The sequence below is a fragment of the Frigidibacter sp. genome (assembly GCF_030695035.1).
GTDB lineage: Bacteria > Pseudomonadota > Alphaproteobacteria > Rhodobacterales > Rhodobacteraceae > Frigidibacter.
Genome location: NZ_JAUYTT010000008.1, coordinates 833,194 through 888,539, shown reverse-complemented (window position 1 = coordinate 888,539; position 55,346 = coordinate 833,194). Strand labels below are relative to the sequence as shown.

Below are 55,346 nucleotides of genomic sequence, written 5' to 3'. Positions count from 1 at the left end.
CGTCGAGCGAGGCGCGCGCCGCGATCTCTCCTTTGGCCATGGTCGAGACGAAGCCGATCGCCCAGATGCCCTTGCGCGGATATTCGATCAGGCAGGCCTTGTCGAAACTCGCCTCGGACTGGGCAAAGACCGTCTCGGCGATCTGCTTCAGCCCGCTATAGACCGACCGGATCACCGGCATCCGGTCCACCAGATGCTCGCCCCAGCGCAGGAGCGAGCGGCCAATGAGGCCCTTGGCCAACCAGCCGACGATGACGGTAAACAGCAGGAAGAAGATCACGCCGACGCCGCGCAGGTCGATGCCGATGTATTGCTCGGGCCGGAAGCGATGCGGCACCATCGGCAGCACGAAGGCATCGATCCAGCCGGTCACGGTCCAGAGCAGCCAGATCGTCAGCCCGATGGGAAACACCACCACAAGCCCGGTCAGGAACGAGGCCCGCAGCGCCGAGAGCAGGCCGGTTTTGCGCGGCGGCAAGGGCCGCAGCGGGTTGGTATGTGGGTGGGGGTCTTCCGGATGCTCGGTCATGTCGGTCCTCTGCTGACCGCCAGACCCTAGGGGCTGGATCGGGGCGCGACAATCCTCCGCCGCCCCCCGAAGCTGTTCATTTTGCTGCGCTGGCGAGTTCGATGGCGATTGCGGCCGCCAGCCGCGCATTGTTGCGCACCAGCGCGATATTGGCGGTCAATGACCGCCCGTCCGTCAGCGCAAAGATGCGGTCGAGCAGGAAGGGCGTCACTGCCTTGGCGGCGATTCCCTGCGCCGCCGCCTCGGCCAGCGCCACCTCCACCGCCGGCATGATCTCGGCCAGCGGGATCTCGTCCGCGGCCGGCACCGGGTTGGCGACCAGTTGCCCGCCCGGCAGGCCGATCAGCCCCCGCATCCGGTGCGCGGCGGCGATCTCGGCGGCGCTGTCCATCCGCAGCGGGGCCGGCAGGCCAGAGGCACGCGACCAGAAGGCGGGAAACTCATCCTGCCCCATGGCGATCACCGGCACGCCAAGCGTCTCCAGCACTTCCAGTGTCTTCGGCAGGTCCAGAATCGCCTTCGCACCCGCCGCGACGACCGTCACCCGCGTATGCGCCAGCTCGCGCAGGTCGGCCGAGATGTCGAAGGACAGTTCTGCGCCCCGATGCACCCCGCCGATGCCGCCGGTGGCGAAAACCTCGATCCCGGCCAATTGCGCGCAGACCATCGTCGCGGCGACGGTTGTCGCGCCGGTGCGCCCACTGGCCAGGCAGGCCGCCAGATCGGCCCGGCTCAGCTTCAGCGCATCCGGCGTCTGTGCGAGCGCGTCCAGCGCCGCATCCTCCAGCCCGACCAGGATCTGCCCGCCCATCACCGCGATGGTGGCCGGGGTCGCCCCGGCGGCGCGGATCTCGGCCTCGACCGCGCGGGCGGCCTCGAGGTTCTGCGGATAGGGCATCCCGTGGGTGATGATCGTCGATTCCAGCGCGACGACCGGCTTGCCGGCCTCCAGCGCCGCGCGCACCTCGGCCGAGAGGGCGAGGGGAAGCGAGGGGTTCGTCATGTTCCGATATCTCCAGAAACGTAGCTCGCGGCGGCATCCAGCGCGGCGGCCAGCGCCGCCCCGCGGTCCGCGCCGCGCAATTCGGCCACCAGATGGGCGGCCATGAAGGTGTCGCCCGCGCCGGTGACGCGCGTCACCAGCACCGGCCGCGGCGCCGCGGTGATCACGCCGCCCGCCACCGCGCATCCGTCCGCGCAGGGCCGCCCGCCATCGGTGACCAGCACCCGCCGCGCCCCCCGCTCCAGCAATCCCGCCGCCGCCTCGGCCGCGCCGGCAAAGCGGCGCTGGCACAGCAGCCCGGCTTCCTCGAGGTTCACGTAGATCACCGCCCGCGGATGCCCCAGCAGCGGCAACAGCCGTTCCGCCTTGCCGGGACTCGCCGGCGCGATCCGCAGATCGGCGGCCGCAAACAGTGCCGAGCCCGCAATCTCCGCCAGCAGCCCCGTCGTCAGGTTGCCGTCCAGCGCCACCGGCCCGGCCCAGGGCGCCGCCGCCGATCCCAGCCGCCCATCCTCCAGCGCCCGCAGGATCTTGCCCCCCGCCGCCTCCAGCGAATGGGCATCGGCAATCGCCGCGATCAGCCCGTTGCCGCCCTCGATGGCCATATAGCGGTCGGTCGGCAGATCGTCCGAGCGATAGAGATGCGCTGTCCCCAGCCCCATCGCCGCGCAGGCCGCCACAAGGTCATTGCCCTCGGCATCGCGCCCCACCGCCGACAGCAGCCCCGGCCTCAGCCCGAACCGCGCCAGCGTCATGGCGATGTTCAGCGCCACGCCCCCCGGCACCCGCGTGATCCGCCCCGGCACATCGGCGCCCGCGCCCATATGGGCCGCGCTGCGGCCGATGATGTCCCACAGGACCGATCCGATGCACAGGATGTCTGGTCTCTCGCTCATGCCTGACCTCATCGCCAAACCCGCGCCCCCACGCAAGCCAAAACCCTTCCCCTTCGTTTTGGCCCAAATATCCCGGGGGTGCGGGGGCTGGCCCCCGCTTCCGCCATCAGCCACAGGCACCGCAAACTCCTTTTCCCTTGCCATCCGCCCCCGCCTGGCCTAAAGGCGCGCTACTTCACAGGCTTGGTGCGGGCCTTTTCGGGGAGACATCCCGAAAGGTCCACCGGTTGGGGGAAACCCTGAATCACCTTGCCAAGGCGCAAACCGGAAAAGGAAATGGACATGGCGCTTCCCGAATTCTCCATGCGTCAGCTGCTTGAAGCTGGCGTTCACTACGGTCACCAGACTCAGCGCTGGAACCCGCGGATGGCCGAATACATCTATGGCGACCGCAACGGCATCCACATCTTCGACCTGACCCAGACCGTCCCGATGCTGGACCAGGCGCTGCAGGTGATCCGCGACACCGTGGCCAAGGGCGGCCGCATCCTGTTCGTCGGCACCAAGCGTCAGGCCTCCAAGGCCATCGCCGAAGCGGCAGACAAGTCGGCCCAGTTCTACATGAACCACCGCTGGCTCGGCGGCACGCTGACCAACTGGAAGACCGTCTCCCAGTCGATCGCGCGTCTCAAGCAGATCGACGAGATCATGGCGCATGGCGCCGAGGGCCTCACCAAGAAAGAGCGCCTGAACATGGACCGCGAACTGGCCAAGCTGCAGGCCTCGCTCGGCGGGATCCGCGACATGGGCGGCGTGCCGGACCTGCTGTTCGTGATCGACGTGAACAAGGAATCGCTGGCGATCCTCGAAGCGCAGAAGCTGGGTATCCCGGTCGTGGCCATCGTCGACACCAATTGCTCGCCCAAGGGCGTGGACTATGTGATCCCGGGCAATGACGACGCGGCCCGTGCCATCGCGCTCTACTGCGATCTGGTCTCGCGCGCGGCGCTGGACGGCATGACCGCACAGATGGGCGCCGCCGGCGTCGATCTGGGCTCGCTGGACGAAGCGCCCGTCGAAGAACTGGTCGAAGAACCCGCCAGCGCCTGACCTCTGCGGGTCACTTAGGCTGCAGATGTTACGCAATCGTCATCAGGCGGGGGATATTCCCCGCCTGAACGCTGCAAAGGGTCGGGCCTGCCCGGCCGCGATGATCAAACGAGGAGAGCCGACATGGCAATCACCGCCCAGATGGTGAAGGAACTGCGCGAGTCGACCGGCGCAGGCATGATGGACGTCAAGAAGGCGCTGACCGAAACCGATGGCGACATGGACGCCGCGGTCGATTGGCTGCGCACCAAGGGCCTTGCAAAGGCCGCCAAGAAATCGGGCCGCGTCGCGGCCGAGGGCCTGGTGGGCGTTGCGGTTTCGGCCGGCAAGGGCGTCGCCATCGAGCTGAACTCGGAAACCGACTTCGTCGCCAAGAACGCCGATTTCCAGAATCTGGTGCGCGAGATCACCAAGGTCGCCCTGGAAACTGCTGACAGCGTCGAAGTGCTGCGCGCCTCGCATCTGAACGGCAAGACGGTGGATGAGGTTCTGAACGAATCCATCGCCCGCATCGGCGAGAACATGAACCTGCGCCGCCTGCACGTTCTGGAAGGCGAAACCGTCGTCTCCTACGTGCATAACGCGGCGGCTGACGGCATGGGCAAGATCGGCGTGCTGGTCGCGCTGAAGGGCCCGGAAGACCTGGCGAAGGTGATCGGCAAGCAGATCGCCATGCACATTGCGGCGACCGCCCCGGCCTCGCTGTCCGAAGCCGATCTCGACCCGGTTCTGGTCGAGCGTGAAAAGTCCGTGCTGTCCGAACAGGCGCGGGAATCGGGCAAGCCCGAAGCGGTGATCGAAAAGATGATCGTCGGCCGCATGGCGAAGTTCTTCGAGGAAGTCACCCTTCTGGGCCAGAAGTTCGTGATCAACCCCGATGTGACCGTCGGTCAGGCCGCCAAGGATGCGGGCGTCGAGGTGACCGGCTTTGCGCGCATCGTTGTCGGCGACGGCATCGAGAAGGAAAAGGAAGACTTCGCGGCCGAGGTTGCCAAGACCCTTCAGGGCTGATTGCCCCCCGCGCCTTCGGGCGCGGGCACCATCTCAAGGGCCGGGCAGGGAAACCTGTCCGGCCTTTTGCGTCCGGGTGCAGGGCAGGGGCGCAACGCCTGTCGATCCAGTGACCTGCCCACAAAACGAATAAGCGGCGCGAACCCAAAGGTCCGCACCGCCATCCGTAGCGCGCCGCATCTTTTGGGGATGAGGACGGGGCGCACAACTGTTCGGTCTGCCAGATCGACTACGACCGGGCAGACCGGTCCGGTTTCCCGGAGGAACCGCGATCCCCGCGAAAATCTGCGGGCTGGACCACGGCCACCTGTTCCCGGCCAAAGCCGCCACTCACGGAACGCTGTCACCTTGGCTGCTGACGTGACGTAAAGAAAGTCAGGGAATCCTTACCTGACCATTTGGTCAGGCAAAATCCGCCCTCACGCCGCCCCCAAGGTGTGGGTGCCGGTGCCCACATCCTCGGGCGCCACCGCCACCGTCTTGATGATCGCGTGGCAGCTTTGCCCCGGGGCAAGGCCCATCGCCTGGGCCGACCGGCGGGTCAGCCGCGCCGTCAGACGGTCTGCCCCCACGGCCAGCGTTACCATCGCGCCCGGGCCCTGGCCGGGCCGGACCTCGGTGATCGTGCCGCCAAGGATGTTCAGCGCCGACAGCCCCTTGGGCCGGGCGCGCGACAAGATCACGTCCTGCGCCGCGATCCGCACGCGCAGCGTGCTGCCCGGTGCATCCGCCACCTGCGGCAGCCACAGCCGCCCGCCTTCCGTCGCCAGCTCGCTCAGCCCGTCGGCATGATGCGCCACCACCCGCGCCACCAGCACCGAGGCCGCGCCGCGCACGCCCATTGCCGCCACATCCCCCAGCACCTGCGAGGGCGGTCCAACTGCCGTGACCCGGCCATCCCGCAGCGCGACCACGGTCGTCGCCAGCCGCGCCACCTCGGCCGAGGAATGGCTGACATAGAGGATCGGCACCGAGACCTCATCGCGCAGCCGCTCGAAATAGGGCAGGATCTCGGCCTTGCGCGCCTCGTCCAGCGCCGCCAGCGGCTCATCCGCCAGGATCAGCTTCGGCGCGGCCAGCAGGGCGCGGCCGATGGCAACGCGTTGCTTTTCCCCGCCCGACAGTGCGCCGGGGCGGCGGTCCAGCAGATCACCAAGGCCGAGTAGGTCTACCACATGCGGCAGGCTCGGTGCCGCTGCCCCCCGCGGCGCGAACCAGCGGCCATAGGTCAGGTTCTGCCGCACCGTCAGATGCGGGAACAACCGCCCCTCCTGAAACACATAGCCCAGGCGGCGCCGGTGCGGCGGCACGCAGCGCCGGGCGGCAGTGTCCAGCAGCACCCAATCCCCCGCCACGATACGCCCGGCATCGGGGCGCAACAGGCCCGCCACCGCATTGACCAGCGTGGTCTTGCCAGATCCCGAGGGCCCGAACAGCACGGTCACCCCCCGCGGAGCCTCGAAGGCGATATCCAGATCGAAGCGGGCAAAGCGGTGCTGGATGGAAACCTGCAGCGTCATGCGCCCGCCACCCTGCGGGCGACCCGCCGCGCCAGCACCTCGGACAACAGCAGCGCGCCCATTGCCAGCGCGACCGACACGATCACCAGCCGCCCCGCCGCCTGCTCGCCCCCCGGCACCTGCAGGAAGGCGTAGATGGCGGAGGGGATGGTCTGCGTCTGGCCCGGGATGTTGGACACGAAGGTGATCGTCGCCCCGAACTCTCCCATCGCCTTGGCGAAGGCGAGGATCGACCCCGCCACCACCCCCGGCAGGATCAGCGGCAGCGTGACCGTGACGAACACCCATGTGGGCGAGGCCCCCAGCGTGCTTGCCGCCGCCTCCAGCTTCGGGTCCACCGCCTCCAGCGCCAGCCGGATTGCCCGTACCATCAGCGGAAAGGCCATCACCGCCGCCGCCAGCGCCGCCCCGGCCCAGCGGAAGGACAGCACGATGCCGAACCACTGGTCCAGAACCTCCCCCACCGCGCCGCGCCGCCCGAAGGTCAGCAGCAGCAGATAGCCGGTGACGACCGGGGGCAGGATCAGTGGCAGATGCACCAGCCCGTTCAGCAGCGGCTTGCCCCAGAACGACCACCGCGCCAGCGCATAGGCGGCGAAAATCCCCAGCGGCAGGCTCGCCAGCGTCGCCACCAGCGAGACGCGCAGGCTAAGCCGCACCGCCTGCCACTCGTCCGGGCCGAGCCAGTTTGCCCAGTCCGCGCCCATCAAGGAGTGCTGAAGCCAGCGGCGGCCCAGAGGGCGCGGGCCGGTTCCGAGGTCAGGTAGTCCAGAAACTCCACCGCCACCGGGCTTGTCGCCTGCGCAGTGATCGCAGCGGGGTAGGTGATCGGTGCGTGACTGCCCGGGGGGAAGGTGCCGAGGATGCTCACCCCGTCCTCGGCCGCGGCATCGGTCGCAAAGACGATCCCCAGCGGCGCCTCGCCCTGCGTGACAAAGGCCAATGCCCCGCGCACCGTATCCGCCTGCGCCACCAGCGGCGCCACGCCGTCCCACAGCCCCAGCGAGGTCAGCGCCGCCTTGCCGTACACCCCCGCCGGCACCGCATCGACCAGCGCCATCGCCAGCCGTCCGTCGCCCAGCATCCCGGCAAGGTCGAGGCTGGCGTCAAGGGTCACTGGCGCCGCCTCGCCATGCGCGATCAGCACCAGCGTATTGCCCAGAATGTCGCGCCTAGTGCCCGCCTGCACGTCGCCCGAGGCCTCCACGGCGTCCATCCACTCGACGCTCGCCGAGATGAAGATATCCGCCGGCGCGCCCTGCTGGATCTGCCGCGCCATTGCCGACGATCCGCCATAGGACAGCACCGCCCGGTGCCCGGTCTCGGCCGCCCAGGACTCGGCAACGCCGTCGAGCGCGCCGGTCAGGCTGGCGGCGGCGAAGACGGTCACATCCTCTGCCGCCGCGCGCAGCGGCAGGAGGAGCGACGCTATGAGCGCAAGGCGTGCAAACATCGTCTGATAGGCCCCAACAGGATATGGTTCGCAAAACATATCGCAGCAGGCCCGCGTTTCAGGCAAGCGTTATTTTCCGCCAGGAATATCCCGCAGCAGCGCCTGCAGCGCCTGCAGCTGCGGTGCGCCTGCCGCGGCGGCATCTGCCTCGAACCCGCGATACAGGTCCAGCACCTGCCGCCCCGCCTCGGTCAGCACCGCACCGCCGCCCCCCGGCCCGCCGCGGGTGCTGTCCACCAAGGGCTCGCGGAACATCGCGTTCAGCGTGCTGATAAGTTGCCAGGCGCGCTTGTAGCTCATCCCCATCTCGCGCCCGGCCGCGGCGATGGATCCGCAGCGGTCGATCCGCTCCAGCAGTTCGGCCTTGCCGGGCCCGATCGGTTCGGCCTCGCCAAAGACGATCCGGATGCGCAGGGCAGGGGGGACAAGTGTATCGGTCATGCGCCCAGAGATCGCGGATTGCCACGGGTGAGCGCAAGGGAAATGTCGGGTCGGGGTTGCCGCCCCCAAGTAGCTCTGGCAAGCGCACCCGCAGCCAATATACTCGTCAGACCAATTTCGGGAGGATCCCACCGCATCATGCCCCCATCGCAGCCCAAGGCCCCGGCCAGCGCCGATCCCATCTTGCAGGGCGGCGGCAACTGCGGCGCGCTGATGCGGGGGCTGGACTGGTCGGCCAACCCGCTTGGCCCGCCGCAGCACTGGCCGCAGGAGTTGCGCGTGGTGGTGGCCATCGCCCTTGGCTCGCTGCAGCCGATGCTGATCGTCTGGGGACCCGAGCAGATCACCCTCTACAACGATGCATATGCCCCGATGTGCGGCACCCGCCACCCCGCCATCGGCCGCCCGTTCCGCGAGCTGTGGTTCGACATCTGGGACCGCGTCGATCCGATCATCACAGCGGCCTATGAGGGCGTCAGCACCTCGATGGCGGATATCGAGTTCATCCTGCACCGCAACGGCTATCCCGAGGAGGCACATTTCGCCTTCTCCTACTCGCCGGTGCGGGACAATTCGGGCGCCGTGCTTGGCATGTTCTGCGCCTGCGCCGAGATCACCGGGCAAGTGCTGATGCAGCGGCGGCTGGCGAAAGAGCGCGAGCAGATGCGGCTGATCTTCGAGATGGCGCTTGGCGCGGTCGCCATCGTCAGCGGGCCGGATCACGTCTTCACCTTCGCCAATGCCGAGTATCGCCTGCTGACCGGGCGTGAGGATATCGTCGGCAAGCCGCTGGCCGAGGCGCTGCCCGAGGCGGCAGAGCAGGGCTTCGTGACCCTGCTCGACACGGTGCGCGACACGCGCGAGGCCTTTGTCGGCCGTGGGGTCGAGATCCATCTGCAGCGCAGCGTGGGCAGCGAGCGCGAGCGGCGCGTGCTGGATTTCAACTACCACCCCGTCGGCGGTTTCGAAGGGCCGGCAGAGGGCATCTTCGTGCAGGCGGTCGACATCACCGAACAGGCCAATGCCGCGCGCCAGCAGCAATTGTTGAACCACGAGCTGGCGCACCGCATGAAGAACCAGCTGGCGCTGGTGCAGGCCGTCGCCAACCAGACGCTGCGGCTGGCAACCAATCTCGATACCGCCCGCCTCTCGCTGAACCAGCGCATCGGCGTTCTCAGCCGCGCGCAGGACATGCTGCTGTCGGGCGATGCGCAGGCGACGACGGTGACCGAAATCGTGAATGGCGTGACCGCGCTGCATGACGATCCGGCCGATACCCGCTTCCACCTCGAAGGGCCGGACCTGACCGTCGGCCCCCGCGCCGCGCTGTCGCTGTCGCTGATGCTGCACGAGCTGTCGACCAACGCCGCCAAATACGGCGCGCTCTCGGTGCCGGGCGGCAATGTCTCGGTGATCTGGCACAGCAAGCCCACCGATGACGGGGAGTGCTTCTGTCTGGAATGGAACGAGACCGGCGGTCCGCCCGTGGTGGAGCCGGCCCATAGCGGGTCGGGCACCCGCCTGCTGAGCGCCGGCATCTCGGGCGCGCAGATCAGCAAGGTGGCCCTGCACTACCACCCGAAGGGCGTGTGCTGCGAGATGTGCGTGGACCTCAAGGGGCTGGCGAGCTAGCCAGCCCCCCGCAGGGCCTCAGGTCCCGACAGCGGGCCGGGTGCTGCCCGAGCTGCCAAAGCCGCCGCGCGCCGCGGCGGTGGCGCGGGTCATCGGCGGCTGGCCGGCGGTCGCCGCGGGGCGGGTGAACTGGTTCGCCGCGATATTGCCGCGCCCGGTGTTGGACGAATAGGCCGCCGTACCCGCCGCATTGGTGAAGCGCCCGTCTTGCGTACGGTACAGCGGCTGCGACGCCGCCATCCCCTGCCGCCCGCCGCCCAGCATCGAGCCGATCAGGTACCCCGCGATCAGCGGCATGAAGATCGACCCGCCGCCCGTGCCCGTCGCCTGCTGTTCGGACCCGCAATTGCCCACGCCATGCAGTTCTTCGCAGACCTCCTGGCTCTCGTAGCGGGGGGCAGCCTCGGCATGCAGGGTCTGCGCCTCCTGAAAGGCGATGTCGCAATCGAGGCTTGAAAACGTGCTGCCGCCCTGTTCCGCGACAGCCTTGCAGGCGCCCAGATCCGGGAAGGCCTCGGCCTCGACCGCTTCCTCGCGGCAGCCGGCCAGCGCGAAGGCGGCGGCGCCAAGGATGGTCAGCGCCACGGCCCGCGAGCGTTTGCGGGGCCGGGCAGGGGTGGTCAGGGGCGTATCGGTCATGTCTCTCCTCCCGGGAGCTAGCGGATGTAATGCGGCTTGAACCGCGACAGGTCTTGGGTGATGCGGCCGCGATCCTCGCGCACGCCAAGGCCGACGCAGGCCTCGCCGACGATCCAGGCGCCAAGCACCGGGCGGAAGCCGCCGAACTCGGGCAGCGGGTGATAGGCCTGCACGATCTTCGGGTGGGCGCCATAACCGCCCTCGGGCGAAGCTTCGGTCTCCACGCCGCCTTCGACGATGCGGATCGCCGCGCCCTCGCGCGAGAACAGCGGCTTGGACACATGGCCGCGGCCAAGGGCATCGGCCGCCCGCCGCGCCTCGGGCGCGCCGCCGGTGATCTCATCCTCGAAGAAGGCCGGCAGCAGGTTCGGGTGCCCCGCATACATCCGCCACAGCACCGGCAGCAGGCCCTTGTTCGACACCACGGCCTTCCAGGCCGGCTCCAGCATCAGGCAACCCGCGGTGACCAGATGCCGCGAGAAATCCTCGCGCAGCAGGTCTTCCCAGGGGTAGAGCTTGAACAGCGTGCCGATCACCCGGTCCTCGGCATCCAGAAACTGGCCCTTGGTCGAGACGGCGATCTTTTCCAGATCCGAGTAATGCGCCCCCATCCCCGCCTCACGCGCGGCCCAGGCCATGCATTCGACGGTGGCGTAATCCTCGGGGTTGCCGCCCATGGCGGTGAAATGCAGGTCGGTATTGGGCGGGAACAGGCTGCGGAACCGTTCCACCAGCGCCTCGTGGATGCCGTTGAACTGGTCGGCATCCTCGGGCAGCACGCCCGCGGCGATCTGGTCTTCCAGCCAACTCCACTGGAACGACGCGCTTTCATACAGCGAGGTCGGCGTGTCGGCATTGTATTCCAGCATCTTCGCGGGGCCAGTGCCATCCCAGGCCAGATCGAAGCGGCCATAGATTTCCGGCTCCGCCCGGCGCCAGCTGTCGGCGACCAGATCGCGGTGCTCCTCCGGGATCGCCAGACGCGCCATCAGCTCCTCGCTGGCCAGAATCTCGGCCACCGCCTCGCGGGCCATGCCATGCAACTCGGTGCAGGGATCCTCGATGCCGGTCTCGATCTCCTCGAGGCTGAACTCGTAGGCCGAGCTTTCCTCCCAATAGGGTTCGCCATGCATGTCGGCAAAGGTGAAGCCAAGTTCCTCGGCCTTCGCGCGCCAGCCGTCCCGCTCGGGCAGCTCGATCTTCCGCATCCATAGTCCTCCCGGTTCTTGCCCCTCAGGTAAGCAACCGCGCGCCCGGACGCCAGAGCCGGGCGCAAGTTTGTGCCGCGGTGTAACGCATCCGTCAGCACGCAGCCCCCCAATCGCGCAGCCCGGGTCTTGGTCATCCCGCTGTCACAGAGTATAGCTCGCGCGCGGTCGATCCCCAGGGCGGCCCACCCCCGACATGGCAAGACCCGATGATGACCCCTGTTGCCCCCGACCTCGCTCCCGACCTCGCCACCGCCGCGCGCCTCTCTGTCGCGCCGATGATGGACTGGACCGACCGCCACTGCCGGTATTTCCACCGGCAGCTGTCGCAGCACGCGCTGCTTTACACCGAAATGGTCACCGCCCCTGCCATCCTCCACGGCCCCCGCGCGCGCCTGCTGGACTTCGACCCTGCCGAACATCCCGTCGCCCTGCAGCTTGGCGGCGCGGACCCGGCGGAGCTGGCCGAGGCGGTGCGGATCGCGGCGGACTGGGGCTATGACGAGATCAACCTCAACTGCGGCTGCCCGTCGGACCGGGTGCAATCGGGCTGTTTCGGCGCGGTGCTGATGGAGAGCCCGTCGCTGGTCGCCGATTGCGTCGCGGCGATGATCGCGGCCGCGCCGGTGGAGGTGACGGTGAAATGCCGGATCGGTGTCGATGACCAGATCCCCGAAGAGGTGCTGCCGAACTTCCTCGAAACCGTCAGCGCTGCCGGGGTGAAGCGTTTCACCATCCACGCCCGCAAGGCCTGGCTGCAGGGGCTGAGCCCCGCCCAGAACCGCACCATTCCGCCACTCGATTACCCGCTGGTGATCGCGATGAAACGCGCCTTCCCGCATCTGCACCTGTCGATCAACGGCGGCATCGGCACCCTGGCCGAGGCCGAGGCGCTGCTGGCGACAGGGCTGGACGGCGTGATGGTCGGCCGCGCCGCCTATCACGAGCCCTTCGCCATCCTCGCCGAGGCCGACCCCCGCATCTTCGGCACCGGCACCGCCGCCGATCCCTACGAGGTGCTCGACGCGATGCGCCCCTATATCGACCGCCACCTTGCGAGTGGCGGCAAGCTCCACCAGATCACCCGCCACATGCTCGGCCTGTTCCACGGCCGCCCGGGCGCGCGGGGCTGGCGGCGGGTGCTGTCGGAACGCGTCTCCACCCCCGGCGCCGGTCTCGAGGTGCTGGACGCGGCGCTGGAACCGCTCAGGGCGGCGGCCTAAACCGCCCGCTCCCCCAGGCTTTGCGCAAAGCGCAGCAGATAGCCGTCGGGATCCTGCACCAGCAGCTCGCGTGAGCCGCCCATCCGGCCCTCGCCGGTGCGATACCACTTCTCGGCGACCGGGCGGAACAGGGGCCAGCCCGCCGCCCCGAGCGCATCCACGATCGGGTCCAGCGACGAGCAGGCGATCTGCAGGTTGATGCCGCGCCCGAAGGGCGGCTCCAGCGGCCCGGTCAGCCATTCACCGTTGATCTGGCAGATCATCACCTGCGCCCGCTCGCGCTCCAGATAGGCAAAGCCCGCGGCGGGGCGGTCATAGGCGACCGTGAACCCCAGCAGTCCGCACCAGAAGCGCAGGCTTGCCGCCAGATCGCGCACGTCAAGCTCCGGCACCAGCGGCGCGAAGCCGCCCTCGGGTAAGCCGCCGCGGCTTGGGGCGGCATTGCGCGTCGCCTGATCGGGCCGGGCGGCGGGGTCGGGCTGGGTCATCTCGTATCCTCCAGTGATTCCGTCAGTCTTTCCGTTCCCCCGCCCGGCGCTGTGCGGGGCCGCACCGGGCTATGCCGCGCCGCAGAGCGGTGAGATGCTGCGCCGCGGAGCATCGCGGCTGGACAAGGCGAATTGAACCCCGCAACCATCGCCGGGCAAGGACATTTTCCCCCCCGCCTTCGGTTGACCGCGCCGGGGCGGGGGAGTAAACGGGCTGCAGCCGGAACTGCGCGACCAGCGTCGCGTCACGAGGGAGCCACCAGTGGACGATCTGCTGCGAGAATACCTTCCCATCCTCATTTTCCTTGCGATGGCCATCGCGCTTGGCTTGGTGCTGCTGCTTGCCGCCGTGATCATTGCGGTGCGCAACCCCGACCCGGAAAAGGTTTCGGCCTATGAATGCGGGTTCAACGCCTTCGATGACGCGCGGATGAAATTCGACGTGCGCTTCTACCTGGTGTCGATCCTGTTCATCATCTTCGATCTGGAAGTCGCCTTCCTCTTTCCCTGGGCGGTCGCCTTTGGCGGGCTAAGTGAGACGGCATTCTGGTCGATGATGGTGTTCCTTGGCGTGCTGACCGTCGGCTTCGCCTATGAATGGAAGAAGGGGGCGCTCGAATGGGAGTGATTGCCACAGGTATGCAAACGGGAGGCGTGCAAACGGGGGTTCATACCGCCGGCGCCGACAAGGAAGTCACCACGGCCGCGCTCAACCGCGACCTGCAGGACAAGGGCTTTTTGCTTACCTCGGTCGAGGATGTCATCAACTGGGCCCGCAACGGCTCGCTGCACTGGATGACCTTTGGCCTTGCCTGCTGCGCGGTTGAGATGATGCACACCTCAATGCCGCGCTATGACCTTGAACGCTTTGGCACCGCGCCTCGCGCCAGCCCGCGCCAGTCGGACCTGATGATCGTCGCAGGCACGCTGACCAACAAGATGGCCCCGGCGCTGCGCAAGGTTTATGACCAGATGCCAGAGCCGCGCTACGTGCTCTCGATGGGCTCCTGCGCCAATGGCGGCGGCTATTACCACTACAGCTATTCGGTTGTGCGCGGCTGTGACCGGATCGTCCCGGTCGACATCTACGTGCCCGGCTGCCCGCCCACGGCCGAGGCGCTGCTTTACGGTATCTTGCAGTTGCAGCGGAAGATCCGCCGCACCGGCACCCTCGTCCGCTGAGGAGCGCGCGCATGTCCGAAGCCCTGACAGAACTTGCCAGCTACATCGAAGGCCGCCGCGGCGATGCCGTCGTCTCGACCTCCATTGCCTTTGGCGAGCTGACGGTGACCGCCACGCTCGCTGGCCTGCCCGGCCTGATGGATTTCCTGCGCAGCGACCCGACCTGCGCCTTTTCGACGCTGGTCGACATCACCGCGGTGGATTACCCGACCCGGCCCGAGCGCTTTGACGTGGTCTATCACCTGCTGTCGATGTACCGGAACCACCGCGTCCGCGTGAAGGTGGCCCTGCGCGAAGAGGATATGGTCCCCTCGATGATCGGCATCTACACCGCCGCGAACTGGTTCGAGCGCGAAGTGTTCGACATGTTCGGCATCCTGTTCTCGGGCCATCCTGACCTGCGCCGCATTCTCACCGACTACGGCTTCCGCGGCTTCCCGCTGCGCAAGGACTTCCCCACGACCGGCTATACCGAGGTCCGCTATGACGAGGCGCAGAAGCGCGTTGTCTATGAACCCGTGTCGCTGACCCAGGAATACCGGCAGTTCGACTTCATGTCCCCCTGGGAGGGCGCGCAATACGTGCTGCCGGGCGATGACAAGGCCAAACCGGCAACGGGGGCAAAGTCGTAACGTGACCGGCCAGCCGACACTCCTGTTCTGCGTGGGCGCGACCAAGGCCGGGACCTCCTGGCTGTATCGCTATCTGCACGCGCACCCCGAGTGCCGGATGCGGTCGATCAAGGAACTGCATTTCTTCGATACCGTCGATCTGAACGAGTATGGCCATCAGTTCGACACCTATGCCCGGCTGCGCAGCGACCTTGCGGCGCGACTGGCCGGGGCAGGGGAATGGCGCGCGGGCAACCTGCAGCGGCAGATCGATGATGTGGACGAGATCGTGGCAGCGCTGGCGCTGGCGCAGGCTGGCGATCAGGAGGGCGCAGTGCGCGCCTACCGCGATTACCTCTTTGCCGCGGCGGGCGATGCGCGGCTGGTGGGCGATATCACCCCCGGCTATGCGCTGCTGTCGCAAGCGCGGCTGACGATGATGGCGGGCCTCTCGCCCGCGGTGCGGGTGCTCTATCTCATGCGCGACCCGCTGGAGCGGCTCTGGAGCCATGTGCGGATGCAGGCCAAACGCCAGCTGCGCGCGGGCGAAGAGATCGGCCTGAAATCGCGCCGGGTGCTGAACCGGGTGGTGCGGCGCGGGATGGAAGTGCATATCCCGGCGCGCGGCGACTATCGCGGTACGATCCAGCGGCTGCAGGCGGCAGTGCCGCCGGCGCAGCTGATGATCGAGTTTTCGGAACGGCTGCTGACCGAGGCCGGCCTGCGCCGTCTCTGCGCCTTCCTCGGCATCGGCTACCGCGAGGCCGATACGTCGGAGCGCGCGCATGAGGGCGTGAAGCTGGCGCTCGACCCCGGCCAGCGCGGCCAGGCACAGGCGTTTCTGGCGCCGCAATATGACTTCGTGGAACAGAATTTCGGCCCGCTGCCGCTCGAGTGGCAGGCCAACAGGGCGGAGGTCCGGATATGATGGATGGCAGCTTCGACGACGCGCTGACCGGCGAGCAGAAGATCCGCAACTTCAACATTAACTTCGGCCCGCAACACCCTGCGGCGCATGGAGTTTTGCGTCTGGTGCTTGAACTGGACGGCGAGATCGTCGAACGCTGCGACCCGCATATCGGCCTGCTGCACCGCGGGACCGAAAAGCTCATGGAATCGCGGACTTACCTGCAGAACCTGCCGTACTTCGACCGGCTGGACTATGTGGCCCCGATGAACCAGGAACATGCCTGGTGCCTTGCTATCGAGCGGCTGACCGGCACGGTGGTTCCGCGCCGCGCCAGCCTGATCCGGGTGCTGTTCTGCGAAATCGGCCGCATTCTCAACCACTTGATGAACGTGACCACGCAGGCGATGGACGTCGGCGCGCTGACCCCGCCGGTCTGGGGCTTCACGGCCCGCGAAGAGCTGATGGTGTTCTACGAACGCGCCAGCGGCGCGCGCTTGCACGCGGCCTATTTCCGGCCCGGCGGCGTGCATCAGGACCTGCCGCCGAAGCTGATCGACGATATCGAGGACTGGGCGCGGAAGTTCCCCAAGCTGCTGGACGATCTCGACGGGCTCTTGACCGAGAACCGGATCTTCAAGCAGCGCAACGTCGATATCGGCGTGGTCAAGGAAGAGGATATCCTCACCTGGGGGTATTCGGGCGTGATGGTGCGCGGATCGGGCCTTGCCTGGGATCTGCGGCGCAGCCAGCCCTATGAATGCTATGACGAATTCGACTTCCAGATCCCGGTCGGCACCAATGGCGATTGCTTCGACCGCTACCTCTGCCGCATGGCCGAGATGCGCGAGTCGACCAGCATCATCCTGCAGGTGCTGAAGAAACTGCGCGCCGAGCCGGGCGATATCCTGGCCCGCGGCAAGATCACCCCGCCCAAGCGCGGTGACATGAAGCGGTCGATGGAAAGCCTGATCCACCACTTCAAGCTGTATACCGAGGGCTTCCACGTTCCCGCGGGTGAGGTCTATGCCGCGGTCGAGGCGCCCAAGGGCGAGTTCGGCGTCTATCTGGTCGCCGATGGCACCAACAAACCCTACCGCGCCAAGATCCGCGCGCCGGGCTATCTGCACCTGCAGTCGATGGACTGGATCGCCAAGGGTCACCAGCTGGCCGATGTGGCGGCGATCATCGGCACCCTGGATATCGTGTTCGGGGAGATTGACCGCTGATGCCCGCCGCCTTTTCGCAACATCTGATCGCCGGCGCGCGCGCCGCGATCCCCCTGACCGGAGCCGCCTTCTGATGCTTCGCCGCCTGTATCATGACCAGCCCGCCGGCTTTGCCTTTACCCCCGCGAACCTTGCATGGGCGGAAGGGCAGATCACCAAATACCCCGCCGGCCGTCAGGCCAGCGCGATCATTCCGCTGCTTTGGCGCGCGCAGGAACAGCAAGGCTGGCTGACCCGCGCCGCCATCGAGCATGTCGCCGACATGCTGGGGCTGGCGTATATCCGGGCGCTGGAAGTGGCGACCTTCTACTTCATGTTCCAGCTGCAACCCACGGGAAGCATTGCACATATCCAGATCTGCGGCACGACCAGCTGCATGATCTGCGGCGCCGAGGACCTGATCGCCGTCTGCCGCGATAAGATCTCCCCGCGTCCCTATACGCTGTCGGCCGATGGCAAGTTCACCTGGGAAGAGGTCGAGTGCCTTGGCGCCTGCGCCAATGCGCCCGCCGCCCAGATCGGCAAGGACTACTATGAGGACCTGACCGCCGAGCAGCTGCGCAGCCTGCTGGGTGAGCTGGCCTCTGGCGCCGTGCCGGTGCCCGGCCCGCAGAACGGGCGCTTCTCGTCGGAGCCCGCCAGCGGGCTCACCAGCCTCAAGGCCCATGACAGCGGCCGCACCCGCTATAACGCCAGCGTGCAGTTGGCGGTCGATCTGGGCGAGACGGTGAAGCGCATCGACGGGACCGAGGTTCCGCTGCTGACGCCGTGGCTGAACAAGGCCGCGCCGGTGACCGAAGCCGTGGGCGAGACCGAAGAGCCGACGCCGGGCGAGGGCCTGACTGCGGACGAGACCGGTATCACCGTGCAGGAGGCCGGCGCGGAAAGCGCCGCCGAAGTGCCGGAGCAGGGCGGGAGCGCCGAGGCGCCCTCGGACGCGCCGGTATCGACCCCCGAGGCGCCGATGCCGACGACCGGGGCCGAGGCGGAGACGCCCGCCTCTGCCGCCGCGCATGAGGTGGAGACCCCGGCCGATGCCGCCGATGCCCCTGAGGTTTCCGCGCCCTCGGCTGCGGACATGCCTTCTACTGCGATGCCGGCCGCTGCCGACCTTCCCGCTGGCAAGCCTGCCGGCCTGACCGAGGCTCGCGGCGGGGTGCCGGATGATCTGAAGCTGATCGAGGGGATCGGCCCCAAGATCCAGCGGAGCCTGAACGGGTTCGGCGTGTACCATTTCGACCAGATCGCGGCCTGGACCGAGGCCGATATCGCCTGGATCGATGCAAACCTGCCGAACTTCCCGGGCCGCGCCTCGCGCGACCGCTGGGTGTCGCAGGCGCGGATCATCTGCGAGGAGGGCCGCGAAGCCTTCCTGATTCGTGCCAAGACGAACGATTACTAGGATGACCAAGCCCCCGACCCCACAGGACAAATCGACGGCGACCGAGGCGCGGATGGTCGCCATCGTGATCGCTGTGACGATGGTGCTGTGGATGGGGGCGCAATGGCTGGGCGGCAGGTTCGGGCTCGAGGCCCGCTATGTGTTCCTGTTCGACCTGGCCGCGATGGCCGCGTTCTTCTGGGCGCTGGTCGTGACCTGGCGGATCTGGCAACGGCAAAAGCGCCAGTGATTTGAGGATGCAACGATGCTGAAGGATCAGGACCGGATCTTTACCAACCTCTACGGGATGCATGACCGCAGCCTGAAGGGGGCGCAGGCGCGCGGCCATTGGGATGGCACCGCCGGCATCCTCGCCAAGGGCCGCGACTGGATCGTGGACGAGATGAAGAAGTCGGGCCTGCGTGGCCGCGGCGGGGCGGGGTTCCCGACCGGGCTCAAATGGTCGTTCATGCCCAAGCAGAGCGACGGGCGCCCGGCCTACCTTGTCATCAACGCCGACGAATCCGAGCCCGCGACCTGCAAGGACCGCGAGATCATGCGCCACGATCCGCATACGCTGATCGAAGGCGCGCTGATCGCCAGCTTCGCGATGCAGGCCCATGCCTGCTACATCTACATCCGCGGCGAATATATCCGCGAGAAGGAAGCGCTGCAGGCGGCCATCGACGAATGCTATGACGCGGGGCTTCTGGGCGCGAATGCCGCCGGGTCGGGCTGGGATTTCGACCTTTACCTGCATCACGGCGCCGGGGCCTATATCTGCGGCGAGGAAACCGCGCTGCTGGAAAGCCTTGAGGGCAAGAAGGGGATGCCGCGGATGAAGCCGCCGTTCCCGGCGGGCGCGGGCCTCTACGGCTGCCCGACCACGGTGAACAACGTCGAATCCATCGCCGTGGTGCCGACGATCCTGCGCCGCGGCGGCGAGTGGTTCGCGGGCTTTGGCCGGCCGAACAATGCGGGCGTGAAGCTGTACGCAATGTCGGGCCATGTGAACACGCCCTGCGTGATCGAGGAGACGATGTCGATCAGCATGAAGGAGCTGATCGAGAAGCATGGCGGCGGCGTGCGTGGCGGCTGGAGCAACCTCAAGGCGGTGATCCCGGGTGGCGCGTCCTGCCCGATCCTGCCGGCGGATCTGTGCGATGCGGCGATCATGGATTACGACGGGATGCGCGAGCTGAAATCCAGCTTCGGCACCGCCTGCATGATCGTGATGGACCAGTCCACCGATGTCATCAAGGCGGTGTGGCGGCTGTCGAAATTCTTCAAGCACGAAAGCTGCGGGCAATGCACGCCCTGCCGCGAAGGCACCGGCTGGATGATGCGGGTGATGGAGCGGCTGGTGACCGGCGAGGCCGAGGTCGAGGAAATCGACATGCTGCTGAGCGTGACCAAGCAGGTCGAGGGCCACACCATCTGTGCGCTTGGCGATGCGGCAGCCTGGCCGATCCAGGGCCTGATCCGGCATTACCGCGAAGAGATCGAGGACCGGATCAAGGCCAAGAAGACCGGCCGCATGGGCGCGATGGCGGCGGAGTGAGAATGCGGGCTGCGGGGATCATCGGCATGGTGGGGGCAGGCGTGCTGAGCGCCTGCGCGGCGCCGTCTGTGCCGGTTGCTGCGGCGCCGGGCCGGGTTCCCGTGGCGGTCGAGGGCAAGGCGTTCCTCGCCGAGATCGCTCCGGGGCCGGACGGGGTGCGCTTCACCCCGGCGGGCGCGGTGCCGGTGCGCGGAATGCGCGTCGCGGTGCGGCGGGCCGCGGTGCCGCTGGATTACTCCGAGGGCCGCGTTGCCAAGCAGGCCGCCGCGCTGGCCTGCGAGGGGCAGGGCGGGCGCTTTGACGGCTCTGCGCATGGCAAGTTCGCTGGCGCCGGAGTGTGGGAATTCGCGGGGGCCTGCGCATGAGCGGGCTGACGCACAAGGCGGCATCCGCCGCGACAAGATCAACCGCGGCGGGCCATGCCCTCGCGGTCCCGGGCCAGCGGCCCGAACCTATGCTGGAAGGGGCGCTTTGAGATGTCCAACACCCGGAAGATCATCATCGACGACATCGAGGTCGAGGTTGACCCCAACCTGACGCTGATCCAGGCCTGCGAGCTGGCGGGCATCGAGATCCCGCGCTTTTGCTACCATGAGCGGCTGTCGATCGCCGGCAACTGCCGGATGTGTCTGGTGGAGGTCGTCGGCGGCCCGCCGAAGCCAGCTGCCAGCTGCGCGATGCAGGTCAAGGACTTGCGCCCCGGCCCGAATGGCGAGCCCTCGGTCATCAAGACCAATTCGCCGATGGTGAAGAAGGCCCGCGAGGGGGTGATGGAGTTCCTGCTGATCAACCACCCGCTGGATTGCCCGATCTGCGACCAGGGCGGCGAGTGCGACCTGCAGGATCAGGCGATGGCCTACGGCGTCGATTTCAGCCGCTACCGCGAGCCGAAACGCGCGACCGAGGACCTGAACCTCGGCCCGCTGGTCGAAACGCACATGACCCGCTGCATCAGCTGCACCCGCTGCGTGCGCTTCACCTCGGAAGTGGCCGGCATCACCCAGATGGGCCAGACCGGGCGCGGCGAGGATAGCGAGATTACCAGCTATCTGAACCTGACGCTGGATTCGAACCTGCAGGGCAATATCATCGACCTCTGCCCGGTGGGCGCGCTGGTCAGCAAGCCCTATGCCTTTACCGCCCGCCCGTGGGAGCTGTCCAAGACCGAGACCATCGACGTGATGGACTCGCTTGGCAGCAATATCCGGGTGGATTGCAAGGGCCGCGAAGTGATGCGGATCCTGCCGCGCAACAATGACGGCGTGAACGAAGAGTGGATCAGCGACAAGACCCGCTTCGTCTGGGACGGGCTCCGCCGGCAGCGGCTGGACACGCCTTACATCCGTAAGGCGGGCAAGCTGCGCAAGGCGAGCTGGCCCGAGGCGCTGGCGGCGGTGGCTGCGGCGATGAAGGGCCGCAAGGTTGCCGGCCTCGTCGGTGATCTGGCCCCGGTCGAGGCGGCGTTTGCGCTGAAGAACCTGATCGAAGGTCTGGGCGGCAAAATCGAATGCCGCACCGATGGCGCGCGCCTGCCGGCCGGGCAGCGCGGCGGCTATGCCGGGACCGCGCGGATCGAGGATATCGACAGCGCCGGGCAGATCTGGATCGTCGGGTCGAACCCGCGGGTGGAATCGCCGGTGCTGAACGCCCGGATCCGCAAGGCCTGGACCCAAGGGGCCGAGGTGCATGTGATCGGCGCCGCCGCGGACCTGACCTATGACGTGACGCATGAGGGCACCGGGCGTGACACGCTGGTGCGGCTGGCCGGATCGGCCACAGCCGGCGACAAGCCCGCGCTGGTGATCGTGGGGCAGGGCGCGCTGATCGAAGCCGATGGCGAGGCGGTGCTGGCCCATGCACAGGCGCTGGCGACGGCGCTTGGCGGCGGGCTGCTGGTGCTACATTCCGCAGCCTCGCGCGTTGGCGCGATGGATGTGGGCGCGGTGACCGAGGGCGGGATGGCTGCGGCGCTGGAAGGGGCAGAGGTGGTCTACAACCTTGGCGCCGATGAGGTGGAGATCGCGGCCGGTCCGTTGGTGATCTATCAGGGCAGCCACGGCGACCGCGGCGCACACCGGGCGGACATCATCCTGCCGGGCGCGGCCTATACGGAAGAAAACGGCCTGTTCGTGAACACCGAAGGACGCCCGCAACTGGCGCTGCGTGCCGGCTTCCCACCGGGCGAAGCGAAAGAGAACTGGGCGATCCTGCGGGCGCTGTCGGCCGAGCTTGGCGCGGCGCAGCCCTGGGACAATCTGGCGCAGCTGCGCCGGGCGCTGATGGCGGCGGTGCCGCATCTGGCGCTGATCGACCAGGTGCCGGAGAACGCCCCGGCGGAGCTGGAGCTGCGGACCCCGGGCAATGCCGATTTCCGCGCCTCGAAGGCGGACTTCTATCTGACCAACCCCATCGCCCGCGCCTCGGCGCTGATGGCAGAGCTGTCGGCGATGGCGAAGGCCCGCAGCGAAACGGCGATGGCGGCGGAATGATGATGCGCAGCGCCCCCCTTGCGGTTCTTGCCACCGGCCTTGCGGCCGGTCTGGCGGGCTGCGCGGGCGGTGCTGCAGATCAGCCTGCCGCGACCAGCAACGGCTTCCGGCCCGACTACAGGGGCGTGGAAACCCGGCTGCTCAGCGGCGATCTGGTCAGCTTTCGCGTGGCCATGTCGGGCGCGCGGGGGCTGCCGGATGTCGAGGCTTATGCGGCCTGTGCGGCGGCGCAATATGCGCTGATCCGGGGCTATGGATTCGCGCGCCATGTGCGCACGAATGTCGATGAAGAGGGTGGCGTTTGGCGCGCGGATGCTGTTTACACCATCTCGCCAGCACTGCCTCGGGGCATCGCCACGATTGACGCGGAAGTCGTCGTCGCGGCCTGTTCCGAACAGGGTATACCGACGGTCTGAGGGACAAAAGGCAACATGGCTGAGTTTCTTTCCACGCCACTGGGCACATTCTTGCTGATCGCCGTCCAAGGCCTCGGCATCATTGCCTTCGTGATGATTTCGCTGCTGTTCCTCGTGTATGGCGACCGCAAGATCTGGGCCGCCGTGCAGATGCGCCGCGGCCCGAACGTGGTGGGCGCCTTTGGCCTGCTGCAATCGGTGGCCGACGCGCTGAAATACGTGGTCAAGGAAATGATCGTCCCCGCAGGGGCCGACAAGGTCGTCTTCTTCATGGCGCCGATGGTGTCCTTCGTGCTGGCGATCCTGGCCTGGGCGGTGATCCCGTTCAACGAAGGCTGGATCCTGGCCGATATCAACGTGGCGATCCTGTTCGTCTTCGCCGTCTCCTCGCTCGAGGTGTACGGCGTGATCATGGGCGGGTGGGCCTCGAACTCCAAATACCCGTTCCTCGGTTCGCTGCGGTCGGCCGCGCAGATGATCTCGTACGAGGTGTCGCTGGGGCTGATCATCATCGGCGTCATCATCTCGACCGGGTCGATGAGCTTTGGTGGCATCGTCGAGGCGCAGCGCGGGGACTATGGCCTGTTCAACTGGTACTGGCTGCCGCATCTGCCGATGGTGGTGCTGTTCTTCATCTCGGCGCTGGCCGAGACCAACCGGCCCCCGTTCGACTTGCCCGAGGCGGAATCGGAGCTCGTGGCCGGGTTCATGGTGGAATATTCCTCGACCGCCTACCTGCTGTTCATGGCCGGCGAGTACATCGCCATCTTCCTGATGTGCGCGCTGATGAGCCTCTTGTTCTTCGGGGGCTGGCTGTCGCCGATCCCGGGGCTGCCCGACGGCGTGCTGTGGATGGTCGGCAAGATGGCGTTCTTCTTCTTCATGTTCGCCATGGTGAAGGCCATCGTGCCGCGCTACCGCTACGACCAGCTGATGCGCATTGGCTGGAAGGTGTTCCTGCCGATGTCGCTGGGTTGGGTTGTGATCGTGGCCTTCCTGGCCAGATACGAAGTTCTCGGCGGTGCCTGGGCCCGCTGGACGATGGGGGGCTGAGGCATGACCGGAGACGTGACCCAGTTTTACTATATGTTCCCGACCGTCCACGGCATCATCTCTTTGCTGCCAGAGCCAGGGGGGCGGTACAAAGTTATGTTCAAAGAGGACAACCTCGGCTCGTACCATTCCGCGCAAGCAGCGGCCGAAGATGTGGCTGGCGGGCATGTCCTGTCACCAATTTCGGGCGTAGAGCTTAATGAGCTCGGGATCCCGCATGACTTAGAAGGCTGGCAGAAAAAGGTCTTCGCGGTTTTCAAAGGACTTCGACCGGCATGACCCAGATGGACTATACCCGCGCGGCGAAATATTTCCTGATGATGGACTTCATCAAGGGCTTCGGCCTGGGGATGAAGTACTTCTTCGCGCCCAAGGAAACGCTGAACTACCCGCATGAAAAGGGCCCGCTGTCGCCGCGCTTCCGGGGCGAGCATGCGCTGCGCCGCTATCCGAACGGCGAGGAACGCTGCATCGCGTGCAAGCTGTGCGAGGCGGTCTGCCCGGCGCAGGCGATCACCATTGACGCCGAACCGCGCGAGGATGGCAGCCGCCGCACCACGCGGTATGACATCGACATGACAAAGTGCATCTATTGCGGCTTCTGCCAGGAGGCCTGCCCGGTCGATGCCATTGTCGAAGGCCCGAATTTCGAATTCTCGACCGAGACGCGCGAGGAACTGTTCTATGACAAGGAGCGGCTGCTGGAAAACGGCGCCCGCTGGGAAGGCGAGATCGCCCGCAACCTAGAGATGGATGCCCCGTACAGATGAACGATGAATTCTCCAAGATGTTCAAGGCGATGATGGATCAGAGCCAAGAGATGGCCAAGGCCTTCAACCCGGCGCTGGAAACCTTCCGCGTCAAGGGGTTCGAGGATCTGATCCCGACCATGTCCAAGGACTTCATGGAGATGGCCTTTGGCCGCACCTTCAACCGCGAGGGGCTGGATGCCAAGACCCGGCTTCTGGTGACCATCGCGGCGCTGACCGTGCTGGGGGCGCAGGCGGACAGCCAGCTGAAGCTGACCATCCGCCACGCAATGCAGGCCGGCGCGAAGAAACGGGAGATCGCGGAAGTGATCTACCAGATGAGCATGTTCGGCGGGCTGCCCGCCATGACCCGCGCGCTGGAGATCGCCCAAGGCGTCTTCGACGGGACCGAAGAAAAGGAATGAGGGCCGCGGAATGAGCGTTTTCGAGTTTTCCTTCTACCTCTTCGCCATCACCGCCGTCGTGGCGGGGCTGATGGTCGTCATCTCGCGCAACCCGGTGCATTCGGTGCTGTGGCTGATCCTGGCCTTCCTGTCGGCCGCGGGGCTATTCGTGCTGATGGGCGCCGAGTTCGTGGCGATGCTGCTGGTGATCGTCTATGTCGGCGCGGTCGCGGTGCTGTTCCTGTTCGTGGTCATGATGCTGGATGTGGACTTTGCCGAGCTGAAGGGCGAGATGGCGCGCTACATGCCGATGGGCCTGCTGGTCGGCGTGATCATCTTGCTGGAGCTTGGCATGGTGTTCGGCGTCTGGAAGACCTCGGACATGGCCGAAAGCCTGCGGGTTGCGCCCACGCCGGAGGGGGTGCAGAACACAGCCGCGCTCGGGATGCTGATCTACGACAAATACGTCTTCCTGTTCCAGACCGCCGCGCTGATCCTGCTGGTGGCGATGATCGGGGCAATCGTGCTGACGCTGCGCCACCGCAAGAACGTCAAGCGGCAGGACGTGCTGCAGCAGATGTACCGCGATCCGGCAAAGGCGATGGAACTGCGCGACGTGAAGCCGGGGCAGGGGCTTTAGGCGACACGCAAACGACACGGGGCCGCGCGATGGTGACGCGGGCTTACGGCACCAGACGGAATAGCGGGCGCCTCAACGGCCCGGAGGGACGAATATGATCGGACTGACACATTACCTGAGCGTTGCCGCCGCGCTGTTCGTGATCGGCATCTTCGGCATCTTCCTGAACCGGAAGAACGTGATCGTCATCCTGATGTCGATCGAGCTGATGCTGCTGGCCGTGAACATCAACTTCGTCGCCTTCTCGGCGCATCTCAACGACCTCGCAGGGCAGGTGTTCACCATGTTCGTGCTGACGGTCGCTGCGGCCGAGGCGGCGATCGGCCTCGCGATCCTGGTCTGCTTCTTCCGCAACCGCGGCACCATCGCCGTGGAAGACGTCAACGTGATGAAAGGCTGACGGGCAAATGGAAACGATCATCCTCTTTGCCCCGCTCGTGGGCTCTCTCATCGCGGGCTTCGGCTGGCGGCTGATCTCGGAAACCGGCGCGCAGGTGGTGACCACGGGCCTGCTGTTCCTGGCCTGTCTCCTGTCCTGGGTGGTGTTCCTGGGCCATGACGGCACCACGCAGCACATCCACATCCTCGACTGGATCCAGTCCGGCACACTGGCGACGGAATGGTCGATCCGCATGGACCGGCTGACCGCGATCATGCTGATCGTCGTCACCACCGTCTCGGCGCTCGTCCACCTCTACTCCTTCGGCTACATGGCCCATGACGACAACTGGGGCCATCACGAGCACTACAAGGCGCGCTTCTTCGCCTACCTGTCGTTCTTCACCTTCGCCATGCTGATGCTGGTGACGTCCGACAACCTGGTCCAGATGTTCTTCGGCTGGGAGGGCGTGGGCGTCGCGTCGTACCTGCTGATCGGCTTCTACTACAAGAAGCCTTCGGCCAATGCCGCGGCGATGAAGGCCTTCATCGTCAACCGGGTTGGCGACTTCGGCTTCGCGCTTGGCATCTTCGCGCTGTTCTACCTGACGGACTCGATCCGGATGGATGACGTGTTCGCCGCCGCCCCGCAGCTGGCGGAAACGCAGATCAGCTTCCTGTGGACCGACTGGAACGCCGCCAACCTGATCGGCGTGCTGCTGTTCATCGGCGCGATGGGTAAATCGGCGCAGCTTGGCCTGCACACCTGGCTGCCCGACGCGATGGAAGGCCCGACACCTGTGTCGGCGCTGATCCATGCCGCGACGATGGTCACCGCCGGGGTGTTCCTGGTCTGCCGGATGTCGCCGCTGTATGAATATGCACCCGATGCGAAGATGTTCATCATCTACATGGGCGCCTCGACTGCGTTCTTTGCCGCGACCGTCGGCCTGGTGCAGAACGACATCAAGCGCGTGATCGCCTATTCGACCTGCTCGCAGCTTGGCTACATGTTCGTGGCCGCGGGGGCGGGTGTCTATGGCGCCGCGATGTTCCACCTGCTGACCCACGCCTTCTTCAAGGCCATGCTGTTCCTTGGCGCCGGTTCTGTCATCCACGCGATGCACCATGAGCAGGACATGCGGAACTATGGTGGGCTGCGGAAGAAGATCCCGCTGACCTTCTACGCGATGCTGATCGGCACGCTGGCGATCACCGGCGTCGGCATTCCGCTGACCCATATCGGTTTCGCCGGCTTCCTGTCGAAGGACGCGATCATCGAGAGCGCCTATGCCAGCGGGGTAGGCTATGCCTTCTGGCTGCTGGTCATCGCGGCGATGTTCACCTCGTTCTACTCCTGGCGGCTGATGTTCCTGACTTTCTGGGGCAAACCGCGCGGCGACCATCACGCCTATGACCATGCGCATGAGAGCCCGAAGACCATGCTGATCCCGCTGGGGGTGCTGGCGCTTGGCGCGGTGTTCTCGGGGATGCTGTGGTATAACAGCTTCTTCGGCGACCATAATCAGGTGGCGAGCTTCTTCGGAATGCCGCAGCACGCCGAGGCTGCGGTAGAGGGTGAGCACGCCGCCGAGGGCGCTGCGGCCGATGCCGCGCCGGTGGCGACGACCGAGGTTGCTCCGGCTGCCGAAGCCGCCGCGACCGAGGCTGCTCCGGCTGGCGAGGCGCATGCCGCCGCCGCGGCGCATGGCCCGATCGGCGCGATCTACATGCACCCGGACAACCATGTGATGGACGACGCGCACCACTCGCCTGTCTGGGTCAAGGTCTCGCCCTTTATTGCGATGCTGATCGGCCTTGCGACGGCCTGGATGTTCTACATCCGCGATCCCTCGCTGCCTGGCCGCCTGGCCGCGCTGCAACCCGCGCTCTACCGCTTCCTGCTGAACAAGTGGTACTTCGACGAGATCTACGAGGTGCTGTTCGTGCGCCCCGCCAAATGGCTCGGCCGGTTCTTGTGGAAGCGCGGCGATGGCGACGTCATCGACGGGTCGATCAACGGCGTGGCGCTTGGCATCATCCCGTTCTTCACCCGCCTCACGGCAAGGGCGCAGTCCGGCTATCTCTTCCACTATGCGTTCGCCATGGTGATCGGCATCGCGGTGCTGATCACATGGATGACGCTCTCGGGCGGCGCTGAATAAGGGGGCGCGCGAACACATGGAAAACCTGCTGTCCATCATCACCTTCACACCGCTGGTTGCGGCGCTGATCCTTGCCGTCTTCCTGCGGGGCGAGGACAAGGCCGCGCAGTCCAATGCGAAATGGGTGGCACTGGTCGCCACGACGGTGACCTTCCTCGTGTCGATCTTCCTGATCGCCGGGTTCAATCCGGCCGATACCGGCTTCCAGTTCGTCGAGGATCACGACTGGATCATGGGCCTGCGCTACAAGGTCGGCGTCGATGGCATTTCGGTGCTGTTCGTGATGCTGACCACCTTCCTCATGCCGCTGACCATCGCCGCCTGCTGGAATGTGGAAACCCGCGTCAAGGAATACATGATCGCCTTCCTGGTGCTGGAAGGGCTGATGATCGGCGTGTTCGTCGCGCTGGATCTGGTGCTGTTCTACCTCTACTTCGAGGCGGGGCTGATCCCGATGTTCCTGATCATCGGCATCTGGGGCGGCAAGGACCGGATCTATGCCGCGTTCAAGTTCTTCCTCTATACCTTCCTCGGCTCGGTGCTGATGCTGGTGGCGATGATCGCCATGTATGTCGATGCCGGCACAACCGACATCGCCGCGCTGCTGCGCCATGATTTCGCCTCGCAGACCATCGGCCTGTTCGGCTTCCAGATCATCGGCGGGATGCAGACGCTGCTGTGGCTGGCCTTCTTCGCCAGCTTCGCGGTCAAGATGCCGATGTGGCCGGTGCATACCTGGCTGCCCGATGCCCACGTTCAGGCCCCCACTGCGGGCTCTGTCGTGCTGGCGGCGATCTTGCTGAAGATGGGCGGCTATGGCTTCCTGCGCTTCAGCCTGCCGATGTTCCCGATTGCGTCGGATCTGCTGGCGCCGCTGGTGCTGTGGATGTCCGCCATCGCCATCGTCTATACCTCGCTGGTCGCGCTGGCGCAGTCCGACATGAAGAAGCTGATCGCTTACTCCTCGGTTGGCCACATGGGCTATGTCACGATGGGCATCTTCGCCGCCAACCAGCAGGGCGTCGACGGCGCGATCTTCCAGATGATCAGCCACGGCTTCATCTCGGGCGCGCTGTTCCTCTGCGTGGGCGTCATCTATGACCGGATGCATACCCGCGAGATCGATGCCTATGGCGGCCTTGTGAACCGCATGCCGGCCTATGCGCTGATCTTCATGTTCTTCACCATGGCGAACGTCGGCCTTCCCGGCACCTCGGGCTTCATCGGCGAGTTCCTGACGCTGGTGGGCATCTTCCAGGTCAACACCTGGGTCGCCGCTGTCGCCACCTCGGGCGTGATCCTGTCGGCGGCCTATGCGCTCTGGCTCTATCGCCGGGTGGTGTTTGGCGAGCTGATCAAGGAAAGCCTGAAGTCGATCACCGACATGACCCGCCGCGAGAAGATGATCTTTGCCCCGCTTGTGGCGATGACCCTGCTGCTTGGCGTCTATCCGAGGCTGGTGACCGATATCATCGGCCCCTCGGTCACCGCGCTTGTCACCGAATACCATGCGTCGATCCCCGCCGATGTGGCGGGCGTCGCGGCCAGCCACTGAGGACCGGACCATGACCTCTGCCGATTTCTCCACCGTCCTGCCCGAGGTGCTGCTGGCCGTCTACGCCATGGCGGTGCTGCTGCTGGGGGTTTACGGCGGCAAGGACAAACTGACCGGCGCCATCACCTGGGCCACGGTGGCAACGCTGCTGCTGATCGCGGCGATGGTCGGCTTTGGCAGCGGCGGCAGCCGCAGCGCCTTTGGCGGCCTCTTCATCGACGATGCCTTCGCGCGCTTTGCCAAGGTGACGCTGCTGCTGTCGGCCGCCGCGATCCTGGCAATGAGCCAGGATTACCTCGCGCGGCGTGACATGGGGCGGTTTGAATACCCGGTGCTGATCGCGCTGTCGGTCGTCGGCATGATGATCATGGTCTCGGCTGGCGATTTGATGAGCCTTTACATGGGGCTGGAGCTGCAGAGCCTTGCGCTCTACGTCGTGGCCTCGATCCGCCGCGACAGCGTGAAATCGACCGAGGCGGGCCTCAAGTATTTCGTGCTCGGCTCGCTGTCGTCGGGCCTGCTGCTCTATGGTGCCTCGCTGACCTATGGCTTTGCTGGCACCACCTCGTTCACCGGGATCGTCGCCGCTCTGCAGGGCGCCGAGCAGATCCCGCTGGGGCTGCTGTTCGGCATGGTGTTCCTGATCACCGGCCTTGCCTTCAAGGTCTCGGCGGTGCCGTTCCACATGTGGACGCCCGACGTCTATGAGGGCGCGCCGACGCCAGTCACTGCCTTCTTCGCGACCGCGCCGAAAGTGGCCGCGATGGCCCTGTTCGCGCGGCTTGTCTATGACGGCTTCGGCCCGGTGGTGGGCGACTGGACGCAGATCGTGGCGCTGCTGGCGGTGGCCTCGATGTTCCTTGGCTCCATCGCTGCGATCGGCCAGCGCAATATCAAGCGGCTGATGGCCTATTCCTCGATCGGCCATATGGGCTTTGCGATGATGGGCCTTGCTGCGGGCACCGCTGCGGGCGTGCAGGCGATGCTGCTGTATATGGCGATCTACGTCACCATGAACGTCGGCACCTTCGCCTTCATCCTGTCGATGAGCCGTGATGGCCAGCCGGTCACCGATATCTCTGCCCTCAACCTCTATTCGCGGCGCGAGCCGGCGAAGGCGATGGCGATGCTGGTGCTGATGTTCAGCCTTGCGGGCGTGCCGCCGATGCTGGGCTTCTTCGCCAAGTATGGCGTGCTGATGGCGGCTGTCGGCGCAGGCATGACCTGGCTGGCGGTTCTGGGCGTCATCGCCTCGGTCATAGGCGCGTTCTATTACCTGCGGCTGGTCTACTTCATGTATTTCGGCACCGAGACCGAGGTGCTGGACACGCGGATGCCCGCCATCCAGTGGCTGCTGCTGATCGGCTCCGCCGCGGCGATGGTGATCGGCGTGGTCAACATGTTCGGCATCGAAAGCGCCGCGACGCTGGCGGCAGAAGCGCTTGTCCGGTAGCACCGCGCTCTGGGACTGGCCCGAGGGCGTGGCCCGCCACGTCCTGCCCGAGGTCGACAGCACCAATGCCGAGGCGGCGCGCCTTGCCCCGCATCTGACGCAGCCGACCTGGATCCTGGCGCTGCGCCAGACCGCGGGCCGCGCCCGCCGCGGCCGCAGCTGGCAGGGCATCCCGGGCAACTTCTCCGCCACTCTGGTGATGCGCCCCACTGGCAGCCCGCAGGATGCGGCGCTGCGCAGCTTCGTCTCGGCGCTGGCGCTGCACGAGGCGCTTGGGGTGGTCATCGGCCCCGCTGCGAGCCTCGCGTTGAAATGGCCCAATGATGTGCTGCTGAACGGCGGCAAGGTCGCCGGGATCTTGCTGGAAAGCCTCGGCGGGGGCAGGGCGGTCAGCCACCTCGCCATCGGCATCGGCGTCAACCTTGCGGGCACACCCGACCTTGCAGGGATGGAGCCGACGACGGCGCCGCCCGTCTCGGTCGCTGGCGAGACCGGGTTGACACTGCCCCCCGAAGAGTTCCTGACCTACCTCGCCGCGGCCTTCGCCCGCTGGGAGGCACAGCTGGCGACCTTCGGCTTTGGCCCCATTCGCACCGCCTGGCTCGCCCGGGCGGCGCGGATTGGCCAGACCATCACCGCCCGCACGATGACGGAAACCATCGAGGGCCGGTTCGAGACCATCGACGACACTGGCGCGTTGGTACTGGCAACGGCGCAGGGGCGCCGGGCCGTGCCCGCGGCAGACGTTTATTTCTAAGGGGGGCGACATGCTGCTGTGCATCGACTGCGGCAACACCAACACGGTGTTTTCGATCTGGGACGGGGAGCGGTTCCTGGACACCTGGCGCATTGCCACCGACCACCGGCGCACGGCGGATGAGTATTTCGTCTGGCTGTCGACGCTGATGGGCCTGAAGAAGATCAATGCCGAGATCACCAAGGTCATCATCTCCTCGACGGTGCCGCGTGTGGTGTTCAACCTGCGCGTGCTGTGCAACCGCTATTTCGACACCCGCCCGCTGGTCGTGGGCAAGCCGGAATGTGCGCTGCCGGTGCCGCCGCGGGTCGATCAGGGCACGACGGTGGGGCCGGACCGGCTGGTGAACACCGTCGCGGGCTTCGACCGCTTTGGCGGTGACCTGATCGTGGTGGATTTCGGCACCGCCACCACTTTCGACGTGGTGGATATTGACGGCGCCTATATCGGCGGCGTCATTGCCCCCGGCGTCAACCTCAGCCTCGAGGCGCTGCACGCGGCCGCGGCGGCGCTGCCGCACGTCGATGTGACCAAGCCGCAGTCGGCGATTGGCACGAACACCATCGCCTGCATGCAATCAGGGGTCTATTGGGGGTATATCGGCCTTGTGGAAGGCATCGTGCGCCAGATAAGGATCGAACGCGAACGCCCGATGCGGGTGGTCGCCACCGGCGGACTCGCGCCGCTGTTTGCGCAAGGGTTTGACCTCTTCGATGCGGTCGATGATGACCTGACGATGCAGGGGCTGGTCCTGATACACAGATACAACACGGCACTGGAGACGGTATGAGCAAAAAGGACCGGCTGATTTATCTGCCCCTCGGCGGCGCCGGCGAGATCGGTATGAACGCCTATGTCTATGGCTACGGGCCAGAGGGGCGCGAGCGGCTGATCCTTGTCGACATGGGCGTGACCTTCCCCGACATGGATACCAGCCCCGGCGTCGACCTGATCATGCCCGACCTTTCGTGGCTGGCGGCCCGCGCCGACCGGCTGGAGGCGATCTTCATCACCCACGCGCATGAGGACCATGTCGGCGCTGTCGGCCACCTGTGGCCGAAGCTGAAGGCGCCGATCTATGCGCGCAAGTTCACCGCCGCCATCGCCAAGCTGAAGCTGGAAGATCACGGCGTGCCGACCGATGCGCTGCACATCGTCGCGCCGCGCCCCGATGTGGTCGAGGCGGGGCCGTTCAAGGTGCAGTTCGTGCCGGTCAGCCACTCCATCCCCGAAAGCTCGGCGCTGGTGATCGACACGCCGGCGGGCCGGATCGTGCACACGGGCGATTTCAAGCTCGATGGCAACCCGGTCGTGGGCGAGGCCTTCAGCCCGCAGGAATGGCATGACATCGCCCGCGAGCGCCCGGTGCATGTGATGATGTGCGACAGCACCAACATCTTCTCGCACCATCCGGGCCGCTCGGAATCGGTTCTGGCCGATCCGCTGCGCGATCTGGTGGCGAATTCCAAGGGCATGGTCGTGGCGACCACCTTCGCGTCCAACGTCGCGCGGCTGAAGTCGCTGGCCGAGGCCGGCGAGGCTGCGGGCCGGTCGGTCTGCATGCTCGGCCGGGCGATGAAGAAGATGCTGACCGCGGCGGTGGAGACCGGCGTGCTGACCGACTTCCCGCCGATCGTGACGCCGGAACAGGCGGCGCAGATTGGCCGTGACCACCTGATGCTGATCGTGACCGGGAGCCAGGGCGAGCGGCGCGCCGCCTCGGCCCAGCTGTCGCGCGGGCGCTATCTGGGGCTGGCGCTGAAGGAGGGGGACACGTTCCTCTTCTCCTCCAAGACCATCCCTGGGAATGAGCGGGGCGTGATCCGCATCATGAATGCGTTTTCCGAAATGGGCGTCGATGTGATCGACGATCATGGCGGGCGCTACCACGTCTCCGGCCATGCCAACCGCCCCGATCTGGAAGCGGTGCATGACCTGATGAAGCCGACAATGCTGATCCCGATGCATGGCGAGCACCGGCACCTGCGCGAGCATGTGAAGCTGGCGCTGGCCAAGGGCATCGCCGCCGAGGTGGCCACCAACGGCTCGATGGTGGATCTGACCGGCAAGCGCCCACAGATCGTGGAGCATATCGAGACCGGCCGCATCTATCTGGACGGCGCGGTGCTGATCGGCGCGATGGACGGCGTGGTGCGCGACCGTCTGCGCATGGCGCTGAACGGGCATGTGCTGGCGACGATCATCGTGGATGAGGATGACGTGCCGCTTGGCGATGCCTGGGTCGAGATCATGGGCCTGCCCGCGCTTGGCCGCAACGGCACCTCGCTGGCCGATACGCTCGAGGCGGATCTGGCGGAGTTCCTGGACCGCGTCGACACCAAGACCGTGAAGAACGACGACAAGATGGACGAGGCGATCCGCCGGCTGATCCGTCAGGTCTCGGTCGAAGAGATCGGCCGCAAGCCGGAAGTGACGGTGGTGATCAGCCGGCTGATGGCCGACTGATCACTACGCACGGACCGAACGAAAAGCGAAAGGCCCCGGAGCGATCCGGGGCCTTTTTGCATTGGTGAGTCGCTGTCATCTGGCGCCCCGGCGCGATCAGGCGGCTTGCCAGTGGCAAGCCCGCCCGCGACGGTTGCCGGAAGGCGCAAGCCGCAGGGCAAGGGGGGTGAAGCTTGGGCCCACGGTGCCAAATTCTAATGGGTCCGCCCCGGTGGGCACGAATGTGCCCGCCCTTGGGGGGCGGGCACAGCAGAATTTCACTTGCGGCCGAAATTCTGCAAAATCCCAATGTTGGGCTAGTGGCTTCAGCCCTCAGCCGTATCCGTCGCGACCGGCATCTTGAAGCCGCGCAGCAGGAAGTCGGGCACATGGTCGCCCATGCCGACTACCGGAGCCTCATTGCGCTCGCGGCGGTCATCCCGGCGCGGTTCGCGGCGATTATCCTGCCGGTCGTCGCGGCGCGGTTCCCGGCGCGGTTCCTGGCGGGGCTCGCGCGGCTCCTCGGCGCGTTCTTCGCGGCGGGGGGCAGGGGCGGCGGCAACCTCACGCGGGGCCACTTCGGGCGCGGCCTGCACATCGGTCGGCATTGCGGCCTGCACGGCTTCCGTCACTTCGGCCACCGGGGCTGCCTCGCCGCGCGGCTTGCGGCTGCGGCGTTCGCCATCGCGGCTGGCGTTGCGTTCGGCGCGCTCGCCGCTGCGGTCGTCGGTGCGATCTGCACCGCGTTCGCCGCCACGCTCACCCCCACGGCCCCCGCGGCTGCTTCCGCCCCGGCTGCTGCCGCTGCGCCCCGAGGGCGCATCCGGCTCGCCGGTTTCGCTGGCGATGAAGCCTTCCGGAACCGGCACCCGCGGCAGCGGCATCTTCAGCAGCGATTCAATCGCCGCCAGATACTTCTCATCCGACGGGGTCGAGAGCGTATAGGCCGTGCCCTTGCGCCCGGCGCGGCCCGTGCGGCCGATGCGGTGGACGTAATCCTCGGCATGGCTCGGGACGTCGAAGTTGAACACATGGCTCACGGCCGGAATGTCCAGCCCGCGGGCGGCCACGTCAGAGGCGACGAGGAAGCGCAGCGTGCCGTCACGGAAGCCGTCCAGCGTTTTGGTGCGCTGGCTCTGCTCCAGATCGCCGTGGATCGGCGCCGCATCAAAACCGTAGGCCTTCAGCGACTTGGCGACGATGTCGACCTCGGTCTTGCGATTGCAGAAGATGATCGCGTTGGTGCAGGCCTCGGCCTCGGTCTCGATGATCCGGCGCAGCAGCTCGCGCTTCTGCTTGGCGCCCATGTCGCGGCGGGTCGGGTGCAGCTCGACCAGACGCTGGGTTATGTTCTCACCGGCAGTTGCCTGCCGAGCCACTTCCACCCGGACGGGCGAGTGCAGGAAGGTATTGGTGATCCGCTCAATCTCCGGCGCCATCGTCGCGCTGAAGAACAGGGTCTGGCGGGTGAAGGGGGTCAGCTGGAAGATGCGCTCGATATCGGGGATGAACCCCATGTCGAGCATCCGGTCCGCCTCATCCACCACCATGATCTGCACGCCGGTCAGCAGCAGCTTGCCACGTTCGAAATGGTCCAGCAGCCGGCCCGGGGTGGCGATCAGCACATCGACGCCGCGGTCGATCAGCTTGTCCTGCTCGCCAAAGCTGACGCCGCCGATCAGCAGCGCCTTGGTCAGGCGGGTGTGCTTGGCATAGGTGTCGAAGTTCTCGGCGACCTGCGCTGCAAGCTCGCGCGTCGGCGCCAGCACCAGAGAGCGCGGCATCCGCGCCCGCGCCCGGCCTTGCCCCAGCAGGGTGATCATCGGCAGCGTGAAGCTGGCGGTCTTGCCGGTGCCGGTCTGGGCGATCCCCAGCACGTCGCGGCCTTCCAATGCGTGCGGAATGGCCTGCGCCTGGATCGGGGTCGGCGTTTCGTATCCGGTTTCGGCGACAGCCTGCAGAACACGGGGGTCGAGCGCGAGATCAGAGAATTTGGTCATATGCGTCCTAAGATTGCGGCATCGGGCCGCAAGGGTGAAGGGCGCAAGGTTCCGGCGCCCGAACGAGGATCCCCCGGTGGTCCTCCCGGTAGGGAAGCCTCCCCCGGATAAGGGATGCAGGCGCGTTAGCTGAAATTGGCGGCAAGGTCAATCTGAACGGCACAAAACACGCCATCTGTCGCAAGAAGTTCAGCAAATCGCCGCGGGTCTGTGACGCACCCGCCGCAAGTTCGGCAGGCCCGCGCCGGTTCCGGCGCCCGGTTCCGCTTTCCCCTGTCAGCTTTGGAGCGCCCGATGACCCCCGTCCTGTCCCGCCTTTTCGGCACTGCCGCCCTTGGCGCAGCCGCCCTGCTGTCCCTGCCCGCCGCCGCGCAAGAGGCCGAGACCGTGTTTCCGGCCACCCTCGCCGGCCATGCGGTTCTGCCCGCGCTGTCGCTGATCGCACCGCCCGCCGATGCGCCGCAAGATGCCTGGATCTCGGGCAAGTTCACCGGCCCCGGCCGCAACGGCCGCCCGATGACCGTGATGGGTGACACCGGCGGGATGCATGGCAAGCGCTCCACTGGCCTCGCGCTGCCCTTCATCGGCCAGCCGCTGCAGGGCATGTCGGGCTTTGCGATGGAAAAGGCCGAGGATGGCTCAATCTATGTGCTGACCGACAATGGCTTCGGCTCCAAGGGCAACAGCCCCGACGCGCTGCTGTTCTTCTCGCGCATGGCACCCGATTTCGAAACCGGCAAGATCGCGGTGAAGGAAACCGTGTTCTTGCATGACCCGGACCACAAGGTGCCGTTCCGCATCGCCTATGAGGGCAGCGAGGCGCGCTACCTGACCGGCGCCGATTTCGACCCGGAGTCGATCCAGCTGGTGGACGGCAATCTGTGGATCGGTGAGGAGTTCGGCCCCTATCTGATCAACGCCACGACCGATGGCCGCATCCTGCAGGTGGTGCCGACGCTGATTGGTGGCCAGCCGCTGAAAAGCCCCGACACCCCCGGCGTCAACGTTCCCGCGCAGCCGGGCAAGGATTACCGCGTCGCGCGGTCGGGCGGTTATGAAGGCATGGGGCTGCAGCCGGGCACGGGCCTGCTGTGGGCGATGCTGGAAAAGCCGCTTCTGGGTGAGGATGGTGCGCCGGAAGGCAACTTCCTGACGGTGCTGGCCTTCGATCCGGCAGCGGCCGAATGGACTGGCGACAGCTTCAAGTTCGCGCTCGCCGAAGGCGCGACCGCCATTGGCGATTTCAACTTCATCGACGACACCCGCGCGCTGGTGATCGAGCGCGACAATGGCGAGGGCGATCCGTCGCTGAAATGCGCGGGCGAGCCGATGCCGGACTGTTTCCCGGCCCCGGCGATGCTGAAGCGGGTGGTGCTGATCGACACCGCCAACGTGGACGCGATGGGCTTCGTGCGCCGCATCGGCCATATCGACCTGATGGATATTGCCGATCCCGAGGGCAAGAACCGGCTGGAGACCGTCGCCTCGCGCGATCTGACCGGCAAGATGACCTTCCCCTTCTTCACCATCGAGGATGTGATGAAGGTCGATGACACCCATATCCTGGTCGGCAATGACAACAACCTGCCGTTCTCCTCGGGCCGCCAGCTGGATGGCGCCGCGGATAACGAGATGATGCTGCTGTCGGTGCCGGAGCTGCTGGCGGCGCGCTGAACTCAGGCGCGGCGGATGCAACCCAAGCGCCTCCGCCGCGTTGTTCAACGGACGTCGAGACCCCGGATGGGTCAAAGCTGCTCCCGGCACCCGCAAGGGTCCGGGAGCACATGCACAGGAAAGGACTTCCCATGAAGATCACCAAAAGCGGTTCGGCCGAATGGACCGGCAGCATCAAAGAGGGCAAGGGCACCGTTTCCACCGAAAGCGGCGCGCTGAACGCGCAGCCCTACGGCTTCAACACCCGCTTTGAAGGCGAGGCCGGCACCAACCCCGAAGAGCTTCTGGGCGCGGCCCACGCCGCCTGTTTCTCGATGGCGCTGTCCAATCTTCTGGGCGCCGAGGGCATCACCGCGGACCGGATCGAGACCACCTCGAAAGTGACGATCGAGAAGAAGGGCGAGGGGTTTGAGATCACCGGCGTCCATCTGGTGACGCAGATCGTGGCAGATGCCGAGGAATCCGTGCTGATGGAAGTGGCACAGAAAGCAAAGACGGGCTGCCCGGTGTCGAAACTGTTCAATGCCGAGGTGACGATGGACGCGACTATCGGCTAGGGTCACCAGATTAATTGGTGTAAGCCTCCTTGGCGCCGGCCTCTGTTGGTCGGCGCCACTCAACCCTGCGGCGCGCCGTTCTGGAAAGAAAAAGACATGCTCATCCGTTTCGGCCATGAATTCACCATCACCTGCGACCAGCCCACCCCGATGGTCTGCCTGGTTTCGCCGCATATCGAGCGCCATGCCGATCTGGTCGCGCCCGAGGTGCAGCTGACGAACCCGCAAGTGCCGATGCACAGCTATTTCGACCTCTTCGGCAACCTCTGCCGCCGCTTCGTGGCCCCCGCGGGCGATTTCATGTTCAGCTACGACGCCACACTGCGCGACTCTGGCCAGCCCGATGTCTATGCGCCCGAGGCGAACGAGATCCCGATTGCAGCGCTGCCCGATGAGACGCTGCTCTACCTGATGGGCAGCCGATATTGCGAGACTGACCGGATGAGCCAGATTGCCTGGGACCTGTTCGGTAACGTCACGCCGGGCTGGGGCCGGGTGCAGGCGATCTGCGATTACGTGCACAACCACATCACCTTCAACTACATGGATGCCCGTTCCACCCGCACCGCCTATGAGGCCTGGCAAGAGCGCAAGGGCGTGTGCCGCGACTTCGCGCATCTGTCGGTCACGCTCTGCCGGGCGATGAACATCCCGGCGCGCTATGTGAACGGCTACCTCGGCGATATCGGCGTGCCGCCGGCCGGCGCGGGCGATTTCGCCGCCTGGATGGAGGTCTATCTCGGCGGGCGCTGGTGGACCTTCGATGCGCGCAACAACATCCCGCGCATCGGCCGGATCGTGGTGGCGCGCGGACGGGATGCGGCGGATGTGCCGCTGCTGAACTCCTTCGGCCCGCATATCCTGAAGGATTTCAAGGTCTGGACTGATGAGGTCTGGGAGGGCTGAGGGGAACTTTCGCCCTCTAGCAACTTCTTTCCTTGCCCGGAATCAAGGCGCGAAGCGCCGCCGGGCAGCGCCCATCCGCCCCCTCGGGCGGGCGCTGCTCCACCGTAGTGCCTGGAACCACGGTGGAGTAGCGGCACCATAAAGCGCGTAGAACGGGCGTCGCAGCGCCCACCCTGCGGACGGGGGCCGCCCTCCGACTGTGATCGCAACGGTCGCCTTCTGCTGTGCCCGCCCTGCGGGGGTATCAGAATTTGGCCCCCGTAGAGCCCTTGCCCTGCTGCTCACGCCTCCGGCCAACCGTCGCGGGCGGGCCTTGCCACTGGCAAGCCGCTGATCCCCGGGTCGCTCCCTTCCTGGCCCGCCTCAGGCCGCGCCCATCCCCTCGGTCTCGACCCCAGCCTCTTCCAGCCGGTCTCGCGCCGCGCTCACCACGTCCTTGGCAAAGCTCGCCGCATGGCGCAGCACCACAGCCTCGCCGGTCAGGTCGGGCAGCTTGCGGGCGATCAGCAGCGCGAACCCGCCTTCCAGCTCGGGATTGGCGGCAAAGTCGCGCAGCACCGGGATCGCGCCGCCCTTGGTCAGCTTCTGCCTTGTGCGGGTCAGCCGCGCCGCCTTGCCGCGCTCTTCGGTCAGCACCTGTTCCAGCGCATGGACAGACCGCCACATGTCGCCCTCCACCGTGCCGGGCGCGGGGTCCGGCAGCACTTCCAGCAGCCGGCGGAAGGCCAGATCGTAAAGCGCCGCCGCCTTCTTCTGCCGGGCATTCGCCATGAATCTCCGCAGTTGCGCCGGATCGTCAGAGGTCTCGATCGTCTCGGTGATCCGTTTCATATCGGCCATGCGGCTGCTCCGGGTGAGGGGGAAAGATCACCCCTAGCACGGATGCCCGGTCACACCATCATTTCCTTCGTCGCGGTCAGCCGCAGCTCGGGGAAGTCGCGGACGATGCGGTCGATGTCCCATTGCAGGCGGGTCAGGAACACGATGTCGCCGTCATGGTCATGGGCGATATGCTGCTTGTTGATGTTCACGAAGCGGTCGATCTCGGCCTTGGGGCCGGTGACCCAGCGGGCCGAGGTGAACTGGCTGCCTTCAAACCGCACGGGCAGCGAGTATTCCTGCTCGATCCGGCTCGCCAGCACCTCGAATTGCAGCGCGCCGACGACGCCAACGATGAAGCCCGACCCGATGGCAGGCTTGAACACCTTGGCAGCGCCCTCTTCGGCGAATTGCATCAGCGCCTTTTCCAGATGCTTGGCCTTCATCGGATCGCCCGCGCGCACCGTCTGCAGCAGCTCGGGCGCAAAACTGGGGATGCCGGTGAAGCGCAGCGCCTCGCCCTCGGTCAGCGCATCGCCGATGCGCAGCTGGCCGTGGTTCGGAATGCCGATGATGTCGCCTGCCCAGGCCTCTTCGGCCAGCTCGCGGTCGGCGGCGAGGAACAGCACCGGGTTCGACACCGCCATCTGCTTCTTGCTGCGCACATGCAGGAGTTTCATTCCGCGCTCGAAATGGCCCGAGGCGAGGCGGACAAAGGCCACGCGGTCGCGGTGCTTGGGGTCCATATTGGCCTGCACCTTGAAGACGAAGCCGGTGACGGGCTCTTCCTCGGCGGCGATCTGGCGCTCGGCGGCCTTTTGCGGCTGCGGCTCGGGGCCGAACTCGCCCATGCCGTCCATCAGCTCGCGCACACCGAACGAGTTGATCGCCGATCCGAACCATATCGGGGTCATGTGCCCCTCAAGGAAGCTCTGCCGGTTGAAGGCGGGCAGCAACTCGCGCGCCATCTCCAGCTCCTCGCGCAGGGTCGCCAGCTGGTCCGCGGGGACGTGTTCGGCGAGCAGCGGGTCATCCAGCCCGTTGATCTTGATCGATTCCGCCACCCGGTTGCGGTCGGCGCGGTCGATCAGCTCCAGCCGGTCATGCACGATGTCATAGCAGCCGAGGAAATCGCGGCCCATGCCGATGGGCCAGCTGGCAGGCGCCACGTCGATGGCGAGGTTTTCCTGGATCTCGTCGATGATCTCGAAAGTGTCGCGGCTTTCCCGGTCCATCTTGTTGCAGAAGGTCAGGATCGGCAGGTCGCGCAGACGGCAGACCTCGAACAGCTTGCGGGTCTGGCTCTCCACCCCCTTGGCGCCGTCGATCACCATGATCGCGGCATCGACGGCGGTCAGCGTGCGGTAGGTGTCTTCCGAGAAATCCGAGTGGCCGGGCGTGTCCACAAGGTTGAACCGCCAGCCCTTGTATTCGAAGCTCATTGCCGAGGCAGAGACGGAAATCCCCCGCTCCTGCTCCATCTTCATGAAGTCGGACCGGGTGCGCCGCGCCTCGCCCTTGGCGCGCACTTGCCCCGCCATCTGGATCGCGCCGCCGAACAGCAGGAACTTCTCGGTCAGCGTGGTCTTGCCGGCGTCGGGATGCGAGATGATCGCAAAGGTCCGGCGGCGGGCAATTTCGGGCGGAAGGGCGGGGCGGTTTGTAAGGTCGAGCATGGGGCGCGGTGTAGCCGATGCGCGCGCGCGCGTCCATCGCTGCGGCGTGGGGTGGGGGTGGGGTTGAGACCTCTGGATTTGTCGGCTCCCCCCCACCGTGACCGATTTGGTTCGACGGGTGCCTTGCAGAATTTCGGCCGCCCGTGAAATTCTGCTGTGCCCGCCCTGCGGGGGGCGGGCACATTCGTGCCCACCCGGGCGGGCCCACCAGAATTTGGCACCGTCCGGGAAGGCGGCACCCCCCTTGCCCTGCGGCTTGCGCCTCCGGGCAACCGACGCGGTCGGCTTGCCACTGGCAAGCCGCCTGATCGCGCCGGGGGACAAACCCGGTGATTGCGGCGCAGGCGTCGGGTGCCTGCAGAAGCGCAGCGAGGAAGCGATCCCCGCCCCCCTCAGTCCCGCCGCCGTCCCCGCAGCAGCGCGTCCCGGCCAATCGCGTCCAACGCGGTGCGCGACGCCTCCGTGCCGAAATGCTGGCGCTGGCTGAGGCCGGGGAACCGTTCCCGCACCTCGGCGGAAAACGCCTGAGGCAGCAGGCTCAGCGTCGCCTCGCTCACCAGCAGGCTCTCGCAGGGGATGCCCTCGGCATAGACGATCTCGTGATGGTCGAAGACCAGGCTGAAGTAATCGACGAACCCGCCCTCGCGCAGCCAGATGGATTCGCCATCCACCAGATGCTTGGCCTGCACCAGCAATTCGGCGGTGCTGCCCACCCGCGTCCCGCCGCGCTGATAAAGGAAGATGCGGTGATGCTGGCTGACGATCAGGTCGCCGGCATTGCCAAGCGTGCCACGGCTGATCACCACAGGCGCGAAACTGCCCGCGGCGCGCAGCGTGGCATGGCCCAGCCAGCGGATCGCCTGCGGGCCGTTGTCGCGGGTCAGCACCCTGTCGCCCACCGCCAGCTGCTCCACCGGCTTTTGCGCGCCCCCCGCCATCGCGATCATCGTGCCGCGGGTGAAGGACACGCAGACCATGTCCGACAGCCGCACATCGGGCGGCGGCGGGCTGACGGTCAGTAGCGTGTAATCGGTCTGCAGCGCCACCGGCGACAGCGGCAGTGCAAAATGCCGGTCCGAGGCATCGTGGCGCACCACCAGCACCTCCAGCTTGTCGGCATCGGGCGCCATCATCGTCAGCAGCGACAGCAGCGTCACCCGGTCCCCCGGTTCGCCGATCTCGGACCCTTCCGCCACGGTCTGCGCCTGCCCGTCGCCTGTTTCGGGGCAGAGCATCAGCCGCAAGGGCCGCGCGCTGCGGTGCAGGCGGTAGATGTCGCCCGCCTCGCAGAGGTCCGGTTCGGCCACGCCGTCGCCCTGATTGGCCCCGGCCACCACCTGCAGCACATCCGCCGGAAACACCTGCGCGGCCAGCCCCGGCAAGGGCTGTGCAAAGGTTTCGGGTGGCGGGGGCGGGGCGGCGCGGCGGGTCATGATCTTGTCCGGGCTTGTGGCGGCGTCAGGACGCGGGCATCTTGCGACCTTAAGACTGGGCTATCAGATTGGTTTCATAAGGGTCAACTGCGGGCGAAAATGTGGCGCCGCCCGTGGATTTGTTTCGCAACACGCGACGATTGCGTGACGCGCCCACAGATGAAGATGAAGGAAAGACGCATATGGATCTTGGGATCAGGGGCCGGCGCGCGGTGGTGACAGCCGCCTCCAAAGGGCTTGGCCGCGGCTGCGCCGAGGCACTGGCAGAGGCGGGCGTCGATCTGGTCATCAACGCCCGCGGCGCCGAGGCGCTGGAGGCCACGGCCGAGGCCCTGCGCGCCAAGGGCGTGAGCGTGACCGCCATTGCCGCCGACATCACTACGCCCGAGGGCCGCGCGAAGGTGCTGGAGGCTGCGGGGGCGGTGGACATCCTTGTGACCAACGCCGGTGGCCCGCCGCCAGGGCTGTGGTCCGACTGGTCCCGCGACGATTTCATCCGCGCGCTCGACGCCAACATGCTGACGCCGATTGCCCTGATGCAGGCGCTGATGCCGGGGATGATCGACCGTGGCTGGGGCAGGGTGGTCAACATCACCTCCAACTCGGTGAAATCACCGATCGCGCAACTGGGCCTCTCGAACTCCGCTCGCGCCGGCCTCACCGGCTTTGTCGCCGGCACCGCGCGGCAGGTGGCGCCGATGGGGGTGACGATCAACAACCTGCTGCCCGGCATCCACGACACCGACCGCGCCGATGCGCTGGACCGGGGCGTATCCGCCGCCGAGGGGCTGACGATGGAGGAGGCGCGGGTCAAGCGCGCCGCCACCATCCCCGCCCGCCGCTATGGCACCGCCGCCGAGTTCGGCGCGATGTGCGCCTTCCTCTGCTCTGCCCATGCCGGGTTCATCGTCGGCCAGAACATCTCTCTGGACGGCGGCGCCCATAACGCCACCATCTAGGGAGCCATCCGGTGCCGGTGCTGCGCTATCTGTCGCACCCCGAGGTCGCCTGCGACCCCGATGTCCCGGTGCCGGACTGGGGCCTGCGGGCGCGCGGGCGTGCCCGGATGCGGGTGATCGCCAGCCTCGGCTGGCCGGCCGGCACCAGCCGCATCATCGCCAGCGCCGAGCGCAAGGCGCGGGAGACGGCAGCTTTTCTGGCCGAGCCGCTGGGGATTACGGTCGAGATCGCCGAGGGCATGGGCGAGATCGACCGCTCCTCGACGGGCTACGTGCCCCATGCCCGCCATGAGGTGCTGGCAAATGCGCTCTTCGCCCATCCCGAAGACAGCATCGAGGGCTGGGAGCGGGCCGTGGACGCGCAGGCCCGCGCCGCCGATGCGCTGTGCCGGCTGCTGACGCCTGTGCGCGCCGGGGGAACCTGCCCGGAGGCGCAGGTGGGTGATCTGCTGCTGGTCGGGCATGGCGGCATCGGCACGCTGCTCTGGTGCCATCTGGCAGGCCGCCTGATCTCGCGCAGCGAGGATCAGACGCATGGCGGCGGGCAGGTCTGGGCAGTGACGCTGCCCGATCTGGTGCCGGTGCATTCCTGGCGGGCGATGGAGACTGTGGCGGGGTTGTGAGGGGCGTGGCCTGTGCGTAGCCCAGTACCTTTTGCCGCTTTGAAATGGCGGTAGACTATTTAGAAGAACGAAACATTTAAGGTGAAGTTTGATCTATTTCGACATAATAGAGACTTGGGAAGAGTCCTTTGAGGAAATTGTTGTCTCACTAATTGGCCGATCTAACGTAGAAGAGTTGCAAAAAACTGCCTTTGACTACATCGAGGATGCTGGAAATTTTGTAACGAGCTTTGCGGACATCAGGTCTGTCTCATCGGAAATCTGCAGCTGGTTAAAGGACAGGGAAGTCTGCGTCTTTCATGGAACCCGGTTGCTCCCTGCGGAGCTCGAATCCATAAAGAATACTGGCCTGCGGCCTCTAATCGCTCGCGACCGAAATGACCGTCTGACAGAGATCTTTAAAAGCCATAAAGATTGGCTTGTCCTTAAAGATAGTCTTCACGAAATTACCACTATAGTAGGGCCGCAAGAGAGGGATGGAAGGCGAGAGAATCAAGTCCACTTCAGCCTGTCTAGATCGGGACTGATAAAAGGCTTCAATCACTATCTGACTCATGGTTCCGAGTTTGACCAAAACGTGGCCTCAAGATTATTTCCTGATGGTTCGGGGTTAAAGCTGCTTCAATCAGCGACAGCGCCCTATCTTGTTCACGTGAGAATGAGTGGAGGGGATCTCGTGAAGGGTGCTCATCCTCACTTTAGCTATCAAGATGTCGTCGACATGGGCGAAGTCCCAGGCTTGGGGGCGACGTTTCTGAATGCTTGGGCATTCAAGAAATCAAAGCCAAATTTTGATATTTCAAAGCTGAGAACTGATTGCTGCATGATGCAAGAGCATCCCACTCCGCGAGAGAAGATCTTGAGAATCGAAGCGCTCAGAGGCCGGGGCTTATAAGGCTCTAGGAGAAAATATGTGGTCTCCAGTCAAAGCTAAGTCGCTTGTTTCGAAAGCCTAAGAACGGTCTAACTCACAGCCTCTGTCCCTTCATGCCGCACCCCGCCGCTGCCCCGCAGCGCTTGCAGCACAGCCCCCTGCCTGCTATCCCGGCCCCGCTCAAACCCGATGGAATTGATCGGAAACCGGTTGCCCCAACCCGCCAATATCCCCGTCCCGCGGCTGGACGTGCAGCACCTCACCCGCCGTTTCGGCGGCCGCGCGGTCGTGGATGACGTGTCGCTGACCATCGAGCCGGGGCAGGTGACCTGCCTTCTGGGCCAGTCGGGCTGCGGCAAGTCCACCACGCTGCGCATTATCGCCGGGGTGGACATGCAGGACGAGGGCAAGATCTTCGTCGATGGCAAGTTGATCTGCGACACCGTCCATCGGGTGCCGCCCGAGGGGCGCTCCATCGGCCTGATGTTCCAGGATTTCGCGCTGTTCCCGCATCTGTCGGTCGCCGACAATGTCGGCTTCGGCCTGAAGGGCGCGCGCGGCGACAAGCGCGGCCGGGTGACCGAACTGCTGGAGCGGGTGCATATGTCCCGCTACATCGACATGTACCCGCATGAGCTGTCGGGGGGCGAGCAGCAGCGGGTGGCGCTGGCCCGGGCGCTGGCGCCGAAACCGCGGATCATGCTGATGGACGAGCCCTTCTCGGGTCTCGACGAGCGCCTGCGCGACGGCATCCGCGACGAGACGCTGAGCCTGCTGAAAGAGGCAGGCGCCGCGGTGCTGCTGGTCACGCATGAACCGCATGAGGCGATGCGCATGGCCGACCAGATCGCGCTGATGCGCGGCGGGCGCATCGTGCAGATGGGCGCGCCCTACAACCTCTACAACGCGCCGGTGGACCGGGCCGCGGCGGGGTTCTTCTCGGACGTGAACGTCATCGGCGGCCGGGTGCAGGGCGCGCTGACCGACACGCCCTTCGGCGCCTTCCTGACCCCGGGCCTGCCCGATGGCACCAAGGTCGACATCATCTTCCGCCCCCAGCACCTGAAGATCGACTTCGACCGCAACGGCCGCGGCCCCAACCCCACCCCTCAGGACGGCACCCCCGCCCGCGGCATCGTCGAACGCTCGCGCTTTCTGGGCCGCGAGAGCCTGGTGGAGTTCCGCATGGATTTCGATGGGCGCGTGCTGAAGGCCAGCGTGCCGAACGTCTTCCTGCCGCGCCCGGGCACGCCGCTCTGGCTCACGGTGCGGCGCGATCGGTGTTTTGTGTTCCCGGCGCAGGGGTAGGGGCAACGGCGCGAGTGGCTTGCCATTGGCAGCCCCCGAGGTTTGCAGATCGCAGGAGGCCAGCCGGGCTTACCGGGCCGCTTCCGCCAGCAGCCAGCCCCGGAATGCCGCGACATGGGCCTTGTCGAGCGCCTCCGGCGGATAGGCCAGATAATAGGCCAGATCGCTTTTGAGGCTCTGCCCGAACGGCGCTGCAAGTCGCCCCTCCGCCAGATCCTGCGCCACCATTGACCGGCGCACCAGCCCCATCCCCTGACCGGCCTTCGCGGCCTCGATGGCGCCGGTCCCGTCCACGAAAACGGGCCCGACCGCGGCATCGACCCCGGGTGCCCCCGCCGCGACCAGCCACAGCGCCCAGTCGTGCCGATGCTCGTCATGCAGCAGCGTCGCGCGGGACAGATCGCCGGACCCTGCGAAGGGGCCATGCACGCGGATATAGCCCGGGCTGCAGACCGGGGTCAGCTCATCATCGAGCAGCCGTTCTGCGGAAAGGCCGGGCCAGCGCCCGAGCCCGTGACGCACGGCGAGGTCGATCCGGTCCTGCTGAAAGTCCAGGACCCGGTTCGAGGCGCTGATTCGCAGGTCGATCCCCGGATGCAGCCTCTCGAAGTTCGAGAGCCGCGGCAACAGCCACTGGCTGGCGAAGCCCGATGTGCAACTCACCGTCAGAACCGCCGTGCCCGGTCTCGCCCTCGCCTTGTCCGAGGCGTCCCGCAGGATCCTGAAGGCGCTGCGCAGGGCGGGGAAAAGCTGCGCCCCGGTGTCGGTCAGGCTGATCTGCCGGGGCTTGCGATGGAACAGCGGCACCCCAAGATCGCGCTCCAGCTCGCGGATCTGCTGGCTGACCGCCCCCGCGGTGACATGCAACTCATCGGCGGCGCGCGACATGCTGCCGTGACGGGCGGCGGCCTCGAAGGCCCGAAGCGCGTTCAGGGACGGAAGGGGATCGGCCATGGTTTAGATTTTCTCCCCTAATCGCGCAGAACTTCTCGTTTGTTCCTGTGCGTCTGCAGCCATTACAAGCCATGAACAACTGCAGGTCCAGTTGATGATCCTGCAGGAATTCTTAGTCACGGACCAGACGATGTCGCAGCAGCCCTCGCTCAAGGCCCTTGATTGGTCGCTTCTGGTCCTGCTCTCGGTGCTGTGGGGCGGATCGTTCTTCTTCTCGAAGATCGCGCTGGCCGACCTGCCGCCGCTGACGGTTGTGCTGTGCCGGGTCTCGCTGGCTGCCCTGGCGCTGTTTGTCTATCTCCGCGCGACGGGGCAACAGATCCCGGGCTCGCGTCTGGTCTGGGGCGCATTCTTCGGGATGGGGATCTTGAACAACATCATCCCCTTCAGCCTGCTGTTCTGGGGCCAGACGCAGATCGCCAGCGGGCTGGCCTCGATCCTGAACGCCACCACGCCGGTCTTTGCGATCCTCGTGACAAAGGCACTGGCCCCGGACACGGACGTGACCGCGCACCGCCTGGCCGGCGTGGCGCTCGGGCTCGGCGGTGTGGCGGTGCTGATGGGGGGCGATGCGATTTCGGACAGGGGCTTTCCGATCCTGCCGATGCTCGCCTGTCTCGGCGCGACACTCTCCTATGGCTTCGCCGGATATTTCGGCCAGCGGTTCCGCCGCATGGGGATCGCGCCCGCCATCGGCGCCTTCGGCCAGTTGACCGCGTCGAGCCTGCTGATGATCCCCATCGTGGCCCTGATGGACAAGCCATGGACGCTGGCCGCGCCGGGGCTGGTGACGGTCGGCGCGCTTCTTGCGCTCGCGCTGCTGTCGACCGCGCTGGCCTATGTGATCTACTTCCGCAGCCTGTCCTCCATCGGCCAGCTCAACACCTCGATGGTGACGCTGATGATCCCGGCCAGTGCCATCTTGCTTGGCAGTCTGGTTCTGGGCGAACGGCTGGCGATGAACCACTATGCCGGCCTCGCGCTGATCGGCCTTGGCCTGATCGCGATCGATGGTCGCCTCTGGCACCGGCTGCGCGGGGCGTCGGCCTGAAGCGCAAGTCACACAAAAATTCGGCTTCAAGCCGGAATGGGGCTTTGATTGCGCCGGGCAAGGTCATAAATGTGTGCGATGACACACGGGGCCCGGTGTGGCCCGAGGGGAGAATGACATGCTCAACAATATCGGCCTGCCCGGCCTTCTGCTGATCGCCGTCGTGGTGCTGGTCCTGTTCGGCCGCGGCAAGATTTCCTCGCTGATGGGCGAAGTCGGCAAGGGCATCACTGCCTTCAAACGCGGCGTAAAGGACAGCACCGACGAGGTCGAGACCGCCGGCACCGAACCTGCGCCGCGCGACGTGATCCCGCCGCATGTGAACCCGCAGCCGACCACGATCCAGCCGGAAAAAGACCGGATCTGACCTGCTGGCCCCCGGCAGCCAGCCGGGATAGGGTCTGCCGATGAAACCGTTTGCGGGACGCATAAGCAATGTTTGACATCGGCTGGAGCGAGCTTCTGGTCATCGGCGTCGTCGCGTTGATCGTGGTGGGGCCCAAGGATCTGCCGGTGATGTTCCGCACATTGGGGCGGATGACCGGCAAGGCCCGCGGCATGGCGCGCGAGTTCTCGCGGGCGATGGACGATGCGGCGCGCGAGTCGGGCGTCAAGGACATCGGCAACGACCTGAAGGCCGCCACGTCCAAGAAGGCCCTCGGCCTCGACGCGCTGGAAAAGGCCGCCGACCGGTTCGAGAAATGGGACCCCAAGCGCCCGATGGCGCAGACGCAGGCCAAACCGGCCGCCGATCTGACGCCGCCCAAGCCGATGGGCCCCGCGACGCAGGCCCTCGCCGATGACCGCGCGGCAGCTGCCGCCGCGCGCAGTGCCGCCCCGGTGGACCCGCCGGTTGCCTTGCCCGATCCGGCAGCCCCCACACCTGCGCCCCCGACATCTGCGACGCCTGTAAAGCGCATCGCAAAGACCCGCAGCCGCCCCACGCCGTCGGGCACGCCCGCCGAGGCGCCGGCTGCCAAGGCCGAAAAACCTGCGAAACCCGCCAAGCCGAAGGCGACAGCCGACGCGGGCGCCCCCAAGCGTACCAAACGCGCCAAGACCGACAAGGGTGACGCATGAGCGCGCAGGACGATATCGAAGACAGCTCTGCCCCGCTTATCGAGCATCTGGCCGAGCTGCGCACCCGCCTGATCTGGGCGGCCGTGGCCTTCATCGGTGCAATGTGCCTGTGCTTCTTCGTCTGGAACCCGATCTTCAACTTCCTGACCATCCCGGTCTGCAACGCGCTGGCTGATCGCGGGCAGGAATGCGGGCTCTACCTGATCAAGCTGCAGGAAGGCTTCTTCGTCGCCGTCAGCATCTCGTTCCTTGGCGGCTTCGTGCTGGCCTTCCCGGTGATCGGCTACCAGCTGTGGCGCTTTGTGGCGCCGGGGCTCTACAAGTCCGAAAAGAACGCGTTCCTGCCGTTCCTCGTGGCCTCGCCGGCCATGTTCATCGTCGGGGCGGCCTTCGCCTATTACGCGATCCTGCCGATGGCCTTCAGCTTCTTCCTGGGCTTCCAGCAGGGCCCGATGCTGCCTGACATGCCCGGCACCGCCATTCCCGGCGCGACCGAGGCCGGCACCTCGCTGGCCGAGGCGGGAATCATCTTCCAAGGCTCGGTGCAGGAATATCTGGGCCTGACCATCAAGTTCATCCTCGCCTTTGGCCTCTGCTTCCAGCTGCCGGTGCTGCTGACGCTGATGGGCAAGGCCGGGCTGGTGGGGGCCAAGGGCCTCGCCTCGATGCGCCGCTATGCCGTGGTGGCGATCCTGATCCTGTCTGCCGTCGCCACCCCGCCCGATGTGATCAGCCAGATCGTGCTCTTCACCGTGGTCTACGGCCTCTACGAGGTCTCCATCCTTCTGGTTCGCCGCATCGAGAAGCGCCGCGAGGCCGATCTGCGTGCCCAGGGCCTCTGGGTTGAGGATGACGAGGACGAAGACGAGCCGAAATGACCGACGACGCCCTCATCCGCATCGCCGAGGCGCTGGAGCGCCTCGCGCCGCCGCCGCAGCGCAGCCCGGATTTCGGCGCCGCCGATGCCTTCCTGTGGCAGGTCGCGCCCGACCGGCTGGCCCCGGTGCCGAACGTGTCGCGGGTGGATCTGTCGCTGCTGGTCGGCATCAACCGCTCGCGCGATACGCTGCTGGAGAACACCCGCCAGTTCGCCCGCGGGTTGCCCGCCAACAACGCACTGCTCTGGGGCGCGCGCGGGATGGGCAAATCCTCGCTGGTCAAGGCCGCCCATGCCGCGGTTCTGGCCGAGGGGCTGCCGCTGAAGCTGGTGGAACTGGCGCGGGATGACCTGCCCACCGTCGGCCGCCTGCTGGCGCATCTGCGCGCCGCGCACAGCCACCGCTTCGTCCTGTTCTGCGATGACCTGTCGTTCAGCCATGACGACCAGCATTACAAATCGCTGAAGGCGGTGCTGGATGGCGGCATCGAGGGGCGGCCCGAAAACGTGCTGTTCTACGCCACCTCGAACCGCCGCCACCTGATGCCCCGCGACATGATCGAGAACGAACGCTCCACCGCGATCAGCCCTTCGGAAGCGGTCGAGGAGAAGGTCTCGCTATCGGACCGCTTCGGCCTGTGGCTGGGCTTCCATCCCTGCGACCAGGACGACTACCTGGCGATGATCCGCGGCTATTGCGACAGCTACGGGTTGGCGATCAGCGAAGAGCGCCTGCGCGCCGAGGCCATCGAATGGCAGGCGACGCGTGGCGGGCGGTCGGGGCGTGTGGCGTGGCAGTTCTTCACTGATCTGGCGGGGCGTGAGGGCGTGCGGATCTAGGGGGGCGGGCACATCAGAATTTCGTCGACGGCTGCAATCTGGGTAGCGCCCTTGGCCGGCGAAAGTGTGCGCAGGTCAGAGGATCAGCTGTTTCGATAGCTTGCATTGCTGCGGGCAACCCAGCCGTCGATATTGTGCACCTTTAGGGCTGCTTCCACCATTGAAATTGGAGTTCGGTTTGTTGGACCTAAGGTGACACCTAGCACAACATCCGTTGGAATTCTTACGCGAATGAAAGGAGAAAGTACGTTGCGGCTCTCTCTGAACTCCACCGACTTAATGCTGTCGATTGAGTCAAATACAAATAGCCGCCACTCCTTCTCCTCCGCAAACGCTTCATTCTTTACGGAAAAAAGGCTTCGCGCAGCTTCTCTCTGTTGTCGATGTTTTTCCGGTGTAAATTCAAGAGACATACTTCCGAACCCATCTTTCCCCTCTTGGTATTTATCCGCGTCCGCACCAAACGCGCCGTGTAGGAGTCTGACGACATCGTTAGTTCTCTCGAGATCCTTATATCCATATGCTATCTTTGATAGAGCTAAGGGCGTCCCGCCGTCAAAATCTGCTGCAAATCTCTGCAGCTTGGCTTTGTCAAATGTGACGGAGAATCCGGAGCCATCCTGCGCGTAGCCTCGCCACTGGCTTAGAAGATCACTCTCCTCAGAAAAGCAAACTCCCAATGCAACGTTGTGGTGGAGGATGGATTCAACTGAAAGTTGTGCACCCCGCCTTCGCAATCGTTGCTTCGGATCACTGGAGTTGAATTTTTCAAGCCAGTGACGAAGCATCCATGTCCCTTCTAGAAGGTCATTTGATTGAGACAGTGATGTCAGCCAAAGCTCTTTGTTTTTGATCAGAGATAAGAACACCGACGGTGAGCAGTAATGATGAACATCTCGAACCATATAAGGTCTCTTGAAGCTGGAGAACACGTTTTCCGGGAAGCACCGTGCTGCGATCAGATTACCATCCAGCGCGCCTATTCAACCTCTAGAAGCCCCTACTGCAGATACTTCATCGGATCGACGCTGTCATACCCGTCCCGCACCTCGAAATGCATGAAGGCCGGGCTGCCCGCGCGCACCTTGGCAATCGCCTGCCCGCGCGCGACCGTGGCGCCCTTGGCAACCGTGATCCCGTCGATATTGGCATAGACCGTCAGCAGGTTGTTGGGGTGGCGGATCACCAGGATCGGCACCTGATCGGTGTCCTTGGTGATCGCCGCGACTGTCCCTGCATCGGCGGCCTTCACTGTCGCCCCGGCGCTGGCGGCAATGTCGATCCCGTCATTCTTCTTGGGCGCATAGCCGCGGATGATGCTGCCGCTGACCGGCATCACGAATTTCGCGCTGGCCGACGCGCTGGTCTGCCCGCCCAGGTCGGGCGCGGCCGGCGTTTTCACCGGGGTATTGGCGGTCACCGTCCGTTCATCGGGCAGCGGCTGCGAGGCCGAGGGCGGGGTCGGCGTCGCCGTGCCTTGCCCGGGGGCCGAGGTCGCGTTGGCGGGCTGCACCACGCCGGCCACCACCACCGGGATCAGCAGATATTGCCCCTCGCGCACCGTCATCTCGCCGGTCAGCCCGTTCCAGTCGGCCAGCGAGCGCACGGACACACCGTAAGCCCGCGCGATGGTATAGGCGGTCTCGCCGCGCACCACGCGGTGGCGCACCGGCTCGGTGCCCACGGGGGCAGGGGTCGCCGTCACGGTGCCGCCCGGCACCTGCGCCCGGTCGATGGCGCCCGAGGCGATTGTGGTGATGTCGATGGGCCCGCCGGTGATGCTGCCGCCGCTCACCGGGGCGGCCGCCACACGGCCCGGCAGCGCCAGCACCTCGCCGGGGTTCAGCGGCGCATCTGCCGACACGGCATTGTAGCGCGCCAGCTCATCCGCGCCGATGCCGACCCGGGCCGCGACCGTGCGCACCGTGTCGCCGCGCCCGGCCACCGCCACCTGATAGTTCGGATAGGAGATCACACCCCGCCCATCGGGCTGCGGCCGCTGCGCGGTCGCGTTGCGGGCCGCCTCTGTCGTGCTGAACCCGTCGCCAAGGCTGCGCAGGTCCATGTCGAACCCCGCGCCGCCGCCGGCGCCTTGCTGGCAGGCCGCCAGCGCCAGCAGCGACAGGCCGGCCAGTGCCGACTTTCGGCGCGGCATCATCTGCATCGTGTCAGGGATCATCCGCGGCATGGCTCGTTCCTCGTCACATCTGTCATTGATCGGGCCCTGTTGGCCGGGCCCCGTCATCGCATTCAAGGTCAGTCCTGACCCAGCCCCTCGACCAGCGGCACAAAGCGCACCGGGCGAAGTTCCTCATACTCATATCCGTGGTCACTGCGCCTGACCTTGATCAGGCTCTGCACCGTATCCGACTGCCCGACCGGCAGCACCATGATACCGCCGATCCGCAACTGGGCCAAGAGCGGCCCGGGCGGATCTTCGGCCGCCGCCGTCACGATAATGCGGTCGAACGGTGCCTGATCGGGCAACCCGTGGCTGCCATCGCCGACAATTGCGGTGATGTTGGGCAGGTTCAGCGCCCGGAACAGCGCATCCGCCTCGCGCACCAGCCGGCGGTGGCGGTCCACCGTGTAGACCCGCCGCGCCAGGTGGCTGAGGATAGCGGCCTGATAGCCCGACCCGGTGCCCACCTCCAGCACCTTGTCGCGGGGGCTGACCTCCAGCGCCAGCGTCATCAGGCCCACCACGGACGGCTGGCTGATGGTCTGGCCGCAGGCAATGGGCAGCGGCATATCTTCATAGGCGCGCTCGGCAAACAGGCCCTTCACGAAGGCCCCGCGATCCACCTTTTCCATCGCCGACAGCACGCGGGCATCGGTCACGCCCTTGGACCGGAGCGTGTAGAGGAAGCGCATCTTGCGTTCAGCCTCCTCCTCCGGCCCGGGCGCCTCGGTCATGTCAGCGCAGCCTCCAGCGCGTCCATCGCGTCATGGGCGGTCAGGTCGGCGCGCATCGGGGTGACGGAGATGTAGCCGTCAAGGTTCACCGCCACATCGGTGCCGGGAAGAGTGGGCGCGTGCTGTGCGCCGCCCTTGATCCACAGGAATTTGCGGCCCGAAGGCGAGATATGCGGCTCGACCCCGAAGGAGGTATCCCGGCGGAACCCCTGCGCGGCAACCCGCATCCCCTTGACCGCGGCGGCCCCCACGGGCGGGAAGTTGACGCTGTAGAACAGCCGGTAATCTGCGTCGTCCCAGAGGCCATGGTCCAGCAGCTTGCGGATCAGCG

At 66.2% G+C, this 55,346-nt stretch carries 58 protein-coding genes (2 of these 58 only partly in view); 39 read left to right on the top strand and 19 right to left on the bottom strand.

Annotation, left to right across the window (positions count from 1 at the left end; all coding sequences use genetic code 11):
- The 3 genes from Q8S30_RS08395 to Q8S30_RS08385 form a co-directional block, all read right to left on the bottom strand.
- Positions 1-529 carry the 5' portion of a DUF502 domain-containing protein gene (locus Q8S30_RS08395; RefSeq protein WP_305665558.1) on the bottom strand. 182 nt of this gene lie to the left of the window's left edge, so 529 of the gene's 711 nt are visible here — the first part of the coding sequence; it begins with the start codon at positions 527-529; the stop codon falls past the left edge of the window.
- A 76-nt stretch (positions 530-605) separates the two neighbouring features.
- Complete coding sequence (locus Q8S30_RS08390) at positions 606-1,532, bottom strand: pseudouridine-5'-phosphate glycosidase (protein ID WP_305665557.1); 927 nt, start codon at positions 1,530-1,532, stop codon at positions 606-608.
- A complete protein-coding gene (locus tag Q8S30_RS08385) occupies positions 1,529-2,428 on the bottom strand; it encodes a PfkB family carbohydrate kinase (RefSeq protein ID WP_305665556.1) in 900 nt (299 codons plus the stop codon). Before Q8S30_RS08385 ends, Q8S30_RS08390 begins: the two co-directional genes overlap by 4 nt.
- A gap of 276 nt (positions 2,429-2,704) precedes the next feature.
- Between Q8S30_RS08385 and rpsB the strand changes: the two genes are divergently transcribed.
- Both rpsB and tsf read left to right on the top strand, forming a co-directional pair.
- Positions 2,705-3,478, top strand: coding sequence for a 30S ribosomal protein S2 (gene rpsB / locus Q8S30_RS08380; protein ID WP_305665555.1), 774 nt, complete (start codon positions 2,705-2,707; stop codon positions 3,476-3,478).
- A gap of 123 nt (positions 3,479-3,601) precedes the next feature.
- Positions 3,602-4,489 carry a translation elongation factor Ts gene (gene tsf, locus Q8S30_RS08375; protein WP_305665554.1) on the top strand — a complete coding sequence of 296 codons (888 nt, stop codon included), beginning with the start codon at positions 3,602-3,604 and terminating at the stop codon, positions 4,487-4,489.
- A 419-nt stretch (positions 4,490-4,908) separates the two neighbouring features.
- On the opposite strand, the gene modC is transcribed toward tsf, so the two are convergent.
- The 4 genes from modC to Q8S30_RS08355 all read right to left on the bottom strand — a co-directional run bounded on the left by modC (position 4,909) and on the right by Q8S30_RS08355 (position 7,903).
- The gene (modC, locus tag Q8S30_RS08370; protein ID WP_305665553.1) at positions 4,909-6,009 is read right to left on the bottom strand and encodes a molybdenum ABC transporter ATP-binding protein; all 1,101 of its coding nucleotides are present in this window, start codon (positions 6,007-6,009) and stop codon (positions 4,909-4,911) included.
- Positions 6,006-6,716 carry a molybdate ABC transporter permease subunit gene (gene modB, locus Q8S30_RS08365; protein ID WP_305665552.1) on the bottom strand — a complete coding sequence of 237 codons (711 nt, stop codon included), beginning with the start codon at positions 6,714-6,716 and terminating at the stop codon, positions 6,006-6,008. Before modB ends, modC begins: the two co-directional genes overlap by 4 nt.
- Complete coding sequence (gene modA, locus Q8S30_RS08360; RefSeq protein ID WP_305665551.1) at positions 6,716-7,462, bottom strand: molybdate ABC transporter substrate-binding protein; 747 nt, start codon at positions 7,460-7,462, stop codon at positions 6,716-6,718. The genes modB and modA overlap by 1 nt, the downstream gene beginning before the upstream one ends.
- A gap of 69 nt (positions 7,463-7,531) precedes the next feature.
- Positions 7,532-7,903 (bottom strand): winged helix-turn-helix domain-containing protein, encoded by a 372-nt coding sequence (locus Q8S30_RS08355; RefSeq protein WP_305665550.1) that lies wholly within the window; start codon positions 7,901-7,903, stop codon positions 7,532-7,534.
- Between the two features lie 138 nt (positions 7,904-8,041).
- Here Q8S30_RS08355 and Q8S30_RS08350 point away from each other — a divergent pair, with 138 nt between their 5' ends.
- Complete coding sequence (locus Q8S30_RS08350; RefSeq protein ID WP_305665549.1) at positions 8,042-9,535, top strand: sensor histidine kinase; 1,494 nt, start codon at positions 8,042-8,044, stop codon at positions 9,533-9,535.
- An 18-nt stretch (positions 9,536-9,553) separates the two neighbouring features.
- Here the strand turns inward: Q8S30_RS08350 and Q8S30_RS08345 are convergent, their stop codons facing one another.
- Together Q8S30_RS08345 and Q8S30_RS08340 are read right to left on the bottom strand one after the other, a co-directional pair.
- A complete protein-coding gene (locus Q8S30_RS08345) occupies positions 9,554-10,174 on the bottom strand; it encodes a DUF1190 domain-containing protein (RefSeq protein ID WP_305665548.1) in 621 nt (206 codons plus the stop codon).
- 17 nt (positions 10,175-10,191) lie between these two features.
- A complete protein-coding gene (locus tag Q8S30_RS08340) occupies positions 10,192-11,382 on the bottom strand; it encodes a glutathionylspermidine synthase family protein (RefSeq protein WP_305665547.1) in 1,191 nt (396 codons plus the stop codon).
- 212 nt (positions 11,383-11,594) lie between these two features.
- Here Q8S30_RS08340 and dusA point away from each other — a divergent pair, with 212 nt between their 5' ends.
- Positions 11,595-12,605 carry a tRNA dihydrouridine(20/20a) synthase DusA gene (gene dusA, locus Q8S30_RS08335; protein WP_305665546.1) on the top strand — a complete coding sequence of 337 codons (1,011 nt, stop codon included), beginning with the start codon at positions 11,595-11,597 and terminating at the stop codon, positions 12,603-12,605.
- On the opposite strand, the gene Q8S30_RS08330 is transcribed toward dusA, so the two are convergent.
- Positions 12,602-13,093: a VOC family protein gene (locus Q8S30_RS08330; protein ID WP_305665545.1), complete on the bottom strand. Its 492-nt coding sequence runs from the start codon at positions 13,091-13,093 to the stop codon at positions 12,602-12,604. The two genes, dusA and Q8S30_RS08330, sit on opposite strands and share 4 nt — an antisense overlap.
- Positions 13,094-13,355: 262 nt before the next feature.
- Between Q8S30_RS08330 and Q8S30_RS08325 the strand changes: the two genes are divergently transcribed.
- From Q8S30_RS08325 to Q8S30_RS08215, 23 genes are all read left to right on the top strand, one after another.
- The gene (locus Q8S30_RS08325; RefSeq protein ID WP_305665544.1) at positions 13,356-13,721 is read left to right on the top strand and encodes an NADH-quinone oxidoreductase subunit A; all 366 of its coding nucleotides are present in this window, start codon (positions 13,356-13,358) and stop codon (positions 13,719-13,721) included.
- Positions 13,722-13,732: 11 nt separating this feature from the next.
- Positions 13,733-14,275 (top strand): NADH-quinone oxidoreductase subunit B family protein, encoded by a 543-nt coding sequence (locus Q8S30_RS08320; protein WP_305665543.1) that lies wholly within the window; start codon positions 13,733-13,735, stop codon positions 14,273-14,275.
- Between the two features lie 11 nt (positions 14,276-14,286).
- The gene (locus Q8S30_RS08315) at positions 14,287-14,907 is read left to right on the top strand and encodes an NADH-quinone oxidoreductase subunit C (RefSeq protein WP_305665542.1); all 621 of its coding nucleotides are present in this window, start codon (positions 14,287-14,289) and stop codon (positions 14,905-14,907) included.
- Position 14,908: 1 nt separating this feature from the next.
- A complete protein-coding gene (locus Q8S30_RS08310) occupies positions 14,909-15,814 on the top strand; it encodes a sulfotransferase (protein WP_305665541.1) in 906 nt (301 codons plus the stop codon).
- Positions 15,814-17,022: an NADH-quinone oxidoreductase subunit D gene (locus Q8S30_RS08305; protein ID WP_305665697.1), complete on the top strand. Its 1,209-nt coding sequence runs from the start codon at positions 15,814-15,816 to the stop codon at positions 17,020-17,022. The genes Q8S30_RS08310 and Q8S30_RS08305 overlap by 1 nt, the downstream gene beginning before the upstream one ends.
- A gap of 73 nt (positions 17,023-17,095) precedes the next feature.
- The gene (locus Q8S30_RS08300) at positions 17,096-18,424 is read left to right on the top strand and encodes an NADH-quinone oxidoreductase subunit E (RefSeq protein ID WP_305665540.1); all 1,329 of its coding nucleotides are present in this window, start codon (positions 17,096-17,098) and stop codon (positions 18,422-18,424) included.
- Between the two features lies 1 nt (position 18,425).
- Positions 18,426-18,653 carry a DUF5337 domain-containing protein gene (locus Q8S30_RS08295; protein ID WP_305665539.1) on the top strand — a complete coding sequence of 76 codons (228 nt, stop codon included), beginning with the start codon at positions 18,426-18,428 and terminating at the stop codon, positions 18,651-18,653.
- A 15-nt stretch (positions 18,654-18,668) separates the two neighbouring features.
- On the top strand, positions 18,669-19,964 hold the full coding sequence (nuoF, locus tag Q8S30_RS08290) for an NADH-quinone oxidoreductase subunit NuoF (protein WP_305665538.1): 1,296 nt from the start codon (positions 18,669-18,671) through the stop codon (positions 19,962-19,964).
- Between the two features lie 2 nt (positions 19,965-19,966).
- Entirely contained in the window at positions 19,967-20,329 is a 363-nt protein-coding gene (locus tag Q8S30_RS08285; protein WP_305665537.1) for a hypothetical protein, read from the top strand.
- 111 nt (positions 20,330-20,440) lie between these two features.
- Positions 20,441-22,453, top strand: a complete 2,013-nt coding sequence (nuoG, locus tag Q8S30_RS08280; protein ID WP_305665536.1) for an NADH-quinone oxidoreductase subunit NuoG — start codon at positions 20,441-20,443, stop codon at positions 22,451-22,453.
- A complete protein-coding gene (locus tag Q8S30_RS08275) occupies positions 22,453-22,869 on the top strand; it encodes a hypothetical protein (RefSeq protein ID WP_305665696.1) in 417 nt (138 codons plus the stop codon). The genes nuoG and Q8S30_RS08275 overlap by 1 nt, the downstream gene beginning before the upstream one ends.
- A 15-nt stretch (positions 22,870-22,884) precedes the next feature.
- A complete protein-coding gene (gene nuoH, locus Q8S30_RS08270) occupies positions 22,885-23,922 on the top strand; it encodes an NADH-quinone oxidoreductase subunit NuoH (protein ID WP_305665535.1) in 1,038 nt (345 codons plus the stop codon).
- A gap of 3 nt (positions 23,923-23,925) precedes the next feature.
- Positions 23,926-24,201, top strand: coding sequence for a hypothetical protein (locus Q8S30_RS08265; RefSeq protein ID WP_305665534.1), 276 nt, complete (start codon positions 23,926-23,928; stop codon positions 24,199-24,201).
- Positions 24,198-24,692 (top strand): NADH-quinone oxidoreductase subunit NuoI, encoded by a 495-nt coding sequence (gene nuoI, locus Q8S30_RS08260; RefSeq protein ID WP_305665533.1) that lies wholly within the window; start codon positions 24,198-24,200, stop codon positions 24,690-24,692. Before Q8S30_RS08265 ends, nuoI begins: the two co-directional genes overlap by 4 nt.
- Positions 24,689-25,096, top strand: a complete 408-nt coding sequence (locus Q8S30_RS08255; RefSeq protein WP_305665532.1) for a carboxymuconolactone decarboxylase family protein — start codon at positions 24,689-24,691, stop codon at positions 25,094-25,096. The genes nuoI and Q8S30_RS08255 overlap by 4 nt, the downstream gene beginning before the upstream one ends.
- A gap of 10 nt (positions 25,097-25,106) precedes the next feature.
- Positions 25,107-25,715, top strand: coding sequence for an NADH-quinone oxidoreductase subunit J (locus Q8S30_RS08250; RefSeq protein WP_305665531.1), 609 nt, complete (start codon positions 25,107-25,109; stop codon positions 25,713-25,715).
- 94 nt (positions 25,716-25,809) lie between these two features.
- Entirely contained in the window at positions 25,810-26,115 is a 306-nt protein-coding gene (nuoK, locus tag Q8S30_RS08245) for an NADH-quinone oxidoreductase subunit NuoK (protein ID WP_066813201.1), read from the top strand.
- Between the two features lie 7 nt (positions 26,116-26,122).
- The gene (nuoL, locus tag Q8S30_RS08240; RefSeq protein WP_305665530.1) at positions 26,123-28,258 is read left to right on the top strand and encodes an NADH-quinone oxidoreductase subunit L; all 2,136 of its coding nucleotides are present in this window, start codon (positions 26,123-26,125) and stop codon (positions 28,256-28,258) included.
- A gap of 16 nt (positions 28,259-28,274) precedes the next feature.
- Positions 28,275-29,813 carry an NADH-quinone oxidoreductase subunit M gene (locus Q8S30_RS08235; RefSeq protein ID WP_305665529.1) on the top strand — a complete coding sequence of 513 codons (1,539 nt, stop codon included), beginning with the start codon at positions 28,275-28,277 and terminating at the stop codon, positions 29,811-29,813.
- A gap of 10 nt (positions 29,814-29,823) precedes the next feature.
- The gene (gene nuoN, locus Q8S30_RS08230; protein WP_305665528.1) at positions 29,824-31,266 is read left to right on the top strand and encodes an NADH-quinone oxidoreductase subunit NuoN; all 1,443 of its coding nucleotides are present in this window, start codon (positions 29,824-29,826) and stop codon (positions 31,264-31,266) included.
- Positions 31,256-32,023 carry a biotin--[acetyl-CoA-carboxylase] ligase gene (locus tag Q8S30_RS08225; protein ID WP_305665527.1) on the top strand — a complete coding sequence of 256 codons (768 nt, stop codon included), beginning with the start codon at positions 31,256-31,258 and terminating at the stop codon, positions 32,021-32,023. The genes nuoN and Q8S30_RS08225 overlap by 11 nt, the downstream gene beginning before the upstream one ends.
- 10 nt (positions 32,024-32,033) lie before the next feature.
- Positions 32,034-32,813, top strand: coding sequence for a type III pantothenate kinase (locus Q8S30_RS08220; protein ID WP_305665526.1), 780 nt, complete (start codon positions 32,034-32,036; stop codon positions 32,811-32,813).
- Positions 32,810-34,489 carry a ribonuclease J gene (locus tag Q8S30_RS08215; RefSeq protein ID WP_305665525.1) on the top strand — a complete coding sequence of 560 codons (1,680 nt, stop codon included), beginning with the start codon at positions 32,810-32,812 and terminating at the stop codon, positions 34,487-34,489. The genes Q8S30_RS08220 and Q8S30_RS08215 overlap by 4 nt, the downstream gene beginning before the upstream one ends.
- A 305-nt stretch (positions 34,490-34,794) precedes the next feature.
- On the opposite strand, the gene Q8S30_RS08210 is transcribed toward Q8S30_RS08215, so the two are convergent.
- Positions 34,795-36,468 carry a DEAD/DEAH box helicase gene (locus Q8S30_RS08210; protein WP_305665524.1) on the bottom strand — a complete coding sequence of 558 codons (1,674 nt, stop codon included), beginning with the start codon at positions 36,466-36,468 and terminating at the stop codon, positions 34,795-34,797.
- Between the two features lie 294 nt (positions 36,469-36,762).
- Here Q8S30_RS08210 and Q8S30_RS08205 point away from each other — a divergent pair, with 294 nt between their 5' ends.
- The 3 genes from Q8S30_RS08205 to Q8S30_RS08195 all read left to right on the top strand — a co-directional run bounded on the left by Q8S30_RS08205 (position 36,763) and on the right by Q8S30_RS08195 (position 39,605).
- Entirely contained in the window at positions 36,763-38,142 is a 1,380-nt protein-coding gene (locus Q8S30_RS08205; RefSeq protein WP_305665523.1) for an esterase-like activity of phytase family protein, read from the top strand.
- A gap of 137 nt (positions 38,143-38,279) precedes the next feature.
- Positions 38,280-38,699, top strand: coding sequence for an OsmC family protein (locus tag Q8S30_RS08200; RefSeq protein WP_305665695.1), 420 nt, complete (start codon positions 38,280-38,282; stop codon positions 38,697-38,699).
- 96 nt (positions 38,700-38,795) lie between these two features.
- A complete protein-coding gene (locus Q8S30_RS08195; RefSeq protein WP_305665522.1) occupies positions 38,796-39,605 on the top strand; it encodes a transglutaminase family protein in 810 nt (269 codons plus the stop codon).
- 363 nt (positions 39,606-39,968) lie between these two features.
- On the opposite strand, the gene Q8S30_RS08190 is transcribed toward Q8S30_RS08195, so the two are convergent.
- From Q8S30_RS08190 to Q8S30_RS08180, 3 genes are all read right to left on the bottom strand, one after another.
- Entirely contained in the window at positions 39,969-40,445 is a 477-nt protein-coding gene (locus Q8S30_RS08190; protein WP_305665521.1) for a hypothetical protein, read from the bottom strand.
- Between the two features lie 50 nt (positions 40,446-40,495).
- Positions 40,496-42,100 carry a peptide chain release factor 3 gene (locus Q8S30_RS08185; protein ID WP_305665520.1) on the bottom strand — a complete coding sequence of 535 codons (1,605 nt, stop codon included), beginning with the start codon at positions 42,098-42,100 and terminating at the stop codon, positions 40,496-40,498.
- A gap of 392 nt (positions 42,101-42,492) precedes the next feature.
- Positions 42,493-43,533, bottom strand: coding sequence for a Hint domain-containing protein (locus Q8S30_RS08180; protein WP_305665519.1), 1,041 nt, complete (start codon positions 43,531-43,533; stop codon positions 42,493-42,495).
- A 182-nt stretch (positions 43,534-43,715) separates the two neighbouring features.
- Between Q8S30_RS08180 and Q8S30_RS08175 the strand changes: the two genes are divergently transcribed.
- The 4 genes from Q8S30_RS08175 (at position 43,716) to Q8S30_RS08160 (ending at position 47,297) form a co-directional block, all read left to right on the top strand.
- Positions 43,716-44,492 carry an SDR family NAD(P)-dependent oxidoreductase gene (locus tag Q8S30_RS08175; protein WP_305665518.1) on the top strand — a complete coding sequence of 259 codons (777 nt, stop codon included), beginning with the start codon at positions 43,716-43,718 and terminating at the stop codon, positions 44,490-44,492.
- Positions 44,493-44,503: 11 nt separating this feature from the next.
- Positions 44,504-45,115, top strand: a complete 612-nt coding sequence (locus Q8S30_RS08170) for a histidine phosphatase family protein (RefSeq protein ID WP_305665517.1) — start codon at positions 44,504-44,506, stop codon at positions 45,113-45,115.
- An 88-nt stretch (positions 45,116-45,203) separates the two neighbouring features.
- Positions 45,204-46,010, top strand: a complete 807-nt coding sequence (locus tag Q8S30_RS08165; protein WP_305665516.1) for a hypothetical protein — start codon at positions 45,204-45,206, stop codon at positions 46,008-46,010.
- A gap of 168 nt (positions 46,011-46,178) precedes the next feature.
- Positions 46,179-47,297, top strand: coding sequence for an ABC transporter ATP-binding protein (locus Q8S30_RS08160; RefSeq protein ID WP_305665515.1), 1,119 nt, complete (start codon positions 46,179-46,181; stop codon positions 47,295-47,297).
- Between the two features lie 69 nt (positions 47,298-47,366).
- On the opposite strand, the gene gcvA is transcribed toward Q8S30_RS08160, so the two are convergent.
- Positions 47,367-48,251, bottom strand: a complete 885-nt coding sequence (gcvA, locus tag Q8S30_RS08155; protein WP_305665514.1) for a transcriptional regulator GcvA — start codon at positions 48,249-48,251, stop codon at positions 47,367-47,369.
- A gap of 94 nt (positions 48,252-48,345) precedes the next feature.
- Here gcvA and Q8S30_RS08150 point away from each other — a divergent pair, with 94 nt between their 5' ends.
- The 5 genes from Q8S30_RS08150 to Q8S30_RS08130 all read left to right on the top strand — a co-directional run bounded on the left by Q8S30_RS08150 (position 48,346) and on the right by Q8S30_RS08130 (position 52,099).
- Positions 48,346-49,302 (top strand): DMT family transporter, encoded by a 957-nt coding sequence (locus tag Q8S30_RS08150; protein WP_305665513.1) that lies wholly within the window; start codon positions 48,346-48,348, stop codon positions 49,300-49,302.
- A 118-nt stretch (positions 49,303-49,420) separates the two neighbouring features.
- Positions 49,421-49,669 (top strand): twin-arginine translocase TatA/TatE family subunit, encoded by a 249-nt coding sequence (locus Q8S30_RS08145; protein WP_305665512.1) that lies wholly within the window; start codon positions 49,421-49,423, stop codon positions 49,667-49,669.
- Positions 49,670-49,737: 68 nt separating this feature from the next.
- On the top strand, positions 49,738-50,382 hold the full coding sequence (gene tatB, locus Q8S30_RS21110; protein WP_371135468.1) for a Sec-independent protein translocase protein TatB: 645 nt from the start codon (positions 49,738-49,740) through the stop codon (positions 50,380-50,382).
- Positions 50,379-51,260 (top strand): twin-arginine translocase subunit TatC, encoded by an 882-nt coding sequence (gene tatC / locus Q8S30_RS08135; protein WP_305665511.1) that lies wholly within the window; start codon positions 50,379-50,381, stop codon positions 51,258-51,260. Before tatB ends, tatC begins: the two co-directional genes overlap by 4 nt.
- Positions 51,257-52,099 (top strand): ATP-binding protein, encoded by an 843-nt coding sequence (locus tag Q8S30_RS08130; protein WP_305665510.1) that lies wholly within the window; start codon positions 51,257-51,259, stop codon positions 52,097-52,099. Before tatC ends, Q8S30_RS08130 begins: the two co-directional genes overlap by 4 nt.
- A gap of 83 nt (positions 52,100-52,182) precedes the next feature.
- Here Q8S30_RS08130 and Q8S30_RS08125 read toward each other — a convergent pair whose 3' ends face one another.
- The 4 genes from Q8S30_RS08125 to surE form a co-directional block, all read right to left on the bottom strand.
- Positions 52,183-53,031: a DUF2971 domain-containing protein gene (locus Q8S30_RS08125; protein WP_305665509.1), complete on the bottom strand. Its 849-nt coding sequence runs from the start codon at positions 53,029-53,031 to the stop codon at positions 52,183-52,185.
- A gap of 68 nt (positions 53,032-53,099) precedes the next feature.
- Entirely contained in the window at positions 53,100-54,278 is a 1,179-nt protein-coding gene (locus Q8S30_RS08120; protein WP_305665508.1) for a LysM peptidoglycan-binding domain-containing protein, read from the bottom strand.
- 77 nt (positions 54,279-54,355) lie between these two features.
- The gene (locus tag Q8S30_RS08115; protein WP_305665507.1) at positions 54,356-55,015 is read right to left on the bottom strand and encodes a protein-L-isoaspartate(D-aspartate) O-methyltransferase; all 660 of its coding nucleotides are present in this window, start codon (positions 55,013-55,015) and stop codon (positions 54,356-54,358) included.
- On the bottom strand, positions 55,012-55,346 hold the 3' end of the coding sequence (surE, locus tag Q8S30_RS08110; RefSeq protein WP_305665506.1) for a 5'/3'-nucleotidase SurE. It continues 451 nt past the right edge of the window; the window shows 335 of its 786 coding nt (coding positions 452-786); its start codon lies off the right edge, out of view; it ends in the stop codon at positions 55,012-55,014. Before surE ends, Q8S30_RS08115 begins: the two co-directional genes overlap by 4 nt.

Bases quoted from the DNA above. Each gene is read 5' to 3' on its own strand.
- Q8S30_RS08390 (WP_305665557.1), bottom strand. From the start codon at position 1,532: ATGACGAACCCCTCGCTTCCCCTCGCCCTCTCGGCCGAGGTGCGCGCG.
- Q8S30_RS08385 (WP_305665556.1), bottom strand. From the start codon at position 2,428: ATGAGCGAGAGACCAGACATCCTGTGCATCGGATCGGTCCTGTGGGAC.
- rpsB (WP_305665555.1), top strand. From the start codon at position 2,705: ATGGACATGGCGCTTCCCGAATTCTCCATGCGTCAGCTGCTTGAAGCT.
- tsf (WP_305665554.1), top strand. From the start codon at position 3,602: ATGGCAATCACCGCCCAGATGGTGAAGGAACTGCGCGAGTCGACCGGC.
- modC (WP_305665553.1), bottom strand. From the start codon at position 6,009: ATGACGCTGCAGGTTTCCATCCAGCACCGCTTTGCCCGCTTCGATCTG.
- modB (WP_305665552.1), bottom strand. From the start codon at position 6,716: ATGGGCGCGGACTGGGCAAACTGGCTCGGCCCGGACGAGTGGCAGGCG.
- modA (WP_305665551.1), bottom strand. From the start codon at position 7,462: ATGTTTGCACGCCTTGCGCTCATAGCGTCGCTCCTCCTGCCGCTGCGC.
- Q8S30_RS08355 (WP_305665550.1), bottom strand. From the start codon at position 7,903: ATGACCGATACACTTGTCCCCCCTGCCCTGCGCATCCGGATCGTCTTT.
- Q8S30_RS08350 (WP_305665549.1), top strand. From the start codon at position 8,042: ATGCCCCCATCGCAGCCCAAGGCCCCGGCCAGCGCCGATCCCATCTTG.
- Q8S30_RS08345 (WP_305665548.1), bottom strand. From the start codon at position 10,174: ATGACCGATACGCCCCTGACCACCCCTGCCCGGCCCCGCAAACGCTCG.
- Q8S30_RS08340 (WP_305665547.1), bottom strand. From the start codon at position 11,382: ATGCGGAAGATCGAGCTGCCCGAGCGGGACGGCTGGCGCGCGAAGGCC.
- dusA (WP_305665546.1), top strand. From the start codon at position 11,595: ATGACCCCTGTTGCCCCCGACCTCGCTCCCGACCTCGCCACCGCCGCG.
- Q8S30_RS08330 (WP_305665545.1), bottom strand. From the start codon at position 13,093: ATGACCCAGCCCGACCCCGCCGCCCGGCCCGATCAGGCGACGCGCAAT.
- Q8S30_RS08320 (WP_305665543.1), top strand. From the start codon at position 13,733: ATGCAAACGGGAGGCGTGCAAACGGGGGTTCATACCGCCGGCGCCGAC.
- Q8S30_RS08315 (WP_305665542.1), top strand. From the start codon at position 14,287: ATGTCCGAAGCCCTGACAGAACTTGCCAGCTACATCGAAGGCCGCCGC.
- Q8S30_RS08305 (WP_305665697.1), top strand. From the start codon at position 15,814: ATGGATGGCAGCTTCGACGACGCGCTGACCGGCGAGCAGAAGATCCGC.
- Q8S30_RS08300 (WP_305665540.1), top strand. From the start codon at position 17,096: ATGCTTCGCCGCCTGTATCATGACCAGCCCGCCGGCTTTGCCTTTACC.
- Q8S30_RS08295 (WP_305665539.1), top strand. From the start codon at position 18,426: ATGACCAAGCCCCCGACCCCACAGGACAAATCGACGGCGACCGAGGCG.
- nuoF (WP_305665538.1), top strand. From the start codon at position 18,669: ATGCTGAAGGATCAGGACCGGATCTTTACCAACCTCTACGGGATGCAT.
- Q8S30_RS08285 (WP_305665537.1), top strand. From the start codon at position 19,967: ATGCGGGCTGCGGGGATCATCGGCATGGTGGGGGCAGGCGTGCTGAGC.
- nuoG (WP_305665536.1), top strand. From the start codon at position 20,441: ATGTCCAACACCCGGAAGATCATCATCGACGACATCGAGGTCGAGGTT.
- Q8S30_RS08275 (WP_305665696.1), top strand. From the start codon at position 22,453: ATGATGCGCAGCGCCCCCCTTGCGGTTCTTGCCACCGGCCTTGCGGCC.
- nuoH (WP_305665535.1), top strand. From the start codon at position 22,885: ATGGCTGAGTTTCTTTCCACGCCACTGGGCACATTCTTGCTGATCGCC.
- Q8S30_RS08265 (WP_305665534.1), top strand. From the start codon at position 23,926: ATGACCGGAGACGTGACCCAGTTTTACTATATGTTCCCGACCGTCCAC.
- nuoI (WP_305665533.1), top strand. From the start codon at position 24,198: ATGACCCAGATGGACTATACCCGCGCGGCGAAATATTTCCTGATGATG.
- Q8S30_RS08255 (WP_305665532.1), top strand. From the start codon at position 24,689: ATGAACGATGAATTCTCCAAGATGTTCAAGGCGATGATGGATCAGAGC.
- Q8S30_RS08250 (WP_305665531.1), top strand. From the start codon at position 25,107: ATGAGCGTTTTCGAGTTTTCCTTCTACCTCTTCGCCATCACCGCCGTC.
- nuoK (WP_066813201.1), top strand. From the start codon at position 25,810: ATGATCGGACTGACACATTACCTGAGCGTTGCCGCCGCGCTGTTCGTG.
- nuoL (WP_305665530.1), top strand. From the start codon at position 26,123: ATGGAAACGATCATCCTCTTTGCCCCGCTCGTGGGCTCTCTCATCGCG.
- Q8S30_RS08235 (WP_305665529.1), top strand. From the start codon at position 28,275: ATGGAAAACCTGCTGTCCATCATCACCTTCACACCGCTGGTTGCGGCG.
- nuoN (WP_305665528.1), top strand. From the start codon at position 29,824: ATGACCTCTGCCGATTTCTCCACCGTCCTGCCCGAGGTGCTGCTGGCC.
- Q8S30_RS08220 (WP_305665526.1), top strand. From the start codon at position 32,034: ATGCTGCTGTGCATCGACTGCGGCAACACCAACACGGTGTTTTCGATC.
- Q8S30_RS08215 (WP_305665525.1), top strand. From the start codon at position 32,810: ATGAGCAAAAAGGACCGGCTGATTTATCTGCCCCTCGGCGGCGCCGGC.
- Q8S30_RS08210 (WP_305665524.1), bottom strand. From the start codon at position 36,468: ATGACCAAATTCTCTGATCTCGCGCTCGACCCCCGTGTTCTGCAGGCT.
- Q8S30_RS08205 (WP_305665523.1), top strand. From the start codon at position 36,763: ATGACCCCCGTCCTGTCCCGCCTTTTCGGCACTGCCGCCCTTGGCGCA.
- Q8S30_RS08195 (WP_305665522.1), top strand. From the start codon at position 38,796: ATGCTCATCCGTTTCGGCCATGAATTCACCATCACCTGCGACCAGCCC.
- Q8S30_RS08190 (WP_305665521.1), bottom strand. From the start codon at position 40,445: ATGGCCGATATGAAACGGATCACCGAGACGATCGAGACCTCTGACGAT.
- Q8S30_RS08185 (WP_305665520.1), bottom strand. From the start codon at position 42,100: ATGCTCGACCTTACAAACCGCCCCGCCCTTCCGCCCGAAATTGCCCGC.
- Q8S30_RS08180 (WP_305665519.1), bottom strand. From the start codon at position 43,533: ATGACCCGCCGCGCCGCCCCGCCCCCGCCACCCGAAACCTTTGCACAG.
- Q8S30_RS08175 (WP_305665518.1), top strand. From the start codon at position 43,716: ATGGATCTTGGGATCAGGGGCCGGCGCGCGGTGGTGACAGCCGCCTCC.
- Q8S30_RS08160 (WP_305665515.1), top strand. From the start codon at position 46,179: ATGGAATTGATCGGAAACCGGTTGCCCCAACCCGCCAATATCCCCGTC.
- gcvA (WP_305665514.1), bottom strand. From the start codon at position 48,251: ATGGCCGATCCCCTTCCGTCCCTGAACGCGCTTCGGGCCTTCGAGGCC.
- Q8S30_RS08150 (WP_305665513.1), top strand. From the start codon at position 48,346: ATGATCCTGCAGGAATTCTTAGTCACGGACCAGACGATGTCGCAGCAG.
- Q8S30_RS08145 (WP_305665512.1), top strand. From the start codon at position 49,421: ATGCTCAACAATATCGGCCTGCCCGGCCTTCTGCTGATCGCCGTCGTG.
- tatB (WP_371135468.1), top strand. From the start codon at position 49,738: ATGTTTGACATCGGCTGGAGCGAGCTTCTGGTCATCGGCGTCGTCGCG.
- tatC (WP_305665511.1), top strand. From the start codon at position 50,379: ATGAGCGCGCAGGACGATATCGAAGACAGCTCTGCCCCGCTTATCGAG.
- Q8S30_RS08130 (WP_305665510.1), top strand. From the start codon at position 51,257: ATGACCGACGACGCCCTCATCCGCATCGCCGAGGCGCTGGAGCGCCTC.
- Q8S30_RS08120 (WP_305665508.1), bottom strand. From the start codon at position 54,278: ATGATCCCTGACACGATGCAGATGATGCCGCGCCGAAAGTCGGCACTG.
- Q8S30_RS08115 (WP_305665507.1), bottom strand. From the start codon at position 55,015: ATGACCGAGGCGCCCGGGCCGGAGGAGGAGGCTGAACGCAAGATGCGC.